Source organism: Streptomyces sp. NPDC029836 (genome assembly GCF_055574495.1).
Window position 1 is genome coordinate 121,528 of sequence record NZ_JBVHZI010000009.1, and the last position, 56,794, is coordinate 178,321.

The window sequence follows — 56,794 nt, forward strand, 5'->3', positions numbered from 1 at the left end:
TAGGGCCCGGTCCTCCAGGGGAAGGCTCCACGGCCGGGCCTTGCGGACCGCGTCCGCACCCTCGCGCCGCAACACGGTCACCAGCTTCCCGAAACAGCGCGGGCTCAGCCCGCTGAACGGGCTATCCAAGACGGCTCCGACGCCGTGATCACACCAGCCACACCGAGATCATCACACCCCGGTCAGGCGGAGGTCCCCAGCCCAGCTTTCACACCGGACCCGACCCGTGGGGAAGGAGATCTCCAGGGCCATGCGCCCGGTGTTCGGTTCGTGGTCCTCTCGCACCGCCAGAACGCTCTCCCCGAGGTGGTCTGCGAACGGCGTCTCCTCGCCGATCGCTCCCACTGTGATCAGCCCCGAGACGCCCATGTCGTAGCCGGCGTGCGGCTCCGACACCTCAACGATCAGACACCAATCCGATCCAGTCGTGATGTGAATACTGGCACCCCGATCATCGATCAGCCACACATCCAACGGGCCGACGGGGTCATCACTGCCGTACACGTGCCACGACCCGACGGCCTGTGCAAGCCGCCGCCCCACCAAGCTCTGCCCGCCCACCCCAGCGCCGTGAAGCAGGCACTCGTTCGACTTCTCAGAATCCATCGGCCGACAGTACCGCCGACGGACCTCCCAGCTCGCAGCCTTGAACGGGACAAGCCTTGGGGTGCGGCTGTACACCGCGCGGAGCTTCGCGGTGGCCCCGGCCGCCAGTGCAGCAGGACATCTGGGGCCTGCGGGTCGCCAGGTGCCGGAGGACTGACCGGCTTTCGGACGGCGGGATGTGACGTAGAGCGAGCGGCCGCCGCCAAGCCCCCGCCCCCGAGGCCGGGGGTTCGCGGCAGCGAAGAGCCGGCCGGCCTCGGGTGGCCTGGTCCTGTTCTCACGCCAGGAGTGCGGCTGCTTGGCGGCGCGCTTGCTCCAGCCAGGAGGCGCGCTCTCGCTCGGTCGAGTCGCCAACGGTTCGAAACACCGTGCGTCGTACGTCGCCGACGCCGACGTACGGCAGGACACATGCCGACCAGATGTGTTGGAGCGGGTCTCCGAACTCGCTTTCCTCGCGTGCGGCGGGAGTGTCGGAGGTATTCAGCACGAGTGCCTTCCCCGCACGCAACAGCCCGGCGGGTTCGCCTTCCGCGACCCCGAGCTTGTAGGCCACACCCGGCACAAGCACCCGTTGCACCCAACCCGCGAGAACTGCGGGTGACATCCCCCACCAGTTCGGATGGATGAACACCAGGGCGTCCAAGGTGGCCACCAAAGCGCGGTGGAGCGCCACCTGTTCCTCGTGAGTGTGCTCCGCCGACTCGACCGTGCCTGTTTCGGCCGCGGTCAGCAGCGGTGCGAAACCGTCGGCGTATAAGTCGTGCGCCGACACTACGGCTCCCTGTCCGCGCAGCTCCGCCACGACGGCATCGAATATCGCGTGGTTGAAGCTTCCCAACCGCGGATGGGCCACATACACCCCTACACGCACCTGTCCCCCAGTTGTTTCGAACCGATCCGTACGCTCCCTCATGGCCCGTGCCGCTCCTCCTCCGCCTTGATCTCGGCGTTCCCGTCTCAACGGACCTGCATCAGGCTCGCCGTCATCGGCGGGCCGGTAGGCCCATGCGAGGACACACTGCTCATGGCCGGTTCCTGAGTTCAGCGGGGGCCGACCCGTCACGGAGCCCCCCCGGTGGGCATAGGGGTGCTCAGAGCGGGTTGTTGGCCCGCTGGTCGATGTCGAGGGTGAGCCGGAGGGTGTCCAGCACGCTGTCGGGCCCGATCTGGTTCTCGGCGTCGCCGCGCAGCACGGCCAGGACGTGGTCGATCATCGCGGTGTACTGGTCGGCCGGCGGCAGATCCAGCTCCCGCTGCCCTCGGCGGTGTAGGCGGTGACGGTGCCGGTCTGTTTGCCGTCGAAGCCCATCGTGGACGTGGCGTCCAGCACCCCGTGCTCGAACGTGGCGGTGTAGCCACCCCGCGCCCCCCATGCCGTGGGCATCAGGGAGGAGATCGAGTTGCGCGCCGCCGCACCGTCGAAGCCGAAGGCAGCGTCGATCGCGGCGGAGTCCTTGTCGCGTGCGACGGCGTTCACTGTGACGTCCTGGGGCAGGCCGAGGGTACGGGTGACGATGTCCATGTCGCTGTTGCATCGCCTGCAAGGGCAGGACCTTCAGCCCGAGGGACGCGCCCGGCCACAGGTGGGCGGTCCTGTTCCACAAGGTCAGCTGCTCAGCACCTCGCAAAGCCCTGGGGCTACTGGTGCGGTACGTGCCCGGTTCCGGTCGGCTCTGCAGTGTCCGCCTCGACTGCGGTGAAGACGAGCCGTCCCTCGACCCCTGCTTCGACGACCTTGACCAGTAGTGTGCTCGCGTCGTCAAAGCGCAAGGTGAAGTACGGATCGAGCTGCATCAGGAAGTCGAAGCTCTCCCTGTCCTCCGCGGCCAGAAGAGATTCGAGGGTCGCCTCGGATGTCCGGTTGTCTCCGGTGGCACGGACCGCGACCTGCACACGGAGCCTGCCCAGACACGTCGAGCGATTGGCCCACCATTCAAGCGTCGCGGTGCCCTCGTAGCTATCCATGGTCCGAGTATCGCGAGCGAGCAGGCAGCCATGTGTCAGCTATGCAGAATCTGAGGTCACAAGATCGTGTTATGGGCTCTTAAGATGTCCCACTGCCGGTAACGGGTGGTAGGGCGCCTTCCATGTGTCGGCAGTCGCGTCCCGGACTCTTTGTTTCCCGTGCGGTGGCCCGCGGCATCCGGAAAAGTTGCTCTACGCCGCCCGATAACCAGTCACAACCAGCAGCACAGGGGAACATCATGCAGATCAAGGCGATCCTTCGGCTCGCGGTTGCAACACTCACGTTATGGGGCACGAGCGCACTCACACTGGCACCGGAGGCCTGGGCAGTCTCACCGGCTTTCGAGTACCAGGTGACACGGACAGCAACGGGGTACAAGGACATCCCCGGCACGAACGTGGTGTTTTCCGCTGCGGCGGGCGAGAAGTCGTACCTGTGGTCCCGCAACCTCACCATCGCCGGTGACGCCACTCTCAGGGCGGGAGACAACATCGGCTCCACCGCGGCTGTGCGCTGCCGGCAGTCCAATGGCCAGGAAGTGCCGGCAGACACCGAAGCCGGGGCGTACTGGGCAACGAACCAGGTACCGCCGAACGAGAAGTCAGTGGCCCCGTACCTGAGGTGGGTCTTCACCGCACCGACCGCAGGAACCTACGACTGCCGTCTGTCGGTGACGAGTTACTCCTCCGTCATCCATAGTGGGCGCAAGGTCACGATGACGGTTCCCGCCGGAGTGCAACTTGCCCGCCAGCCGTACACGACAGCCGCCCGCTGGACCCTACCCAAGCTCGGCGAAGCCAAAGGCACCGTCATCGCCCACGGATCGACACACACCACCCTCGGTTACACCTACACCCCCGGCGAGGGCGACGACATCACCGTCGTCCAGGACGCCGCACTGACGACATGCGTGGCCAACTCCCCCATCTGCGGCGGGGAAGGTTCCAGCACGTACACCGGCACCCAAACCGAATCCTGGGTCGAGGCCCAGCCACAGAACCCCGACGGCACAAAGTGCGGCGGCCCAATCAAGGGCGGCATCGGCAAATGGAACATCTCCGACGCCAAGCACCACCAGAGCGCCACCAACGTCCTGCACCTGACAAAGGCACAGCTCGGAGGCTGCACCCGGATCCGTACCGTCCTCAAGATCCGTCACGTGGACGGCAATCCGGTCAACCTCCACTTCGGTTGGGCACCCGGCCAGATCGCCGCTACCCACGGACTCGCCTTCACCTACTGACCGGCAGACCTCGGTGCACGGGCCCCGGGAAGACCGATCCCCCAAGGCCACATCCCAGCCCGGTCACTGCTGAAGGCCTGCAACCACGACCCGCAACGACCCGGATCCCGGCCCTCCGCCCACTGGCAGGTACGCACACCACCCTTGGCACGCGAGCTGGAGGACTGGGGGGTCGGCTCCCGGTGCCGGAGTGCCGCAGGCAGCAGCAGGCCGGCTGACCGTCCGGGTCGGCGGGGGACGGTGCGAAGCCGCCCGGCTGCCGGGCGGCTCACGTGCGTCGGGGTGTGTCTGGTCAGATGAGGTGGCTCATGCCGCCCCAGCCCTGGCCGATCTTGACGCCGGCCTTGAGGCTGTTGCTCATGCTGGCGTAGTGGTAAAGGTCGCCGGTGGAGGCCATGGTGGCGACCACGTCGGTGCGGCCGTCGCTGTTGATGTCTGCGAGGGTGATCTTGTCGATGCCGGACCAGTTCTGGCCGATCTGGATGGCGGGGGCGACGCCGGTGCTGGTGCCGACGTAGAGGTTCAGGTCGGCGGTGGAGTTGACCACGGCGACCAGGTCGGCGCGGCCGTCGCCGTTGAAGTCACCGGCGGCCAGCTTGGACATGCCGCCCCAGCCCTGCCCGATCTGCTTGGTGTAGGTGACGTCCGTGCCGGTTCCCGAGTAGAGGCGCAGGGTGGCGTCGTCCTTGCGGACGCCGACGATGTCGGCCTTGCCGTCACCGGTGAAGTCACCGGCCACGAAGTCGGACATGGCGTTCCAGCCGGTGCCGATCCTGGTGGTGGACTTGAAGCCGCCACCGCCGTTGCCCAGGTAGAGGTACAGGTCGCCGGTCGAGGCGTCGCGGGCGATCAAGTCGCTGTCGCCGTCGTTGTTGAAGTCGGCCGCCTTGACCTTGTCCATGGCGCCCCAGCCGGCGCCGACCTCGCGGGAGGTGAACTGACCCGCGCCGTTGCCGGCGTACATGCGCAGCTTGTCGTCGCTCGCGCTCACGCCCAGCAGGTCGTCATTGCCGTCGCTGGTGAAGTCGTGGTCGCGCTGAACAGCGGGCTGCGTCGGGTACGGATCCCGGCCGTCGGAGCCGAGACCGGCGGCAGGGCCGCAGGTGGGCCAGGCGCCTTCACCCTGACCGGCGAGGACCTTCTCGCCGATGAGTATCTGCTCCGTCTTGGAGGCTTGGTGGGGGTACGTGGCGTACGCGCCGCCGCCGTAGGCGTCCCAGGTGGACTTCGAGAACTGCAGTCCGCCGTAGTAGCCGTTGCCGGTGTTGATGGACCAGTTGCCGCTGCTCTCGCACTGGGCGACCTTGTCCCAGGTGGCGACGGACGCAGCGGAGGCGGGGGCCGCGGCGGCCAGGGGGATCAGGACGCTGAGGGCGGAGGCGGCCAGGAGCGTCAGGGCGGAACGGCGCAGGGCGTGTTGGGACATGGCGAGGCGGACCTTCATCTCGTACGACGCGGCAGGGGGGAAGGAGTGGAGTGAGGAGGGAGAAGCAGTGGTGGGGAAGGCCGGGGGCGGGGCCCGTTCCGAAAGGACGGGCCCGGCCCCCGGCCGCATGCCGGTTAGATGAGGTGGCTCATGCCGCCCCAGCCCTGGCCGACCTTCACGCCCACCTTGAGGCTGTTGCTCTGGCTCTTGTAGAGGTACAGGTCGCCGGTGCTCGCGACCGTGCCGACCACGTCGGCGCGGCCGTCGCTGTCGATGTCCGCGAGGGTGATCTTGTCGATGCCGGACCAGTTCTGGCCGATCTGGATGGCGGGGGCGACGCCGGTGCTGGTGCCGACGTAGAGGTTCAGGTCGGCGGTGGAGTTGACCATGGCGACCAGGTCGGCGCGGCCGTCGCCGTTGAAGTCACCGGCGGCCAGCTTGGACATGCCGCCCCAGCCCTGCCCGATCTGCTTGGTGTAGGTCACGTCCGTGCCCGTGCCGGTGTAGAGCTGGAGGGTCGCATCGTCCTTGCGGACGCCGACGATGTCGGCCTTGCCGTCACCGGTGAAGTCACCGGCCACGAAGTCGGACATGCTGTTCCAGCCGTTGCCGATCTTCGTGGTGCTCTTGAAGCCGCCGTTGCCGTTGCCGAGGTAGAGGTACAGGTCGCCGGTCGAGGCGTTCCGGGCGACCAGGTCGCCGTCGCCGTCGTTGTTGAAGTCGGCCGCCCTGATCTTGTCCATGCCGCCCCAGCCGGCGCCGACCTCGTGCGAGGCGAATTCGCCGTCGCCGTTGCCGGCGTACATGCGCAGCTTGTCGTCGCTCGCGCTCACGCCCAGCAGGTCGTCGTTGAGGTCACCGGTGAAGTCGCGGTCGCCCTTGCTGTATGAGGTCGGGGTCGCGCCGAGCGGTGTGACGTAGGCGCTGATGCGCTGGCCGATGGAGCTGGGTGTGTCACCCACCTGCTTCTGCGAGGCGCTCACCGCGACGTCGGCGACTTTGTCGCTCCAGTTGCCGTGGGTGGTCATGATCGAGCCGTCCGAGTTGACGGCGGTGACCATGGCGACGTGCTGGGCCCAGCTGTTCGAGTACTCGAAGACCACGGCGTCTCCGACCTGGGGTTGGTACGAGGACGAGGTGTGCAGGGTGCCGTTCGACTGGCCGTAGGAGTAGAACGAGGCTGCCCGTGCGTCCGTCCCGTTGACGTTGAAGCCCGAGTTCTTCCAGACCCACTTCACGAAGTCCGCGCACCAGGGTTCCGCCTCGTGACCGGTGGAGGTGTTGCAGCTCGTCAGGAAGCCTCTGCCACCCAGGCTGTTGGTCGAGCAGGCGTTGTCGCCGACCTGTGCCCGGGCCAGGGAGGCGGCCTGTGTGGTGGTGTCGGCGAAGGCGGGGGCGGCGGCAATAGTGAGGGCGTAGCCCATGGCGGCGAGGGTGACACCGGCGGCGGAGAGGTTGCGGCGGGTACGAAGAGACAGGGACATGACAGATCCTAGGGTCGGTGCTGCTGGGGAGAAGTGCGTGGGGCCCGCGCAGTTCGTGTGACTGCTGCCCTGCGGGAGCAGCGGTCAGGGGTGAACCGGGGCGGAATAAGAGGTGGGGCCGAATGGAGCCGAGTCGGGCCGGGGACCCGGGAGGGGGCTTGCGGGGCCCGGGAAGGGCCCACGCCCGTGAGGGGCCTACTGGCAGATCATGTCGTCGGGGGTGGGGACGACCGACTTCTCGCCCATGGCGGCCGCAGTGAAGTTCACGGTGGCCGCGCCGGCGGCAGAGTCTGCGGCCATGGCGGCGGGGGCGATCAGAGCGAGAGAGGCGACCGCGGCGGCCAGGGCGAAACCTGTGCGGATCACGATAGGGGTCCTTTGCTGAGTCGGAGCGTTCGGGTGGCCCGAACCGGTCCGCATCCCACGGTGACGCGTTCTCGGCACTTGCCTGCCATTCGGTGTTCCCTGCCGGCGATCACTACTTTCACCGATGGTCAGGGGCGTGGGAAGAGCTTCCGGGTGGACCGAATGGGCCTTGGACGTTTCCGTCCATCGCCCCCTGCGGCGGTCCGGAACCGGACAGCATCTGCTCGAAGACGGTTCCGGTAAGAGGTGTTGGACCCGATTCTTTGGACATCACAGGGGACACCGCAGGGCCTGGGGCAGGGCGCCCATGGGCTTGCCCGACCGCGACTGAAGATTTCAGGACAGGGTCGGTGGGTTGATGGCCAGACCGGTGGCCGCGAGGAAGCCGTCGATGAGGTGGGGGCGGAGTTGGATTCTGCCTATCTCGCGACGGAGTGTGCGGTCAAGGTCGTCAGGGGTGTCGAAAGCGGTGTTGGTCATCGCTCGGCGCGTGAGTGACCAGACGGCCTCAACGGGGTTGAGGTCAGGTGCGTATGCCGGGAGGGAGACGGTGGTGAGCCAATCCTGCTCGGCCTCGTACCGCTTCAGCCCTCGGCCAACATTGCGACCGCTTCCATCCGGACCCGCTCGCGGAACGCTTGCCGTTCCGCGGTCAGACCCCCACCCCGCGGATACCTCGTACACCCGGCATACCGCGACGGTCATCGGTCGTCATCCCCTGCGACAACCCGTTTTCAAAGTCAGTAACTGCTCAGGCCGCTGCGCCCTGGGTGCTCTGGGCACCCCGGGAGCAAATCGGAAGGGGGTTGGGCCGGGGTGACGTTCTCGGCCTGGGGGCCCTTCTGGCCCTGGGTGACGTCGAACGTGACGACCTGGCCCTCCTGGAGCTCGCGGAACCCCGAGGAGTTGATCGCGGAGTAGTGGGCGAAGACGTCCGGGCCGCCACCGTCCAGGGCGATGAAGCCGAAGCCCTTCTCCGCGTTGAACCACTTCACAGTTCCCGTAGCCATATCCATGCCTTCCAGTCGATGAACGCCTCCCACACCCTGCGGAAGGCGGAGGTGATCGCCCTGGTTCCTGCGGCACGCACAGCACAGCAAAAAACCCACGCCAAAAGCGTGGGCAAAGGGAACTTCCGAATTACGACAGCTGACTCAAACGCTACATGCCCACACACCCTGCCACCAAGGAGAACGACCCGAATGGCACACGCCAAGCGGGGTGCACGGGGAGCGGGGCAGCCAGTGCGGCGGATGGTCCAAGAAAGTCCCACGGGCCCGGCCGAAACCGCCGGGTCCTCGGATCCGCGTGGTGCAATGGGCCTGTCCGGCGCCGCCCTGGCGCGGACCTTCGCATATCGGGGCGAGATCTCCGGGTCGGCATCGAGCAGTAAGGGGTCGTTGTGAGCGCAGGAGAGCCGGACGATGGGGCCTCTCGCCCTCTCGCGGGCGGGAGCCGGCGAGAGAGCGCGATGACCTTGGCGGGAGCGTTGGAGGCGGCGGAGGCCGCTGCGCCCGTGGAGTCGCTCGACGTGGTCGCCCGGATGCTCAAGGACCACCTCCGGGCGGCGTCGGTGTCATTCCTGATCACAGATTTCACCGGCAGCTCGGTCGTACGGCTGGGGGCCGCGGACAGCGTCGAGACCGGCGCGCCGGCCCGGCGCATCCCGCTGCGCGGCACCCTGTACGACGACGTGATCCGCAGCCAGCAAGCGCAGGTGGAGCACCGGGGGGAGAGCCGGCTGGTGCGGGTCGTCGCACCGGTGACCAACCGCGGGGACGCGATCGGGCTCCTGGAGCTGTTCCTGCCTGAGGCGCCGGGAGCGGAGGTGATGCGGGAGATCGGCGAGACCGCGCACGCGCTGGCGTACATCGTCATCGCCAACCGATCCCACACCGACGTCTACCAGTGGGGCCGACGCACCAAGCCCCTGAGTCTGGCCGCCGAGATCCAGCACCGGCTACTCCCGGCGTCCCTGGCGTGCGAGGCGGCACAGTTCGCGGTCGCCGGAGCCCTGGAACCCGCCGACCACGTCGGGGGCGACACCTTCGACTATGTGATCGACCGGGACACCGTGCAGCTGTCGGTGACCGACGCCATGGGCCACGACGTCGACGCCGCCCTGCTCGCCACCCTCGTGGTGGGCGCCCTGCGACGGGCCCGGCGAGAGGGTGCCGACCTCGCCGAACAGGCCCGCCAGGCCGACCGGGCCATGCGTGACCACGGCCGCAGCGGCTACGTCACCGGCCAACTGCTGCGCATCAGTCTGATCGACGGCAGGACGGAATTCGTCAATGCCGGGCACCCCTGGCCCCTGCGCATGCGCGACGGAAAGGTCCAAGAGGTCGTTCCGAAAGTCGATCTCCCCTTCGGCCTCAACGCCCAGGCGGCGCAGGCCAACGCCTACCGGGTGCAGACGCTGAACCTGCGGCCGGGTGACCGGCTGGTGATGTTGACGGACGGCATGCTGGAACGCAACGCCGAGCACCTCGACCTGTCGGACCTGATCATCCACACGCGCGCCCTGCACCCCCGCGAAGCCGCCCGCAGCCTCATCAAAGCGATCGTCGACGCCGGCCACGGCCACCTCGACGACGACGCGACCGTCATGTGCCTGGACTGGCACGGCGTCCACAACTCCGAGCGCGACGCCGCGCACGGCGCCGACCTCACCGACGCCTCACAACCCGCAAGGACGGGACGACCCGCTTCCGAACGATGACCACGGCGTGGGGCGCGCGGCAAAACAGTAGAACTGTCCTCATGCGCCTTGCGGGTACCGGCACCAACGGTCACCAGGCGGCGCATGCAGCGCCAGGTAACGCCCGCCTGCTCGGCCCGACGCCATTGTCCTGCGTCCAGGGCGCACAGGATCAGCAGGCCACCGACCGATCCCCGGCACCCGCCCGCAGCTCCACCCCCGGCGCTGCCACCCACCGGTTCGAACCTCACCAGGCGCTCTCCTGCGGGCAGACCTCGGCCAGGAGCTCCAGCAGATGGGCGGCGACCGGTTCGGGCTCACCGCGCCGCACCCAGCTGTAGACGGCAGCCCGGGCCGTCGCATCGACGTGCTGCAGCACATCCCCGTCCACCAGCCCACGCCTACCGGGGCACTCCCTGACCCGCACCTGCCGGGGCCTTCCATCCTGCTCGGCCAGGACCTCGACGACCACGCGCTCCGGGCCGTCCCGAAACTGATACACCCAACATGCCCGCATATCAACCAAGGTTTCCATTGCCGGGCGCCGCCGAACACGGACACGACCCACACACACCAGCCTGACCAGCACGGACCAAGCACCGGCACATCAGGAGGACAACATCTGCGGCCTCATGGACAACCAAGCGCGGCGTAGCACCGGAGCCTTGCCCTCCGCCCGTCTGGCTGCGTAGGTGAGAGCGGAGAGCGAATGTCGGTGAGTCCCGGCATTGGTTCGCCCTCAAGACACCTCGGAATGTCGTCTCCCGGTCCGCGACGAACAGGATGCCGGCGAACCCGGTGTTCAGGACCGGGTCTTCGCCGACATCCTGCGCTACGGGCGCCGGCGCCCGAAGCAGGGTGGGCTAGCCGTTCCCACGGGCGGCTTGCCCAGACCCCCCTGAGGCTTGCCCCGGCTGTCAGGCCTGCCCGCTACTTCAGCAGGGTGCGGAACTCTTCCAAGTCGAGGACCCCGTCGTGGTTCACGTCGGCCACCATGGCCTTCTTGACCTCTTCAGAGAGGTGCCCCTGGGCTCCCTCGGCCTTGAACCTTTCCGCCAATTCGACGATGCTGATCCGCCCGTCACCGTCCGTGTCTATCTCGGCGAACAGCGTCCTGAGCTCGGCCTCGTTCATAACATACCCCTCTCACTTTCACAGGCCCCAAAGGGCCACATGCCTCACCACCCTGCCACATCATCAACAGCACGCCAGCGGCCAAGCCTTGGACCTACCGCCACGCTCCCGTTGAAGTGGACAACCCGCCCTCGCCGGTCGCTTGCCCAGGCACTCGAGCCTGCCCAATCATCGACTCCCCCAGGGGACTGGCACGCCCGGTCCCATCGCAGTGGAAGCATCGGCCGCCCTCCGACGCGCTCCGGGCGCCCATCGGGGCGCACCGTCAGCGGGTGGTGTGCCACAGGTCGATGGTGTAGTCGCTCAAGGACGGGGCATCCGTTCCCTGCCCGTCCGAGTTGGATCGGGTTCCAGTCCTCCCCCAGGAAGCGGTCCACGCACTCATCGACATAGTCGGAAGTGGCTTGTCGGTTGTGCCACGCGGCATGACTCTCGTGTGCGCCTGGGCGAGGAAGAGCCATGGAGCCGGCCGCTCCCCTGGTGAGCTCAATCCACGGAGATGAGCCCGGCCTGGTCTTCGCTCAGCGTCCTTCAGGGGACGACGGTGACGCGGAAGGTGTCACCGTCAAGTATGCGATCGGCGAAGTACAAGGCCTTGATCCGCTTACCAGCCGCATCCGCACGGATGGACGAGTCCGGCCTGCCGCGCCCTGTGTTCCCCGGGGTGGAGCTGCCCCAACGACGCAACTCCCACCCGATTACCGGTCAGTAGCTTACAACCCCCAATGAAATGATCTTCAGCTTGATTGGATGGGACGTAAAGCGTTGACCTGGAGCTGCAGGGTGGGGGGCCCGTTCAAACGTCGCGGCGCCGCACGACGACCACAGCGAGTGCAATCGCGATCAGCGGCCAGAGTGCGTACACGGCCCATGAGCCGGGGATGGTGGCGCTGTAGGCGAGTGAGTGGGGATCCGGTGCCCAGTTCTGGGCCAGGCGCTTCCAAGCGGTGAACGGCATCGCATGGCTTATGGCGGCGGACCAGCGTGCGCTCTGCGAGAAGATCGGCGGCAACATCACCAGGGTGAAGGCGCTGGTGACCATGGTGGTGGCGCTGTGCCGGATCAGGGCCCCGAGGCCGATGCCGATCAGTGCGCAGACCGGCGCAAGAAGGGCGGATACCGCCAGCGCCCGGAGCACTCCGGGATGGGTGGGGGAAACCCCGGCCTGCTGCCCCTTCAGGATGGCTTGGGAGGCCAGGAAGCAGCCGGTGGAGATGACTGTGCCGACTGCGGTCCAGAGCGCGGTGGTAACGACCGCCTTCGCCAGCACCACCGCACCACGGGCGGGGACGGCCACGGTGGTGGTGCGGATCAGGCCGCAGCTGTATTCGCTTACGACGGTGAGGGCGCCGCAGCTGCCCGCGACGAGCATCAGCGCCATGAAACCGGCCGCGGGGAAAGCGACGAACACGAGGAATCCCTGATCGGCCTTCGCGGCCGGGCTCATCGTCCGGAGGTTGTTGATTTCCGCCAGTGCCGATACAGCGGCGGACCCGATGACGAACAGGGCGGTGAGCGCGAGCGTCCACGGGGTGGAGCGCAGGGACCGCGTCTTGATCCACTCGGAGGCGATCAGGTCGCGGAAGCGGGCGGTCGGTTCGACGAGGGACGCGGCCGACGTGGTCGCGAGGGCGGAGGCGCGTGTGGTCATCGGGGCTGTCCTGCCTGGTATTCGACACTGTCGGCGGTGAGTTCCATGAAGGCCTCCTCCAGCGAGGCGGTTCGGGTGGTCAGCTCGTTCAGCAGGATTCCGTTCTCAAAGGCGAGCGCGGCGATCCGGTCCGTCGGCAGTCCGGTCACGGCGAGCTTCTCGGCGCCCGCCGATCCCTCCGGCTCGACCGATGCGCCGGCGGCGGTCAGTACCGCCGTCAGCTCGGCTGCCTGCCGCGTGCCCACCACCACGCCGAGGCAGGTGCTGCGGGCCGCGAAGTCCCCTACCGACTCGGCGGCGATGAGCCGGCCCCGGCCGATGACGACGAGCTGGTCGGCGGTGTTCTCCATCTCCGACATGAGGTGGCTGGAGAGGAAGACGGTGCGGCCCTCGGCCGCGAGGCGCCGCAAGAGGCGGCGCATCCAGAGCACGCCTTCCGGGTCCATGCCGTTGACCGGCTCGTCGAACATGAGCACCGGCGGGTCGCCGAGCAGGGCCGTGGCGACGCCGAGGCGCTGCTTCATGCCGAGCGAGAACCTACCGATGCGACGGGTGGCCGCATCGGTCAATCCCACTTCGTGCAGGACCTCGTTCACCCGGCGCGGGGAGATCCCGTTGCTGCAAGCCAGGGCGGTCAGGTGGGCTGTGGCGGTGCGTCCGCCGTGGACCTGTCCTGCGTCGAGGAGGGCGCCGACGTGCCGGAGTCCCCGGGCGTGGCTGCGGAAGGGGACTCCGCTGACGGTGGCGGTGCCCGAGGTGGGGGCTTCCAGGCCGAGGATCATCCGCAGGGTGGTGGACTTGCCGGCTCCGTTGGGGCCGAGGAAGCCGGTGACCTGACCCGGCCGTACGGTGAAGGACAGTTGGTCGACGGCGGTCTTGCCGCCGTAGCGCTTGGTGAGTTCGTTGACTTCGATCACAGGGACAACCCTGCCGGGAGGGCCCCGTCCGGTCATGGAGCCGTGGGCGGCAATCACCTGCGGCCGCCTTCGCCCGTGGGCGTACGTCCACGGGCCGATGCCGCAGAGTCGGCGGCTGGATAGCCTCCCGGAATGAACGACATACCGACCACACCGTTGCCTGCGCGCGTCGCAGGGCACGATCTTCCTCTTGAGTGGGCACACCGCCTCGAGAGGGCACACCGCCGATGACGAAAGCCAAGGTCATGGCCTGGGTGGGGGGTGTTCTGTACGTCCTCGCGGTGGGTCTGCTCATAGGAGGCGCGCCGCGGGCTTCTGGCACGGTCCATGGCATCGGAGCACTGCTGGCGGCGAGCCTGCTCGTCGGTGTCCTGCGACGCAGGCCGGTCCTGGCCCTGACCATGACGCTCCTCGGGTCCACGGCCGTGGTGGTGGGTCCCCCGAGCTCCGCCGGTGTGGACCTGTCGGCTTCGTACCAGGGCGAGTTCCTGTCGTATCTGGCGGTGGACCTCGTCCTGGGCTTCATCGTCGCCACCCGCGCGCGGCGGGTTTCGACCGTCGCCGCGGCCACCTCCCTCGCCGTCCAGCTCCTGCTCGTCGGCGGCTTCGCGCACGGCGACAGCCTGACCGTCAACCTCGTGATCGCCCTCCTGGCGATGGTCACGGCCTGCACGGCCGGTCTGCTGAGCCGCGAGCGCCGTGAGCACGCGGTGGCGCTGCGAGCACAGGAGGTGGGCGAGGCCGTCGTCGCCGAACGGTTGCGGATCGCACGGGAGTTGCACGACATGGTCGCGCACAGCATCGGCATCATCGCCATCCAGGCCGGGGTGGGAAGCCGGGTCATCGGGACCCAGCCCGAGGAGGCCCGCGAGGCTCTGCGAGCCATCGAAGCCACCAGCAGAGAGACCTTGTCGGGCCTTCGGCGCACGTTGGTGGCACTCCGTCAGGCAGACCCGGACGCGGAGGTTTCGGGGCGGGCACCGCTCTCGCCTTCGCCCGGTCTGGCGGACCTCGAACGGCTGGCGGATGCGACGGCGGACGCCGGCGTACGGGTCGACGTGCGCCGCGGCGGGGAACAGCGCCCGCTGCCGGCCGACATCGATCTGTCGGCCTACCGTATCGTCCAGGAGGCGCTGACCAATGTGGTCCGCCACGCGGGCACCGGACACTGCCGGGTGAGCATCGAGTACGGGGACGGGGAACTATCCGTGGAAATCGTCGACGACGGGCGCGGCGCCACCGAGGACGGCCCGGCCCACGGCTTCGGCATCGTGGGTATGCGCGAGCGGGTCGCTCTGCTGCACGGCCGCCTCATAGCCGGGCCGCGTCCCGAAGGCGGCTTCCGGGTTGCGGCGCGGCTGCCCCTGCCCGACCCCGCCGGAGTTCCGGTGGAGGCCCGATGACCGGCAGTCCCGTACGCGTCCTGCTCGTCGACGACCAACCGCTGGTGCGGTCCGGCCTGCGCGTGATCATGGCCGACCACCCCGACCTGGAGGTCGTCGGTGAGGCGTCCACCGGCGCCGAGGCGGTCCAACTGGCTGGGGACATATACCCCGACGTCGTGGTGATGGACATCCGAATGCCCGGCATGGACGGGATCGAGGCTACTCGACTGATCACCGCCGGTCCGGCGACCGCCCGCGTCCTCGTCCTGACCACGTTCGACGAGGACGACCACGTCTACGGTGCGCTCCGGGCCGGAGCGAGCGGCTTCATGGTGAAGGACATGGCGCTCGACGACATCCTCGCGGCGATCCGCGTGGTCGCCGCCGGCGACGCGCTGATCGCCCCGGGTGTCACGCGCCGTCTGATCGCGGAGTTCGCCAGGCGCCCCGAAGCCGCCCCGGCACGCTCCCCACGGCTGGTCGAGGGCATCACCGAGCGAGAACGGGAAGTCCTGACTCTCATCGGGCGCGGCCGGTCGAACACCGAGATCGCTGAGGACCTCTTCATCACGGTGGCCACCGCCAAGTCGCATGTCTCCCGCCTGCTCACCAAGTTGGGCGCCCGGGACCGGGTCCAGCTCGTGATCACCGCCTACGAGATGGGGCTCGTCACGCTGCCCGCTTGAGAGCCTCTGACACCGTTTCCTGGTCCGTTCGTCGCACAACCCTGCCGCCGCTCACGACGGGATGTCGTCGCGGGGCTCCGGGCGGCCAAGTTCTTTGAGCCGCCAGGCGGCGACAGCACGGCCATACCCGGAACCCCTGGGCTTCCCCGATCCTACGAATGACCGGATTCGGCCCGCTTGTTTACAGGCTGGACAGGATCTGTCGGCTGTCGCCCCTCCTCTCGACCCTCGTGTCACTCCGTCCCCGAAGGGGCAGAGCCCCTTTCCATACCAGGTCGTCGGCCGAGCGACCCACCATGATCTGGTAGGCCCCGGGCTCCGTGATCCAAGCCCTCTCGGCTTCGGACCAGGTTCGCAGGGCGTGCGCCGGGACCTTCACAAGGGCGGTCACCGAAGCGCCGGGTTCCGCGTGTACCGCGGCGTAGCCGGCGAACCAGCGGACGGGACGCTCGATGGTGGATTGCGGACGGGCGAGGTATACCTGCACGACCTCCCGGCCTGGCCGGCTGCCCGTGTTGCGTACTTGTACGCGGACCGTGAATGGTGAGTCTTCCACTGCTTCGTCCGGGGCCTGCACCGCCCCGTACTCCCAGGTGGTGTAGCCCAGGCCGTGACCGAACCAGTAGGCGGGCTCCCTGCCGGTGAGCAGCCAAGCCCGGTGGCCGATGTGCACGCCTTCGCCGTATGCGAGAAGGCCGTCGACCGGATGGGCGTGGCTGACGGGTGCGTCGGCCAAGGCGGCTGCCCAGGTGGTGGGAAGACGGCCGCCGGGCTCGGCGTCTCCGAACAGGACGTCGGCGAGCCCGGCTCCGGCTTCCTGGCCGGGAAACCAGGTGAGCAACAGCGCGCCCACCTCGTCGTGCCAGGGCAGTTCGACGGGGCCGCCGCTGTTGACCACGGCGATGGTGCGCCGGTTGACGGCCGCCACGGCGCGGACCAGCGCGTCCTGGTGGCCGCCCAGGGAGAGGTCACTGCGGTCGTGGCCCTCGGTTTCGGTGTGCTCGGTGGTGCCGACGACCACGATCACGACGTCCGCGTCGCGTGCCGCCCGTACCGCCTCGGCAAGGGCGTCCGCTGGTTCGGGCTCCGGGGGTGCCGCCGCCACGATCGTGGCGCGCCCGGCTCCCGGGACCAGCTGACGCCGAGCCGTCAGGAGAACGGGTTCCGGCGTGTCCAGGGTCGCCCGCGCCGTGTGGCGGGGCGGGTTCACATGGACGATGGCCGGGTCGTCGGTGGTGCACGGGAACTCGCCGTCCAGTACGGTCCGATCGCCGAGAGTGAGGCTCATGCGGCCGAAGCCGGCGATGGCGAAGGTCCACTCCCCCGTCGTCGGAGGCCGGATGAGCGCGCTGATCTCCACGGTGCGTGCGGAGGGACCCACGGGCGGCTCCAGCTGCGTCCCCGACAGCCGGTGCTCCGCGTGGAGCTCTTGGCCCGCCTCGTCCAGCAGGCGCAGCAGCACACCTGGCTCCCCCGACCGCGGGTCGCTGCACCAGCGGGTGCCGAGAGGCATGGGGGGAACGCCCAGTCCCGGACCCGGTACATGCACGACCTGGGCCAGGCCGTCCAGCCGGGCGCGGATCCCGTCGAGGGGAGTGACCACGCGCGAGGGGAAGACCCCCGCACTGCCGCCGCCCTGCACCCTCGGGGAGGCGGCGTGCACGCCGATGACGGCGACCTTCGCCAACGACGCCGGGTCGAGCGGGAGCACCTCCCGGTTGGTCAGCAGGACGCATCCGGCGGCCACCGTACGGCGCAGCAGCGCCTGCGTGTCGTCCGGCCCGAACACCGCGGTGCGCGGGCGCCGGTCCGGTTCGAGCGCGCCCACGCGGCCGGCCAGCCGCAGCAGGCGCCGCACCTTCTCGTCGATGGCTTCGTCGGGGACGTGGCCGTCCTGCACGGCCCGGACGAGTGAGGCTTCCCAGGGGCCCTGCGGTCCCGGCATCGCCAGGTCGAGTGCGGCGAGCGCTGGTTCCCGGGTCGAGCGCAGGGCGCCCCAGTCGGAGACCACCACCCCGTCGAAGCCCCAGTCGCCCTTGAGGGGGTCGGCGAGCAACGGACTGGCGGTCATGGTCGCGCCGTTCACGCCGTTGTAGCCGGCCATGACGAGCCATACGCCCGCCTCGACGGCGGCCTTGAACGGAGCCAGATACACCTCGCGCAGCACTTGCTCGGAAACCCGTACGTCCACGTGCATGCGGCCGGTTTCGGAGTCGTTGGCCACATAGTGTTTGGCCGTGGCCGCGACCCCGGCCGCCTGGATGCCACGGATCAGGGCCGCGCCCGTACGACCCGTCAGTACGGGGTCCTCCGAGAAGCACTCGAAGTGCCGGCCGCCCAGGGGGGTGCGGTGCAGGTTGAGCGTCGGCGCGAGGACGACGTCCACGCCCTTGCGGACCGCCTCCGAGGCGAGCAGACCCCCCAGCTCCTCGATCAGGCCCTCGTCCCACAGCGCGCCGATCGCGGAAGCGGAAGGCAGCAGTGCGGAGGTGAGCCGCTCGTCCCAGGCCTCTCCCCGCACCCCGGCGGGGCCGTCGGAGGTCACCATCTCGCGCAGGCCGATGGTCGGTTCGCCAGCTGTCCGCCACGTCGTGGCCCCGGACAGCAGCCGCACCTTCTGCACCAGATCGAGCTCCTCCAGCAGTCGATCGATCATCTCCTCGCCCATCCCCACCCCATCCGACGTCATCCGCTCCTCACCTCTGGGAGAGCGCTCTCCCAAGTTTTGGTGTACCCGGTACCGGAGTCAAGCGTCCTTGGAGGGCGAATCTGCGACAAAAGAGAAGGCCCCGGCCCGCCCCGTCGTGAAGACGGGGCGGGCCGGGCCGGTACGGAGGGCCGACTGGGTCAGGGCAGTCGGTACTCCGCGTTCAGCGCGGCACCGCGTTCGGGGCGGTACAGGTCGAAGCCGCGCGGGTCGCACTGCAGGCCGCCGACGATGCAGTGGTCGACGAGGGCCTTGAGCGTGCGCTCCTCCCAGGCGTTGAAGAAGTCGTAGTGGAAGGAGTAGCCCCGGCCGCTGGCGAGGCGGACCTGGGACATGTCGCCGTTGACCGGCCACGCCATCTTGAACTCGATCATCGGCAGGGCGACCGGGTGGGAGGCCGGGCACATGTTGTCGTTGGTGCCGGGCTTGACGACCGTGTACGACATGTGGCTTTGGTGGTCAGGGGTGTCGAGGTACTTGCCGTCCCAACAGCTGGGCGCCTGGAAGCGGAGGTTGAGCTGCACGTCGGGCCGGTTCGGACAGCTCGCCGGGATGTCGGTGTTGAAGAAGCTGTCGCCGCATTCCCAGCCCTCGACGAAGCCCTTGTGCGCGCGGAACTGCTGGGCGGTCTGCATCGGGTTGCCGACGACGAACCGCAGGCCTTTGGGGAAGGGGCGCACGCTGGTGTAGTCGGTGACGCCGGCCTTGTAGTAGATCACCTGCGGTCCGGTGGGCAGGATCTTCTGGTCGCCCTTGAACAGCGAGGGCATCCAGTACGCGGACGCGTCGGCGGGCGCCTTGCACGCGGTCGCACCGCCGTACAGCGAATCGGTGGTGCTGTTCGCGTTGGTGGAGGTGTTGCCCATGAACGTGTGGTCGTGGGACCTGCCGGCCTGGCCCGGGTAGACGATCGGGTCGTCCGGCGCGGTGTGCGTGACCGAGCAGCCGGCCTGGAACTCGTGGTGGTAGGCGGGCGGCGGCGTCCGGTCGGACGGGGTGACACCGGTGACCTGCGGGACCGCCGGGATGTAGCCGTCCCCGTCGGCGTCGTCACCCGACGCCTGGAGGGAGACGGCCATCGTGTGTCCGCTGTGTGAAGCGGCGGACGAGGAGGGGGCCGAGCCGGCGGGATCCGCTGCGTTGGCGATCGCGCCGACGCCCAGGAGGCCGGCGACGAGGGCGGTGCCGACGAGGAACGCGGAAAGCCGTTTGGGACGTGCTGTCATGAAAGTCTCCTGCCGTTCTTGTGACGGTGGGTGGGAGGGGCGACGCTCGTGGGCGGGTGGCGGGAAGCGGCTCGTTTCCCGCCACCCGCTCTCCGGCCGCCACCGGGAGGCCGGAGAGTCACGGGGCGCCAGCCCCTCAAGGACGGTCGGCCCTGGCCAGGGTCGCGACGTCACCAGGTCGGCCGGTCAGCTGTAGATGCCGAACTCGTGCAGGGAGTAGCCCCAGCCGGTGCCGCGCGCGGTCAGGTGCAGCCGCACGTGGCGGGCGTTCGCCGACATGTTGATCGTGTCGATGTCACCGTTGGCGGTCGTGGTGGTGTGGACCGTGCGCCAGTTGGTGCCGTCGTCGGAGAGCTGCACTTCGTAGGACTTGGCGTAGGCGGGGTCCCAGACCAGCTGCAGGGTGCGGATCGCCCTGGAGGCTTGGAGGTCGACGCTGATCCACTGGGGGTCGCTCCAGTCGCTGGCCCAGCGGGTGGTGGTGTTGCCGTCGGTGGCGTTGCCGGCGGGGCAGGGACAGTCGCCGTAGGAGGCCTGCGAGGAGGAAGCGGTGGCGGGCTTGTTCAGGGCGATGTTGGTGCCGCTGACGGGCGGGGCGACGACCTTGACGGACTTGGTCTCGATGCCCGCGTTGCCGCGCCCGTCCTCGGCCTGGATGTACACCTTCCACACGCCGAGCTTCTCGGGAGCGGTGACCGCGAAGGTCCCGTTGCCCGTGGAGCGCCACTGGGCCTCGACCAGGCGCTTGTCGCCGTTCGCGTAGTTGCCGCTGAGGAAGATCTTGTACGTCAGCGGGTCGTTCTGCGGGTCACTGATGTTGGCGCGGACGGTGAACTCGCCGCCGGCCGGGGCGTTGGAGGCCTGGTCGACGACCATGTTGCTGATGACCGGAGGGGTGTTGTCGCCCGCGGTCGAGCCGGTGTACGCCTTCTTCACGGCGTAGTACGACAGCCGCTTGAGCCCGTCGGGCAGCAGGTTGAACCAGATGCCCCCGAAATCGTGCTCGATGCCGTAGTGGAACATCGTGGCACCCAGGGCGACGCCCTGGTGGCCGGTGATGCAGTTCCAGGCGGTGGTGTAACCCTCCGCGGTCTGGACGTCGGTCTTCTGCTCGGGAACGCCGTTTCCGTCGTTCGGCACCTCCCACTCTCCGGCCGGGCCCGTCTCGGTGATGATGTAGGGCTTGTCGTAGCCGCCGTCCACCCAGTCCTGCTTGACCCCGCAGATGTCGCCGTAGGCGTTCATCGAGTACAGGTCGAGGTCCGGGGCGTTGCGCTTGTAGTACGGCCACGCCCCCGTCCAGGCGTCGGTCGAGGTGACCGGGTGGTCCGGGTCGATCGTGTGGATCTTCTTGGCGACGTCGTTCACGAACGTCGTGTAGGCGTTGCGCTGCGCCTCCAGCTCGGTGCCGCTGTAGCAGTTCTGCAGGCCGAGCACGGACTCGTTGCCCACGTTCCACATGAGCGTCGCCGGGTGCGACTTGTAGGTGTCCACCCACTTCGCGAACTCGGTCAGCATGTTGCTCTTGTACGCGGCGTCGGTCACGTAGTTGACGCAGCCGCCGGAGCCCGGACCGCCGCCCGGCTGCAGCCAGAAGCCGTTCATGACGCGGATGCCGTTCGCCGCGGCCGTGTCGAGCAGGGGCTTGCTCGACGCGTCGGTGCCCCAGGTGCGGATGGTGTTGACGCCCATCGACTTCACGTCGGGCATGTACTTCGGAGCCTCAGCGAAGGACGGACCCCACGTCAGGCCCTTGACGGTGTAGGGCTGTCCGCCGACGGTCAGCTGCCAGTTGCCCTGGGAGCCGGCCACGCGCACCGCGCCCTTGACGGGGGGTTCCTCCGAGGTGGTGCCGAAGACCTGGAACTCCCAGAGGGAGTAGCCGTAGCCACCGGAGCGGACCAGGCCGTTCATCCGTACGTAGCGGCCGCTGCCGGAGACGGCGATCTCGTCGGTGCCGCCGTCGCTGCCCGTGACGGACTTGGCGGTGCGCCAGTTCGTCCCGTCGTCCGAGACCTGGATGTCGTAGTTCTTGCCGAACGCGCCCTCCCAGGTGAGGACGACACGGCTCAGGTTGCGGCTCGCGCCGAGGTCGACCTGGATCCATTCGGCGTCGCGCCACTGGCTGGCCCAGCGGGTGCCGGTGAGGTTCCCGTCGAACGCGGCGGCCGCGGAATAGGCCTCGCCCTCGCTCGAAGAAGCGGTGGCCGTCTTCCCCTGGGAGAGCAGGGTTTCGGCGGCGACCGCGGTGGGGGCGGTGGCCAGGGCGAGTGACGACGCGAGGAGCGCGCCCAGGGTGACGAGGGCGGCCGCTCCGCGCGTGCGGCGGCGGGGTGGGGTGCCGGTGGAGGGGGGATGGGTGAACATTGCGGCTCCTGGTGTCAATGGCGGTGGGGACTGACCAGCTCTCCCGTGGGGGCGCCTCGCCCGCGCGACGGCGCTCCCTGTGTCATCGGGCACGGCCCTGCCAGGTGCTCGCGCCTCGCCCCGGCCGGGAATGCCGGGCTGGTCGGTGTGGGCTCCGGGCCCCCTGGGCCGGGGCGGGGAGACCGGTTCGCCCGGCCCAGGGGGAGAGCTCGCCTCCGTCGGGTCAGCGGAGGCCGGTCGAGCGGTGGTACCCCCGGGCCTCGGCGGCAGGGCGCAAACCGGGCCCGGGGAGTGCGGCCCGGCTCCGGCGGGTCACCGGAGCCGGTGGGCAGGGACGGCGGCTCAGGGGTACGAGACGACCGTCGAGGGAACCGTCGAGGTGCCGGCCGGGACCGTGGACGCCCCGGTTTGGTTGATGACGTGCTCGTAGTGGCCGTTGCCGCCGAGCGACACGGTCAGGAGGCTGTGGAACTTGACCCCCGGCTTGACGGGAGCCTTGAACCCGTGGTCCTGGATGATCGTCGGATCGACGTTGTAGTTGCTGTAGGAGCCCAGGCCCCAGGCTTCGTGGGTATTGACGGAGTCGTCCACCCGGTAGGCGGCGTAGCCGCGGGTGCTGCCGTTCTGGATGGCGGCCTGGTTGGGGGCGTCGTACGCCTTCTCGTTCTGGTAGAAGACCGTCTTTCCGCGCTCGCCGAACCACTCCACGTCGTACTTGTTGAAGTGCTCGACGAACAGGCCCGTGGCCAGCACGTCGTCACCGTTCACCCGCACCCCGTAGTCGGCGCGGTTGGTCTCCCAGCCCACGCCCTCGCCGTGGTCGGCACGCCACACCCAGGTGTGGTCGACGATGGTGTCGTCGCTGTTGACGACCACGCTGGTCGTCGCCTTGCCGGCGCCCGCCCCGCCGACGCGAATGTAGACGTCCTGCACGGTGGTGGGGTTGGCGGCGTGGTCGGCGGAGGAGTTCTGCGGTCCGAGCTCCAGCAGGGTCGGCGAGTTGACCGGCCCGGCATCGATCAGGAAGCCGGCGAGCCGGACGCCGTCCACGTCGGCGACCTTCATCGCGGTCACCCCGTTGTCCGGGATGATCGTGGCGAGGCCGAGGCCGAGCACGATGGTGTTCGCGCGGTTCACGTTGATGGTCCGGTCGACGTGGTAGACGCCGGGCGTGAACAGCAGGTTCAGGCCCTGGGTCAGCGCCTGGTTGATCGTGGCGGCGGTGGTGCCGGGCTTGACCACGTAGAACTTGCTCAGCGGGACGGACTCGCCCTGCGGCGTGCCGTTGGCCCAGCTGGTTCCGCGGGCATTCGTGCGCTTGGCCGGCGCGAACACTTTGTACTCGTCGCCGTCGAGGTAGAGGTAGGGCTTCTCGCGGGAGACGGGCGTGGTGTCGAGCGTGGTGTAACGGGGCTCGGGGAATCCGTTGGCCGGAGCGCCCTCTACGCCGGAGAAGGTCTGGTTCCACACGCTGTTGGACCAGCCGCCGATGGAGCTGTCCCGGGTGTACCACTGCTGCTGCGAGTAGTTGCCGACCTGGCCGTCGACCTTGGAGTCGGCGATGTAGCCGCCGCTGGCCCAGCCGTAGCCGTTCGGCGCCAGGTTGAGCGCGCCCTTGACGTGCATGCGGCGGAAGGAGGACGCCTGCGAGACCGCCCACCGGTTGGTGCCGCTGACCGGGTTCACGGTCAGACCCTCCGCACCGCGCCAGAAGTTCTGCGTCGCGTTGCCGTTGAACCAGCCCGCATCGACCGTCACGTCACCGTTGATGGTGGTGTCGCCCGGGCGCAGTCCAAGACCGGCGATCTGGGTGTAGAAACCGATCTGGGCGTTGAGGTTGTCGTACGTACCGGGCTTGAGGAGGAAGGCGTGCCGGCCACTGCCGAACTGCGCCGACTCCTGCTCCTGGAAGACCTGGTCCAGCTTGTCCTGGATGCCGGGGGTCGACGGATCCACGACGTGCACGTTCGCGCCGAGGTCGCCGCCGCCCGGCAGGGCCGGGCCAGTGCCTCCGCCACCGGTGCCGAACACCTGGAACTCCCAGAGCGAGTAGCCGTAGCCGGTCGCACGGGTGACGCCCTGCATACGGACGTAGCGGGCGGCCCCGGTGATGTTGACGGTTTCGGTGCCGCCGGGCCCGCTGGTCGTGGAGTAGGCCGTGGTCCAGTCGGTGCCGTTGGTCGACAGCTCGATCCGGTAGGCCTTGGCGTAGGCGGCCTCCCACTGCAGGACGACCTTGCTCAGCTCGGTCGCGGCGCCGAGGTCGACCTGCAGCCACTGGGCGTCGGAGGCGGCGCTGGACCAGCGCGAGCCGTTGTCGCCGTCCACGGCGTCGGCCGCCGGGGTGCCGTAGTGCTCCTGACTGGAAGCCGTCACCGGCTTCCCCTGCGAGAGCAGCGCCGGCTCGGCCGAGGCCGCAGGGGACGACGGTGCCAGCGCGAGCAGAGTGCCGAAGAGCGCGGTCGTGACCACCCCGGCGATCCCCCTCCGGGTGGACACGGGACGTCGTCTGCGTGGCGACGCGTCGACAGGTATGCCAGTAGGCATTGATGCTCCTTAACGAACCTGAAACGGGAGAGCGCTCTCCAGACCTTGCCCGTAACGCAATCGACCGGTCAAGGTGCTTGCCGCCTTTTCTTTAGTCTTTCATTAAGTTCCGAGGCCGGAGGGGGTGAGTACGCGGGGCGCAAGCGGCGGATCGTCCGAAGCTCGAGTGGTCAGCGCGCGCGAATCCCTCACATCCCGTCATAATTCTTTTACGGAGCGCGAGTTCGGGGCTGAGGTGGGCTCTGCGGACGTATGCGCGTGATCCCGTACGGCGGGCTGCCGGACACCTGCTCCCGAGGCCCGGGGCGGGGCTGGGGTCGGCGTGCTTCGTGGGACCGGGCCGCCGCGACGGGGCGGCGCGTTAGGGTTCTGGGTATGAGCAGATGGGGCCCAACGCTGGAGGACGTGGCGCGCACGGCGGGGGTGTCCCGGGCAACGGTGTCGCGGGTGGTCAACGGGACGCGCAATGTGGATCCCGACATCCAGGAACTCGTCCGTCGCGCTGTCGAGCAGACGGGGTACAGGCCCAACCGGGCAGCCCGGTCCCTGGTGACCCGGCGGACGGAGACGGTTGCGCTGATCATCTCCGGCGCCGGGGACACCTTCGCCTCGCGCGTCTTCGCCGACCCGTTCTTCGGACGGGTGGTCAGCGGGGCCATGGGGTACCTGCGGGCGCACGCGATGCACCCGGTCATCCTGGTCGCCGAGTCCGGGACCGCCAGGGAACAGGCGGTGGAATACCTGGGCCAGGGCGCGGCTGATGGCGCGCTGGTGGTGTCGATCCAGGCCGGCGATCCCCTGCCCGCGATGCTCGTCGCCGCACGGATCCCCGTGGTGCTCTTCGCCCGTCCTGACCCCGAGCAGGCAGTCAGCTACGTCGATCTCGCCCACGCTGACGGCGGTAGGCTGGCCGCCGAGCACCTCCTGGCCCGCGGCTGCCGGCGGATCGCGATGATCTCCGCTCCCCAGTCGATCCCGGCGGCCAAGGACCGGCTCGACGGGTTTTGTGTGGCTCTGGCCTCGGCCGGGATCACCGAGGTTCCGGTGGCCGAGGGAACCTTCACGGTGGATAGCGGCGCGGCGGCCATGGCCCAGCTGTTGATCCAGCATCCGGACGTGGACGCGGTGTTCGCCGCGAACGACCTGATGGCCCAGGGCGCTTGTCAGGTCCTGCGCGAACAGGGCAAGCGGGTACCAGAGGACGTCGCCGTCATCGGGTTCGACGACTCGAGCGTAGCTGCGACGTGCCGCCCCGCCCTGACCACGGTCCGCCAGCCCGTCGAGAGAATGGCCGCGGAGATGGCACGCCTCTTGGCGGAGCACATCCAGCGCCCACGCACGGAACCCGCCTCTATCGTCTTCGAGGCCGAACTGGTGATACGCGACTCGGCCTGAACCGTTTCGCTTGGCGAAGCAGGGTGCCTGCCCGGTACCGCACGCTTGGCGAAGCAAGGTCCCACTTGAATGGTGGACCTGCGGGAAGGCCTCCTCGGCGGGCAGGGGCCGCCGAGTACCACCGCTTCGAGCACCCGGACTACGGCGGCCACGAGTCGGCGCGCAACAACCCGAAGTGGCGCCCCTGAACAGGTCGACGGGGCCGCCCCGTGGTGCCCCGGGGAAAAGGCCGGACGCTCGGCCGGGTGTCCCGGCCGAGCGTTCCGCGTGGGTGAGGATCGCCGACCGCGCCTCGACGGCGAAAGCCGATCGGGACCGGCTCGGCGCCGGTTACGCGTGGAGTTCGCGGTGGCTGCGGAGGATGTCCGCGTAGCGACCGCCGCTGGTCTTCACGGTGCGCTGCTGGGTCGCGTAGTCGACGTGTACGAGGCCGAAGCGCTTGTCGTAGCCGTAGGCCCACTCGAAGTTGTCCAGCAGGGACCAGGCGTAATAGCCGGCCAGCGGAGCGCCCTGGCGCACGGCGCGGGCACAGGCCGCAAGGTGCTGCTCGAGGTAGGCGGTGCGCTCGGGGTCGTCGACCGCCCCGTCGGGTCCGACGGTGTCGGGGAACGCGGAGCCGTTCTCGGTGACGTAGAGCTTGCGCACGCCATAGTCGTTGGTGAGGCGCAGCAGCAGGGACTCGATGCCGCCCGCGTCGATCTGCCAGTCCAGGCCCGTGCGCGGTACGTCCGGGAGGCGGACTTCGCGGGCGAAGGGGACCGGGCCGGTGGCGTCGTTGGCGACGGTGGCGGGGAAGTAGTAGTTGAGGCCGTGCCAGTCGAGGGGGGCGGCGATGGTGTCGAGGTCGCCGGGGCGCTCGGGCAGCTCCACGCCGTACAGGGCCCGCATGTCGGCGGGGAAGCCGCGACCGTATACGGGGTCGAGCCACCAGCGGTTGGTGTGTCCGTCCATGCGGGCCGCGGCGGCGACATCCTCGGGGTGGTTCGTGGCGGGCACCACCGTGGAGTGGTTGGTGACGAGGCCGATCTGCGCGCCGGGGGCTGCGGCACGGAGGGCCTGGGTGGCCAGGCCGTGGCCCAGCAGGAGGTGGTAGGAGGCGCGGACGGCGGCGGTCAGGTCGGTCAGGCCGGGAGCCATGCGTCCTTCGAGGTGGCCGATCCAGCCCGAGCAGAGCGGTTCGTTGAGGGTGGCCCACTGGGTGACGCGGTCGCCGAGCCGTTCCGCGACCGCGGTGGTGTAGGTGGCGAGGTGTTCGGCGGTCTCGCGGACGGTCCAGCCGCCGCGGTCCTGCAGGGCCTGGGGGAGGTCCCAGTGGTAGAGCGTCACCGAGGGGGTGATGCCGGCTTCCAGGAGCCCGTCGATCACCTTGTCGTAGAAGTCGAGGCCACGGGCGTTGACCGGCCCGGAGCCGTCGGGGACGATGCGGGGCCAGGCGATCGACATGCGGTAGGCGTCGGTGCCGAGCTCTTTCATGAGGGCGATGTCCTGCGGCCAGCGGTGGTAGTGGTCGCAGGCCTCGTCACCGGTGTCGTCGTTGTCGACCTTGCCGGGGGTGTGGGAGAACGTGTCCCAGATGGAGGGGCCGCGACCGTCCTCCTTGACGGCTCCCTCGATCTGGTAGGCGGAGGTGGCCGTGCCCCAGGCGAAGTCCTGGGGGAAGGCGCCGAGGTCTATGGAATCGGACACAGCGAACCTTTCGAAGATCAATGGAAGGTGGGGCTACTTGACGGCGCCGGCGGTCAGCCCGGTGACGAGGTAGCGCTGGAGGAGGAGGAAGCCGCCGACCACGGGCAGGCTCACGACGAGCGAGGCGGCCATGACCTGGTTCCAGTACACGTCGTTCTGGGTCGAGTAGCCCTGCAGGCCCACCGCGAGCGTGCGGGTGGCGTCGTTGGTCATGACCGAGGCGAACAGCACTTCACCCCAGGCCGTCATGAAGGCGTAGACGGCGACGGCGACGATGCCGGGTATCGCGGCGGGCACGATGACGCGGAAGAGCGCGCCGATCGGACCGCAGCCGTCGACCTTCGCGGCCTCGTCGAGGTCCCTGGGGACCGAGTCGAAGTACCCGATCAGCATCCAGATCGAGAACGGCAGCGAGAACGTCAGGTAGGTGAGGATCAGGCCGACGCGTGAGCCGAAGAGCGCGATCCCGGTGACGTTGCCGATGTTGACGTAGATGAGGAACAGCGGCAGCAGGAACAGGATGCCGGGGAACATCTGCGTCGACAGCACCGTGACGGTGAAGACGCGCTTGCCGCGGAAGGAGTAGCGGCTGACGGCGTAGGCCGCGAAGATCGCGATGACGACGGAGAAGACGGTCGCCGCCCCGGCCACGATCAGCGAGTTCATGAAGTAGTCCCCGAGGGGAACGGTCTTCCAGATGTCGAAGTACGGCTGGACGGTCAAGCCCGAGGGGATCCACTGGAACTTCCCCGACACGTCCTGCAGCGGCTTCAGCGAACTGGAGATCATGACGTACACCGGCAGGAGGACGAAACCGGTGAGGAGCGTCAGGAACACCAGCCGGCTCACGAGGAACGACTTGGGGGGCGCCATCGGCGACCGGGACTGCACCACCTGACTGTGCTCAGGCATCGGTGGCGCTCCTTCCTCGAGAGGTGAACAGGAGGTAGAGGCCGGTTACCACGAGCAGGAACACCAGCAGCAGGACGGACATCGCGGAACCGGTACCGAAGTTCCAGGTCTGGAACGAGGACTGGTAGATGTGGATGGAGATGAGGTCGGCAGCCGCCGGCGCCGATTTTCCGAACAGGACGAACGGTGTGTTGAAGTCGTTGAACGTCCACAGGAACAGCACCAGGATCAGGACCTGGTTGACCGGGCGCAGCGAGGGGAGCGTGATGCGGCGGATCTGCTGCCAGACGCCCGCCCCGTCCAGGGCCGCGGCCTCGTAGATCTCGCGGGGGATGTTCTGCAGGCCGGCCATCATGATGAGGAAGGCGAAGGGCCAGCCCTTCCAGACCGAGACGACCAGCAGCGTGATGAAGGCGTTGTCGCCGATGAGCCAGAACGGCGGGCTGTCGGTGAGCCCTAGCTGGTCGTGGATGACGTGGTTCACCAGGCCGTTGTCGTGCTGGAACATGAAGGCCCAGGTGATGACGGCGGCGTAGACGGGCAGCGCGTACGGCACCAGGAGGACGGTGCGCAGGATGCCCCGGCCCTTGAACGTCTCCTGCATGAAGACCGCGGCCGCCGTGCCGATCAGCCAGCACAGGCCCACGGAGAAGACGGTGAACAGGCACGTGGTGAGGAAGGAGCTCAGCAGTGCCTCGCCGACAGGTGCGTCGAAGTCGACGGTCAGGGAGTAGTTGTCCAGGCCGGCCCAGGGCGCACTGCCCCAGTCGCGGAGGTAGAACTGGGTGAGCTCCTTGAAGCTGACCACGATGCCGATGAGCATCGGGATCAGATGGACCAGGAGCTCGAGGACGAGCGCGGGGAGCAGGAGCAGGTACGGAAGGGAGATGCGGCGGAGCCGCCCGGAGCGGCGCGTGCGGGGCGCCGCTCCGGGGTGGTTCTTCCGTACCGTCCGCTTGCCCGAACGAGGGGGGGCGGTGGTGGTCATGAGGTATCCGTGCCTACTTCTTGGGCATCTGCTGCTGGGCCTTCTCGAGCTTGGCCTTCACCGACTCCGGCGTCACCGGCCGGCCGGCGGCCGCGTCGGCGAAGAGCTCCTTGACCGCGGTGCCCACGACCGTCTCGAACTGCGACTCCTCGGGGACCTGCGGGAGGGCGGCGGCGCTCTTGGACAGGGTGTCCCGCAGGACGGTGAGACCGGGGGTGTTGAACGCCGGGTCGGACTGGGCGGACTTCACCGGCGGGATGGAGCCGTAGGCCTTGTTGAGGATCTTCTGCTCCTCGTCACCGGTCATGAAGTTCACGAACTTCGTGGCGCCGTCGATGTTCTTGGTGTTCTTGAAGACGGCCATGTTGATGCCGGCGACCATGGAGTTGGTGGAGGTGCCCTGACCCGGCGTGCCGGACTGCACGGGCGCGGGGACCACGCCCCACTCGTCCTCCTTCATGCCCTGCGCGGCGAAGGTGGCCGACGCGGTCTGCCACAGCACCATGGCGGTCTTGCCCTTGGCGAAGTCGCTCAGCGACTGGTTCTGGGAGTACTCGGCGTTGCCCTTGGCGACGATCTGCGCGTCGGCCATCAGGTCGACGTACTGCTTCACGGCCTTGACCGCACCGTCCGAGGTGAAGTCGGCCTTGCCGTCCGCGGTGAAGAAGTCCGCGCCGTGCTGCTTGCCCAGGACGAAGACCTGGTGGATGTTGTTCGACAGGTTGGAGCCCTCGACACCGAAGCCGGCCTTGCCGTCCTTGGTCAGCTGCTTGCCGGTCGCGATCAGCTCGTCCCAGGTGGCCGGCGCCTTGGTGACGCCCGCGTCGGCGAACGCCTTCTTGTTGTAGTAGAGCGCGTACGACATGGAGTACAGCGGGACGGCCGCCGGATCCTGCCCCTGGACGCCGGTGGAGCCCAGCGCCGACTCCACGAAGCGGTCCTTGCCGCCGATCTTCTCGAAGTTCTTGCTGTCCCACGGGAGGAGCGCGCCACTGGCCTGCAGCGAAGCGCTCCAGGTGTTTCCGATGTTCAGGACGTCGGGGCCCTGTCCGGAGGTGGTCGCGGTCAGGATGCGGTTGAGGAGGTCGCCCCACGGCACGACTTCCAGCTTGACCTTGATGCCCGTCTGCTTCTCGAACTTGTCGAGCTCCGGCTGGAGGACCTGCTTGTCGACCTCCAGGCTCGATCCCTGGTTGGAGGCCCAATAGGTCAACGTCTTCGGCTGCTCGTTGGACCCGCTCCCGCTGGTGGAGCCGCCGCCACAGGCGGCCGCTCCGAGGACGAGGGAGAGGGTGACGGCGCCGACCGCTGCGACTCTGATTCTGCGCATGGCTCCATGGGCCTTTCAGGAAGGAACGGGGATGCCGGCTGTGGGGTGGGGAGCGGACGTTCCGCGGTTCGCCCTCAAAACCACATGGCTTAATTTAGGATGTGAGTTAAACCTCAAGCGAAGGGCTCGTCAAGAGCGTCAACGCAGGTATCTTGCAGTTATGGGTATCGACGACAGGGGACAGAGTGCGAGTACGTAGCGGCCGAACAGTGCGTGACCTGCGGCGGGAGAACCGAACCGCTGTCCTGCAACGGTTGTATTTCGACGGTCCTCTGAGTCGCTTCTCGCTGGGTCCCGCCACGGGACTGAGCTCCGGATCGATCAGCAACGTGGTCGCGGAACTGGTCGGCGAGGGCCTGGTGGAGGAAGCCGGGAGCGTGGAGTCGGCCGGCGGGCGACCCAGGACCCTGCTCCGGATCAACCCGACCAGCGGCTACATGATCGGCGTCGATGTCGGCGAAACCCGGATCCGCATCGAGCTCTTCGACCTGACCCTGACCGAGCTCGCACGCGTCGAGCGCCCCCTGGAGGCGGCCGGGCCCCGCCGCATCGACCGCTACGACGTCGCCGTCGTCGTACGGCACCTGCGCGAGAGCATCGCCGAGGTGCTGCACAGGACCGGCATCGCCCCCGAGCGGCTGCTCGGCGTCGGCATCGGTGTTCCCGGCATCGTCGCCAGAACCGCGGACGGCGCCGTCGTCCACGGCCAGACCATCGGCTGGGACGCCGTCCCCCTGGAGCAAATGCTGCGCGACTCGCACCTGTTGCCCGAGACCGTCCCGTACTACATCGACAACGGGGCCAAGACCCTCGGCCAGGCCGAAATGTGGTTCGGCGCCGGCCGCGGGGCGCGCAATGCGGTCGTCGTGCTCTTCGGCTCAGGTGTCGGAGCCTGCGTGGTCAGCGAGGACACGCGCACCGGCCGCGCCATCGAGTGGGGCCACCTGACCGTGCGCGTGCGCGGGCGCCGCTGCCGCTGCGGAGCGCAGGGCTGCCTGGAGGCATACGCGGGGGCCGAGGCGCTCCTGGAACGCTGGGCCGAGGAAGGCGGGCGCCCGCCGGCCGACACCGACGAGGAGACCGCCCTGACGGCGATGCTCGCCGCCGCCTACCCGACGCCAAACCCCGACGGCAACACCCCGGGCGCCGACACGACGGCACTGGCCGTCCTGGAGGAGACCGCCGAGTACCTCGGCGCGGGATTCTCCGACCTGATCAACCTCTTCCAGCCCGAACGCATCCTCGTCGGCGGCTGGGCCGGCCTGCAGCTCGGAACCCGCTTCCTGGACTCCGTACGGTCCTACGCCACCTCCTACGCCCTGTCCTACCCGGCCGCCAACGTCCGCATCGACCTCGGAACCTTCGGCCCCGACGCCGTCACCGTCGGCGCGGGAATCCTGCCCCTCGCCGACTTCTTCGCCCACGGCGGCCACCGCACGGAACCAGAACGCGAGGAGCTGCTCCCGGCCTGGCGAACCACCCTGCAGGAGCGCACGGCGCACTGAACCACCGGCCCACCCCGCAGCGCGCGAGGTGGGCCGACCAGCGCGAGCGAAACCACCTCTCCAAAGGTGCGAGCCCGTCCCCGGCCGGCGACACCCGACGCCCCGCCCGGTCGAAGACGTACAACTGCCCACCAGGGCCTGGTGCCCCTGGTACTCGACGTGCTCGACGATCGGTCACAAGTCCTCGATGGAGGAACCGCGCCGGGGGACGGACCAGCGAGGGCCGGCCGATCGCGTGGGTGGGCAGCGCACCCGCTGACCGGTGACGCTGTGAGCCGGCAGGCAGGACCCCGAGGGCGCTGGAGCGTCTCTGGGCACCGGCCCGCGTCCTGAAACTCCCGCAGTGACGGCGGATGCGGCCGCCTCGGGCCCGTCCGCGGATCCGGGTCCCGGGAGCTGCGCGACCCCCGGCCCCCTTCTCCCGCCGATCTACGGGGTCCAGCCGCCCAGCCAGTGCGCGACCTCGTGGGATGCGGCCTGGGCGTCGGTCAGGTGGGGCCGCTCGGTGCCCTTCGGACCGGCGCCCGGGCCGGTGTTCATGTACTCGGCGAAGCGGTCGTCCTTCCAGGCGAAGCCGCCCATGTCGGTCCAGGGCGTGCCCTTGATCGCGGCGCTGAGGTGGGAGTTGCGGATGGTGGCCTGGGGGTCGGTCGCCTTGTCGCCACCGGGATGCCAGTTCCGGCCGAGGTGGAAGGAGGACGCGGCCACATCGCCGTTGACCGTGGAGCGGTTGATGAGGATGCCGTTGCGGCCCGCCGGGGTGCTCGGGGCGGTGATGTAGCCGGCCGAGGTACCGTTCCAGCGCTTCTTGAGGGTGATGACCGACTGGTCGATCACCGCGGTGGCACGGCCGAAGATGAAGTCGACGTTGCCGACGACGTAGGAGTTGGTGACGTAGACGCGGCCGGGCTTGTCCGGCGCCGCGGTTTCCATCTCCAGGGTGTCCTGGTCGCCGGTGACGATGACGCCGTCCAGCACGATTCTGTCCGCAGCCGTGAGCAGGGCGACTGCCTGGTGACCGTTCAGGGCCTGGTTCGCGGCCTCGTCGAAGTCGTTGGAGACGCTGAGGTTGCGGAGCTGGGAGTCGTCCGACCGGACGGCGACCGTGGCGCTACCCGGTGTGCCGTACGCGCCCGAACCGTCCGGCTTCCGCGTGCCGGCCGCGTTGCCGTACACGATCACCGTGTCCTTGCGGCTCGCGCCCGAGCCCTGGATGGTGATGTGCGGCTTGCTCGCCGGAACGTCCACCGTCTCGCGGTACGTACCCGGTTTGACCGAGATGACCACGCGGGAGGGATTGCCGACGGGTACGGCGTCCACCGCGGCCTGGACCGTCTTGTACGTGCCGGATCCGTCCTTGGCCACGGTCAGGGTTGTCGCGGCCGCGGCGGAGGGGGTGGCCGCCAACCTGCCGATGGCGGGGCGGGGGCCGGCGCCGGACTTCACCTTCGAGGGGACGTCGGCGGCCGCGTCGAGGGTGTAGCGGTAGTAGGTCGTGGGGTCGAAGGCCGTGCCGCCGCTCTCGTTGCGGCCGGTGGTGTCCACGAAGACATTGCCGCGCTGCACGAGAGCGGCCGTGCCGTCCTTGATGACCGGGTTGTTCATCCCCTCGAAGTAGCTGTTCTCCAGCACCATCTTCGTCCCGCCGCGCGCGTAGTTGCCGTAGGAGGAGGTGATGGACGAGTCCGGGTCGTCCTGCAGGAAGTTGTTGTAGAGGTGGGCGTGTGCCACGTTGTCCGTCGACGGGTTGCGCTGCTCGGTCTCGTGGAACCAGTTGTGGTGGATCGTGATGTCGGCGGTGACGTGGTCGGTCCAGCCGATGCCGAAGGCCTTGTTCTCGTTCTTCAGCTGGTTCCAGGACACCGTCACGTATGTGGTGTCCTTGCGGCTGTCGATCAGTCCGTCGGCCATGTTCCGCAGGTTGTTGTGGTCGATCCACACGTGGTGGGCGCCGTCCATCTGGATGGCGTCCCAGTCGTGGTCCTTGTCGTTCCAGGTGCCGGCGTAGGAGTCACGGATCGTCAGGTTCCTGATGATCACGTTGTGGACCCCCTGGCCGAGGAAGAACCCTCCGCCGACGATGTGTCCCGAGGTGCCCGCGCCGACGATGGTCTTGTCCGAGGCGACCTTGATCTCCTTGCCCTTGGGGTTCATGGTGATCGTGCCCGCCACGACGATGACGTACGGCTGCGGGGCGGTCGCGTACTTCTCCAGGTCGGCCAGGGTCTTCACGGTGACGATCGCACCGTCCCGGCCGCCGTAGGTGCCCTTCTGTCCCAGCGCGTTGACCGAGGCGAAGCCGTCCGCGACCTCACGGGCCCAGGCCGGGCCCGTTGTGGCGGCCGCGGCCTTCGGCCGGGCGTCCTCGCCGAACACTCCGAAGGCTCCGCCGTACGACATGCCCACTGCGGTGGCCGTGGCCAACGGGATGCCGACAGTCAGGCCGAGTCTGCGCCTGCGGTGCCGTGCCTTGGGCTGCGTGGTTTTCATCGTTCACTGTCCTTGGGAGGATGGTTGTGGGGCGTACACCTGCCAGTTGCCACCGCGGGCGGAAAGGTTGCCGCCCGATTCCGGGGCACGACGCCCGTTCCGCCCGCCCGGTGCCCGCACCAACAGCCGCTCCACGTTCCGGGTCCGCCGCTGGGCGGTCCCGTACTCTCCTTCCGATCCGCTGCCCTTGCAGAGAGCCGCGCCTGAAGGGCCTCTTCGCAGCCCGCCCCTGACCGCCCCATGGACCCTGTGCCCCACGACCACGACCCGGACAAGGCCGGGGAGTGGCTGGAGGACTGGACGGACAGCACTCGCCGGTCCCGTGTGGGTGACCCCCGTACCCCGTGGGCCGGAGGCCGGCCCACCATCGGTGAGGCCGACTGGGGTCTGTACGTTCCCGTGCCCCACACCCCGGCGACCGGGATGGTCCTGGCGAAGGCCCGCTACCGGCGGCGCGGGATGCTCACTTGGGGGCGAAGTCGCCCGAGACGGCGAGCTGTTCGCTCCGCGTACGGGCGGTGGCCGCGTAGCGGTCGTCCCGGGCGTCCCGGCCGCCGGCGGCGTGGTTGTACTGCCCGGCGAACACCCACTGGCCGGCAGGGACCGTACGACCCTGCTTGAGCACCCAGGTGTGGACGAGGTAACCGGCCTTCTCGGCGATCGTCAGCGTGAAGTCGGCCTCGGGCAGCGACCGCCACGCACCGGTGGAGGTGACCTGGCCGGTCTGAGCGATCCGCAACTCTACGGTCAGCGCGGTCAGTTCCTCGCGCGTCTTGAGGGTGACGTTGCTCTGTGCCCAGAAGTCGTTGCTGTGCGGGTCCACGGAGCCGTCCGACCACAGCGGCCCGTCCTGCTCACCGGCGGCCGGCGCGCCGGCATCGGGCGTACGCGGCGGGGAGACGTCCGGCTCGCGGGGCTCGCGGGAGGCGCTCGGTGTCGGGTCCGCGGGCGCCGGATCCACGGGCGTCGGGCCCACCGGTGAGGGAACCCGGCGCGTCGCCTCGGTCGACGGGGTGGGCGTGGAGGTGGGGGCGGGCAGCGGCGGGACCGCGACCGTCTGCCGCGGAGGTTTGTCGTTCACCAGGGAGGCCACGCCGTAGCCGCCCGTGGCGAGGATCCCCGCGACCGCCGCGGTGACGCCGACCGCGCGCAACCAGCCGAACCGTGGAGGGCGTGCCGCACGCAAACGGGGCAGGTCCTCCTGTGCCATGCCGCGTTCGATCCGTGCCAGGATCCGCGCGCGGTCGGGCCGGTGCGCCCCGGCCGCCTCGTGCAGCCGGGCGCGCAGCTCGTCGTCCCCGTCCCCCCGCATCCTCATCGGTCCCTTCCTCCGGCCGTCCCGGTACGCGCCATCGCCGCGTGCACCTTACGCGGAGCGTCCTGCGTGCCGAGCAGCCGCTGCAGCTCGGCCATCCCCTTCGAGGTCTGGCTCTTCACCGTACCGACCGACACGCCCAGGGCCAGCGCGGTGTCCTTCTCGGACAGGTCGAACGCATGGCGCAGCACGACACACGCCCGCTTCCGGAACGGCAGCCTGCGCAGCGCCCCTCGGACGTCGACCACCCCGGCCACGTCCGGATTCTCCGTCTTCTCCTCCCGCTGCGCCCAGAACAGCGCGACGCGCCGCCGCTCGCGCACCGCGCTGCGTATCCGCGCCCGGGCCATGTTGGCGACCACGCCCCGCGCGTACGCCACCGGCTGCCCGCTCGCCCGCACCCGGTCCCAGCGGTGCCACAGCGCGAGCAGCGCATCCGCGGCCAGGTCGTCGGCGGCATCGGCCTCGCCGGTCAACAAGTGCGCGAGCCGGGCCAGTTCGGCGTGGTGCCGCTCGAAGAAGGCATGGAACTCCACGGAAGCGGCGTCATCGACAATTGTGGCCACGGGCGATGTCTCCTCCTCGCAGCGACCTCGGGGCCCCGGAACCGAGCGCCTGTGCCTGTCATGTGTGCGACATATGAATGTCCGAACGAGATCCGCAAGAGTAGCAGTGAGCAAGCGCTTGCTCTGCCACGTCTGTTACCCGACGGCACTCCCGGTCCCGGCCGGCGGGCAGAGGTCCCAGCACGGGCGCACAGGGGGCGCCCGCAGCCGTCGAGACGATCGGCTGAATCGATGCGGCGACCGGACCGGAACCGTGGGGCGTCCTGGACGCGCAGACAAAGCCAGAGGTAGCCACCTACGCCGGCTGACCTCCACCCGCCTCTGTAGGGCTCGGGCGGGCGGGATGTGTACTCGTGACCTCTTGGTCCCGAAGGAGGTTCGGTTACGGGCCTGACCTGAACCGACCTGGTCTGCGAACCAATTTCCCGCACGCGGCAACCTTTCAAGGGTCGGCGGCCACTAACAGGGCGTAACCCCGTCAACCCCGTTCCTCCCCCTAAGGAAGCCCCGTGGCTGCTCGCTCCCACCGCCGGTCCCTCCGATCCCGTCGTGGCGCCGTCCTCTGCGCGGCCGTCGTGGCCGCATGCGTCGGCTCTGGTGCTGTCGTGATGAACGCAAACGCCGGGACCGCCGACCTGTACCACCAGACGCTCACCTCCAAGGACGGTTGGGCGTCCTCCGGTACGGGGACCACCGGTGGCACAAAGGCCGACTCCGCCCACACCCTCACCGTCTCCACCCGTGCGCAGCTCGTGAAGGCGCTGGGCTCGGTCTCCGACACCACACCCCGCCTCATCAAGATCAACGGCATGATCGACGCCAACACCGATGACAACGGCAAGAAGTTGACTTGCGCCGACTACGCCCTCGGTACCGGCTACTCGCTGTCGGCCTACCTCAAGGCCTACGACCCGGCCACCTACGGCCGCTCCAAGCTGCCCTCCGGCACCCAGGAGACGGCACGCGCCGCCGCCCAGGCCAAACAGGGCAAGAACGTCGTCTTCAAGGTCCCCGCCAACACGACAATTGTGGGCGTCCCCGGCACGAACGCGGGCCTCAACGGGGCCATGCTCCAGATTCAGAACGTCGACAACGTCATCGTCCGCAACCTGACCTTCGCCGCCACTGAGGACTGCTTCCCGCAGTGGGACCCGACCGACGGTGACGACGGCAACTGGAACTCCAACTACGACTCGGTGTCCCTGCGCGGCGCGACCCACGTGTGGGCGGACCACAACACGTTCACCGACGCGCCGCACTTCGACAACACCAACCCGAAGCACTTCGGCCGCGAGTACCAGATCCACGACGGCGCCCTCGACATCACGAAGGGATCCGACCTGGTGACCGTCTCGCGCAACCAGTTCACCAACCACGACAAGACGATGCTGATCGGCAGCAGCGACACCGACAGCGTCGGCAAGCTGCGCGTCTCCATCCATCACAACGTGTGGAAGGGCATCACGCAGCGCGCCCCGCTGGCCCGCATCGGCCAGATCCACATCTACAACAACTACTACGACGTCACACCCCTAAACGGGTACACGCCGCAGTACAGCATCAACTCCCGCGCCAAGGCTCAGATCGTCGCGGAGAACAACTACTGGAAGCTACCGTCCGGCGCGAAGGCGGCCAAGCTCCTCAGCGGCGACGGCACCGGCTCGGTCAAGGGCTCCAGCAACCTCGTCAACGGGGCGGTGACCGACCTCGTCGCCGCCTACAACGCCGCCTCGTCCAAGGACCTGAAGACCACGGTCAACTGGACACCGACCCTCACGACGGGCCTGGAACCCTCGGCGATCAACCTTCCGACCTCGCTGGCGACGACGACGGGGGCGAGCGTGCTCAAGTAGCGCCCGCGACACGCGAGGACCGGGAGACGACGCCCCCGGCCCTCGCGTACCGCGCGCCGCGCGGTCCGCCGCCACGGACGGTGAGGGCCCGCCGATGTGTTCCCGGGGCCCCTCACGGCGTCTGCCGGACAAGCCGTGGCGGTGCCCGGCGACCACGAGGATCCAGTTGACCCGGGCGGCACCTCCTGGGCAGTTCCCCCGGCGCCGTACCGCCCAGCCCGCCCCCGCGCCCGAGCTGGTGACGTTGCTGGGTGTGTCGGTGTCGTTCGATGCTACGGAGGGCCCTGTTCCGTCCTCAACGTCTTCCGCCGGTGAAACTCACCGTGGGGGCGCGACCAGGCCGATCTCGTAGGCGAGGATGACGAGGTGGACCCGGTCGCGTGCGTCGAGTTTGGTGAAGAGCCGTGCGAGGTGGGCCTTGGCGGTTGCCACGCTGATGATGAGCTCTTCGGCGATCTCGGTGTTGGACAGGCCGCGGCCGACGAGGGTCAGGACCTCGCGTTCCCGGTCGGTGATGCCGTCGACCACTGCCCGGCGGGTAGGGGCGGCGGGTTCGGGCCGCGCCGCGAACTCCTCGATGAGACGACGGGTGACGCTCGGAGCTATGAGGGCGTCTCCGGCGGCGACGACCCTGACCCCGTCGAGGATGGTCTTCAGCGGCATGTCCTTGACGAGGAAGCCGCTCGCTCCGGCGCGAAGCGCGCCATAGACGTACTCGTCGTCGTCGAAAGTGGTGAGGATGAGGACGCGGGTCTTCGACTCCGGATCCGCGTTGATCCGGCGGGTGGCCTCGATGCCGTCCGTACCGGGCATGCGGATGTCCATGATGGCGACGTCCGGCCGTAGCCGTTGGACCAGTTCCACCGCCTCGGCACCGTCCCCGGCCTCCCCCGCTACCTCCAGGTCGGGGGTGTCGACGATGAGGACGCGCAGGCCGGAACGGATCAGGGGCTGGTCGTCGACCAGAACGACACGGATCATCGGCCTGCCTCCACAGGCACCGGAAGCCGAGCTGCCACGCGGAAGCCGCCTTCCGGACGAGGACCGGCGCTGAACTCGCCGTGCAGCAGACTGACCCGTTCGCGCATTCCGGCGATGCCGTATCCGGATCCTGCGACGGTGCCGCCCGAGCCGAGGTCGACGATATCGACGGCCAGTTCGTCGGGGCGGTAGTCGACCGTGACGTTGCAGTCCCGGGTGCCGGAGTGTCGCACGACGTTGGTGACCGACTCCTGGACGATGCGGAAGGCTGCCAGGTCGACGTCGGAGGGCAGGTCGCGACGTTCCCCCCGCCACCGGACGTCGACCCGGACCCCGGCGGCCGCGGTCTTCCCGACCAGCTGGCCGAGGGCGGCCAGACCAGGGAGCGGATCCAGCGGCGCGGACTCCTGGTCACTGCGGCGCAGTGCGCCGAGCATCTGCCGCAGGCCGGCGAGGGTCTCTCTGCTGGTGGCCTCGATGGCATCCAGCGCTTTGCGCGTCTCGGCGGGTTGGGTGTCCATGACCAGGCTGCCCACGCCTGCCTGGATGGCGATGATGCCGATGCTGTGGGCGACCATGTCGTGCAGCTCCCGGGCGATCCGCAGCCGTTCGGCCGTGACCGCCTGCTTCGTGGCCTGGGCGCGTACCGTGTGCGCGTGTGCCTGGTTCTGATGGATCGTGTTGCCTATCAGCCAGGCGATGACGGCAGTCGACGCGAGGGCGGCCGGCGCCGAGAGATTGAAGGCGTACCCGTTTCCCAGCCGCCAGACCGTGTACGCGGCCAGCACGCCGACCGGGAGTACGGCGGCGAGGACCGAGACCCGCCGTGAGCGGGTCGCCGCGGTGTAGCCCACGGCCGCGTCGGCCAGTAGGAAGAGCACGACCGGCGTCGCCCGCACCTCCATCCCGAGCGAGAACACGGCGCCCGCGAGCGCGATGGCCACGGCCGCCAGCGGTGCGCGGAACAGCAGTAGCGCGCCCAGGGTCGTGACGACGGCGGTGACCAGCAGCGGCGCGTCCTCGATGTTGCCGTGGTACCGGAGCAGACGCTGCAGTTCGTCCGGCCGCTGGAACGTGCGTACCAGGATGAGGGTCGACCAGAAGGCCGCCACCCACACACCCGGTGGCACGCGTTTGAGCAGGGGTGGATGGGGAGTGGCGATCATCAGTCGATCCTATCGACGCGCTCCCACCGGGGCATTGGCCCACGGGCTTAATCCCCCGGGCTACCCGCAGGGCTCACAAGTGTGAACCACCAGCCGATGCCGGCTCCTTGCCCTCCCCGGCAGCTTTGACCCATGATCGAATCCACCCGGCTGACCAAGCGGTACGGCGACACCGTCGCCGTCGACGACCTGACCTTCACTGTGGAACCGGGCAAGGTCACCGGCTTCCTCGGCCCGAACGGCGCAGGCAAGTCCACCACACTACGGATGATCCTGGGCCTGAACGCCCCCACCAGTGGGTCCGTCACCGTGGACGGAGCTCCCTTCTCGCACCGCCCGCGCGGACTGCGTCACGTCGGCGCGCTGTTGGACGCCCAGGATGTCCACGGCGGACGCACCGCACAGACACACCTGTCCGCCCTGGCCCGCAGCAACCGCATCCCGCCGGCCCGCGTGGACGAGGTCCTCCAAGAGGTCGGGCTGGCCAAGGCGGCGCGGCGCCGGATCGGAGGGTTCTCCCTCGGGATGAAACAGCGTCTCGGCATCGCGGGCGCCCTGCTCGGTGATCCCCCGGTGCTCCTGTTCGACGAGCCCCTGAACGGTCTGGACCCCGAGGGCGTGCTGTGGGTGCGTGGCCTCTTCCGCCGTCTGGCGTCCGAGGGCCGAACCGTGTTCGTCTCCAGTCACATGATGGCCGAGATGGAGCACACGGCCGACCGGCTCCTCGTCATCGGCCAGGGCCGGCTGATCGCCGACGAGAGCCTGGAGGACTTCTCAGCCCGCCACGCCTCCCTGGGCGTGACCGTGCACACGCCCGACCTGGCGGCCCTGGAGGCCCTGCTGAGCGCCGAGGGCGCGTCGGTGCGCCGCGAGAGCGACCAGGCGGGCCGGGTCACCGGCCTGACCGCAGCCCGGATCGGCGACCTCGCCCACCGGCACCGCATCGTGCTGCACGAGCTCGCCACCCACACCTCGTCCCTGGAGTCGGCGTTCATGTCCCTCACCGCCGACAGCGTCGAATACCTCGCAGGAGAAGCCCGATGAGCACCACGATGTTCTCCGGCACCCGGCCGTCCGAGAGCGCCGCCGAACCGGTGGCCAGGTTCGTCGACCTGCTCTCCGCCGAGTGGATCAAGATGCGGTCCCTACGGTCGACCTATTGGGTGCTCGCCCTCAGTGCCGTCGTCGCCATCGCGATCAACGTGAACGCCGTCCACTCCGACCTGACGTACATCGACCAGCCGCATCCCCCGCTCCCCGGCCTCCCGCCCTACAAGTACGACCCGCTGTTCCACGGCCTGGGCAGCATCGCCGCCAGCGTCATGGCACTGGCCGCGGCCAGCTTCGGCGCCATCACGGTCTTCGGCGAGTACGCCACCGGAATGATCCGCACCACGCTCGCCGCCGTCCCCGACCGGCGCGCGGTGATCACGGCCAAGGTGGCGCTCGTCACGGCGATCACGCTCGTCCTTGGTGTGATCGTCTCCGTGACGTCGTTCTTCACCACCAACGCGATGCTCGCCTCCCGCCACGTCGGACTCTCCATCCACGACCCCGGCTGCCTGCGGTCCGTCGCGGCATACGCGCTGGTCATCCCGGTCTGTGCGCTCATCGGCATGGCGCTCGGCGCCGTCCTTCGACACGCCACGGCCTCAATCGTCGCCGTCGTGGGGATGCTCTTCATCCTGCCCATGCTCTTCGGGGGCGAGAGGTACCGTCTCTTGAAGGAGATCGGCAACCACCTTCCGCTGGCCGCGCAGGCCCGGCTGTCGCTGAACCCCGACGGCCACACCAGCCTGGGCGAGTATCCGGCCACGATCACGGGCTCCTGGATCGCACTCGCGGCCTGGGCGCTCGTCTCGGTGACCGTCGCCGTGATGGTCGTGCGGCGACGGGATGTCTGAGGCCGGCTCAGCGGACGGCACTGGCACGCCTCGCCGCCCACGACCTCGCCAGAACCACCCTCCGCGGCCTCGTGGCAACCGCCGCCAAGCAGGGACTGCGGACCGCGCACGGCATCCGCGCGCGCACCGCATCGACCTGAACTCGACGCTCGTCTCGACTGACGTTCACTCTGAACCCCGTCGGTCGACCTGACCGTACAGCGGCTGGGCGCGAGACGGTGGGGCATCATCTGACGTTTGATAAGGGGAATTGACTGACCGTCGGCACGGCAACATAGCGGTCAGTCGGTCAATGCCAAACCCTGGCTGCAACAGGCCTTCGACGCCGGACACATCGGTCCACGATTCCAGCCACTCCCGGCCTTCGCGACGTCCGTGGTGATCGAGCACAGCGTCCACGGGGCGTCCAGGGCGCGGGCCGCGAACAACACCTCAGAGCGTCGGGGCCGCTCCCGCTGGGGCAGCGTGAGCAGCTCGGCGCCGTCCTGCTGAAGGAGGTCGAAGGCCACGTAGTAGGCGGGCGGACGACCGGCAAGTGTGGGGGCGGTGCGGGCTCGGGCGGTGGCCCGGCGCTGCGACGCCTCGAACGACAGCCGGCCTTCCTCCCGGGTCCCACACCAGCACTTCGCCGTCGAGGACCAGGCCGTGGGGGGCGGCTCGGCCGCCGTCACCAGGTCGGGGAACGCGTCCTGGACCAAATCTCCGCGACGGGTCTGGAGCAGCACTCGCCCGCTCGGCCCGTCCGGGGTGGAGACGAGCATCCGGTGCCCGTCGAACTTCAGTTATGCGTTGTTGGACGGTCCGCGAGGGCCTCGGCGGCCCGGCCCCTCTATGCGGACGTGGCGCCCTGGTTCCCCGCCGGGTCGAGGGAGTCGACGTCCTCCATGAAGGACAGCATCCGGGCGTTGACCACGTCCGGGTGGTCGATCTGCGGGCCGTGCCCGGTCGCGCTGATGATCTCGGCGCGGGCCCCGGGTATCAGTCGCGGCACCCGCTCCAGCTGCCGCTTCGGGTGCACGAGCAGGCTGTGCTTGCCCATGATGAGGTAGAGGGGGGTCCGAATGGACCGCAGCGCGTCCTCGGCGAGCGGCAGGGGTGCGGGGCGGCGGATTCGGTACACGCGGGCGCCGAGCTGGATCCACTTGCGCATCTCGGGGACGGCGATGACCGGCTGGTCCAGCCACTTGGCGAGCCGGGGGCGCAGGGCCTTGGGGGCGAAGGTGGCGAACAGGCTGATGAAGACCCAGGCGAAGAAGCGCAGGCCGACCTTCTCCAGGCCGCCCGGGTCGAGGGCGGTGACGGAGGCGAGTCGTTCGGGCCGGCGGTGGGCCTGGTTGAGGACGAGCCAACCACCGTAGGAGGAGCCGACGAGGTGGACCTTGTCGAGGCCCAGCGCGTCGAGGGCCTCGTCCATCCACTGCGCGGCGCGCTCGGGCTGCCACATGGGCTCGCGGTGGACGCTGCGGTTGGCGTCGCCGGGCGTGTCGAGGGCGTAGACCGGGCGGTCGAGGCTGAGCCCGGGGGTGTTGGGGTACCACATGGCGGAGCTGTAGCCGGCGCCGTGAATCAGGACGATCGGCGTCCGCGACTCGGCCGCAGGGTCGGTGGGGCCGTAGCGGTAGACGTGGGTGGTGCCGAAGCTCGTCTCCACGTCCGTCTCGGAGCGGGCCGGTGCTCCCATCGCGTAGAGCACGTCCGCGGCGGCGAAGTAGCGATCGCGGAGCTTGTCGTTGACGTAGCGGCCGACGTCGCGGCGCGCACGGGTCGTGGTTTCGGGCACGGGGGCACCTCCAGAAAGGTTCGTTCTTCGTGATACGACCGTATCACATTGTTGATACGGCAGTACCATGAAGCGATCCGGACGTGGCCGGACGCGAACCCACCCATCGACAGCCGGAGGCACCGCACATGCCCAAGCACGTGGACCACGAGGAACGGCGCATCCAGATCGCCGACGCCCTCATCCAGGCCGCCGGACGGCGCGGACTGCACGCCGTCGGCATGCGCGACGTCGCAGCCGAGGCAGGCGTGTCACTACGGCTCGTCCAGTACTACTTCGAGACCAAGGAGAAGCTGCTCTTCTACGGCCTCAAGCACCTCACCGACCGCTTCACCGCGCGTGTGGGCGCCCGCCTCGCCACCGTCGGACCGGACCCGGGCCCGCGCGCCACCATCGAGGCGCTGCTGCTGGCCTCGCTGCCGATCGACGAAGAGAGCCGCACGTTCCACCTGCTGTACAGCTCCTATGCGATCTTGTCCGTGACCGACGGAGCGTTGGCCGCCCAGCCCTTCATCGACAACCCCGACGCCGCCGAGAACGCCCTGACCGCACTGCTCCAGCAGGCACAGGAGACCGCCCTGGCCGATCCGGCCGTCGACGCGCGCACGGAGGCGATCAGCCTGCTCGCCATGACCGCGACCATGGGCACCAGCATCCTCGTCGGCCAACGGACACCGGAATCCGCCATCGCGGTACTCCACCACCACCTCGACCGGATCTTCACCAACAGCCCCATCACGCCCTCCGCATGACATCGACAGCGACACCGGACTCCACCCAGCGGACTGCCATGGAACCCTGTCCATGACTTCCGCTCAGAGGCCACCGCGGCGGCGCGGGGGCGTACGGGCGCGATCGCCTCGGCGGCCTGCGCCAGCATCGGGCCCACCGGCGGCCGCTCAGCACCATCTCCCCCGCCCCGCCTGTCGTACGGGCCGCAGCCCAGCCGCCCGCGCGGCGCCTCAAGGCACGGGGCCCTTCCCTCTCATGACAGAACCCGACCGGCGTGACTACGAGGCGCGCGCCGGCCGGGTCCTGTCCGGGAGAAGCCCGTCGTCGATCACGGTTCCCACTCGTACCGCCCCACGCCCCGGTCCCCGCCGCTTCGCCGGCTGGGGCGAATGGCTGCCGAGTCCACGCCCACGGACGCGTCCGGCGTCCGGGGGTCCGGAGCCGACCGGTCGTCAACCGGCCGACGGCCCGCCCGTGACCACTACGGCCCCGGTGCCGTTGCCTGCCCGCCGTGCGGCTGGTGTCCCCCACATCCGCCGCGCGGCCTGCCGGCAGCGGGCCCTGCCCGGACACCCACCGCCGGGACTCCCGGCGTCGCCCGGTCAGACCGCGGTGCCGTCCCGGATCTCGAACAACAACAGGACGCCAGTCATCTCCAGCGACCGCCGAAACTAGCTCGGCACCGGACCCTCAAGAACCGGCTGCCGGGTGAGGCGCAGGCGGATCAACACACTCAGGAACGACCCGAGCCCGCACTCACCGACAAGTGGTTGGGCCGCGTTGACCGAGCCAGGCGAGGCCGGGTCAGTCCCGGGTGCGGCGGCGCAGCCGGTGGGTGATGGCCCGTGCTGCGGGAAGGCGGCGGGGGGCCGGTTCCGCAGCCGGGCCCTTACGGGCGGCGGCCCGCGCATAGGGGACTCCCCCACTGTGAGCGCCCGGCCGACACCCTGGTGTGCGCATCAGCGTCTCGGCGTCGTTCTGCCAGCCGGGCGCCGGCCCGCTGTCCTCTAGGTCCGTCAGGGGTTGTCCGCGGCGGGCTTCGTGTCTGCGGGCACTGCTCGGCGGCGCCTCAGCCACAGGGTGAGAACACCGAGCACCACGCCGACCCCCATCAGGGCGAGCCCGCGGGCCCACACCGAGGCCTCGATCCGGGTCGCCAGGGCGAGGCAGGAGAGCGCGCCGAGCACCGGCACTGCCGCGGGTGCACGGAAGTGCCCGGTGGTGGGAGATCGCCGGTCGCGTCGCAGGACGAGGACGGCCGTGTTCACGGTGAGGAAGACGGCCAGCAGGAGGAGGACGAGCGTGCCCGCCAGAACGTCGATCTCGCCGGTGGCGGCGAGCAGGGCCGCCGCGGTGCTGGTCGCGGCGATGGCCGCCCAGGGGGTGCGCCGGGTCGGCAGGACCCGGGTGAGGAAGGCGGGTAGGAGGCCCTCGCGGGCCATCCCGTAGGCGAGGCGGGAGCTCATGATGCCGGTGAGGAGGGCTCCGTTGGCCACCGCGACCAGGGCGATGAGCGCGAACAGCTTCGGGGGTACGGCTCCGGCGGTGCGGACGACCTCCAGCAACGGACCGTCGGAGGCGGCGAGCGTGCTGGTCGGCACGGCGGCGGAGGCCGCCGCGCCGACTGCCGCGTACACGACGCCGGCGGTGGCGAGCGCCCCGAACAGGGCGCGCGGGTAGGAACGGGTGGGGTCCAAGGTCTCCTCGGCGACGTTCACGGACGTCTCGAAGCCCACGAACGAGTAGTAGGCGAGTACCGCTCCCGCCATCACGGCGGCCGCGGGCGACGCGGAGTCGGTCCCGAGCTGGGTGAGCCTGCCCACGTCGCCGTCGCCCCGCATCACGATCCACGCTCCGAGCCCCACCACGAGCAGCAGGCCACCGGTCTCGATCAGGGTGGCGACGGTGTTGAAGCGGGTCGACTCACGGATTCCGCGGGCGTTCAGCAGCGCGAGCAGGACGAGGAATACCACCGCGACGATCACCACCGGCAGCGAGACCAGTGCGGTCAGGTAGTCGCCCGCGAAGCCGCGGGCGAGCGCCGCGACGGACACGATGCCGGCTGCCAGCATGCAGTACCCGGTGAAGAACCCGACGGCTGGGCCGTAGGCGCGCGTCGCGTAGTAGGAGGCGCCGCCGGCCCGCGGGTACTTCGTGGTGAGCTCCGCGTACGAAGCGGCGGTCAGGAGCGCCAGGAGGAGGGCCACCGTCAGGGGCACCCAGACGGCGCCGCCCGACTTGGCGGCGATCTCGCCGACCAGTACGTAGACGCCGGCGCCCAGGACATCTCCGAGGATGAAGAAGTACAGCAGGCGTGTGGTGAGGACCTTTCGGAGCGGTCCCTGCTCTCCTGTGTCGGCAGGTTTGGGGGGCATGATCCTCAACTGTTCAGTCACGGTACGGGACGGGCGTTCGAGCGGACGCCGGGAGCGGTCCGGTGGTGCGGCCACCCCTGTGGGGCGCCTAGCGGCAGACGGTGCGGCCAGGCGTGGACGCGCGCCGTGGTTGCGGCCACGGCGGACACGACCAGGGCGGTGACCTCCGCGCCGCGGTCGGCAGCCTGCGAGGCGAGTGCGCCCGTTCCGGTGCCGATCCCTTCGTCAGCGGCACGCTGCTCCTGCCCCGCCCCATGCGCCGCAACCGTCGCATCGAGGGGAGCGTCAGACCCATGTACACGGCTCGAACCGGGTGTCGATTACGCCGTTGCGGGGTGCACGTCCGGGGGCTCGCAGCGCTATGCGGAGGTGCGCCGTCCGCCTTGGAGCTTCGTCCCACGGGGCGGGGTGAGTGCGTGTCCCGGGATGTGGTGGGCAGGAGCGGAAAGGACGGTGCCGGGCGCCGCAGCGTGATCAGTCGGCGGCGCCGCGCCCTTATGGAGGTCTTCAATGTCTGGTCCCACCGCCACTGACCGGCTTGCCACTCTGTCCGACGCGGGGGTCTCGGTCTGGCTCGACGACCTGTCCCGGGAACTTCTGGCCGGCGGTGGGCTCAAGGAGCTGATCACCGACAAACACGTGGTCGGGGTGACGACCAACCCGACGATTTTCGCGTCCGCCCTGTCCAAGGGGGACCGCTACACCGCGCAGCTCCGCCGTCTCGCGGCCGTGGGTACCACCGTCGATGAGGCAGTCTTCGCTCTCACGACCGATGACGTCCGTGACGCCTGCGACGTCTTCCTTCCCGTCCACGAGCGCACCGGTGGCATCGACGGACGGGTGTCCATCGAGGTCGACCCGCGACTGGCCCAGGACGCCACCGCGACCGGCGAGCAGGCCCGCCGGCTGTGGGAGAGCGTCGACCGCCCGAACCTGCTCGTGAAGATTCCGGCCACCCGCAAGGGGCTGGAGGCGATCACCGCCGCCGTCGCCGAGGGCATCAGCGTCAACGTCACGCTGATCTTCTCCCTGGACCGCTACCGCGAGGTGATGGACGCCTACCAGAGCGGTCTGGAGCGGGCGCACGCCGCCGGACGCCCACTGGCGGACATCCACTCGGTCGCCTCGTTCTTCATCTCCCGCGTCGACACCGAAGTCGACCGCCGTCTCGACGCCCTCGGCACGGCCGAGGCCCGGGCGCTGCGGGGCAAGTCCGCGGTCGCCAACGCCCGCTTGGCGTTCCAGGCGTACGAGCGGATGCTCCTGGAGCCGCGCTGGCAGGTCCTCGCCGCGGCCGGAGCACGTATGCAGCGCCCGCTGTGGGCGTCCACCGGGGTCAAGGACCCGTCCTACCCCGACACGAGGTACGTCAGCGAACTCGTCATCGCCGGCACCGTGAACACGATGCCGGGTGCCACGCTGGCCGCGTACGCCGACCACGGCGCCCTGCCCGGTCCCCCGGTCGCGGCTGACGAATTCGCGGCCGCCGCGACCCACTTCGAGGAGCTGGAGCGGGTCGGCATCGACTTCGGGGACGTCACCGACACACTCGAACGCGAGGGTCTGGCGAAGTTCGAGGCCAGTTGGAAGGAGCTGGGAGCGTCGGTGGAACGCGAGATGGCTTCGGAAACCGACCGGCGTGGCGACGTCAACGGGCATCCGGACGATGGTTCTAACACCGAGGCCGGGCTCCTTTCCATCTACCTCAACGATCACTACTCCGCGGCGACCGGCGGTCTGGAGCTGTTCCGTCGCGCCGCGAAGGCGAACGCGGGCGAGGAGGGCGGCGAAGTGCTCTCCGGCCTGGCGCGACGGATCGCGGAGGACCGGGACTCGTTGGCACAGATCATGGCTGATCTGGGCGTGTCCATCAGCCACTCCAAGGTCGCCATGGGGTGGCTCGCGGAGAAGGCGGGCCGCCTCAAGCCCAACGGTCACGTGGTGTCCCGCTCGCCCCTCAGCGCCGTCGTGGAGGCCGAATCGATGCTCCTGGCCGTCCACGGCAAGGCGGCCGGTTGGCGGACCCTGCGCGCCCTGGCCGAGACCGACGGCCGTCTCTCCGTCCCCGCCCTCGACACACTGCTGGAGCGCGCCGACCAGCAGGCAAGGCTCGTGGACGAAGTGCGCAGCACGGCAGTCGCCCGGGTGCTGTGTGCCCGGCCCTCCCCCGCTTCCTGATCCGGGACAACACCGGCTGCTCGGCGGCACGCACGATGGAGAGTCGCTGAATGGTGTGGCGGAAGCGCCTGCCTGGCTCCGGTTTGCCGTGTCCGCCGGCGGGGTCGAGGACGACCTCGGTCCAGCCGTCAGAGCCCGCCCGCTGCGATGAGGCGCCTCAGATGAGGTCGTGTCGAGTTCCGTCGGCGACTGCGTGGAGCTTGTCGGGGTTGGCCACGTTGTGGATGGTCGAGATGCGGCCTTCCGGATCGAAGTCGAACGTCAGCGTGGCGACCACGCGGTCCGGGCCGAGGAAGGCCACGCCCGGGCCGCCGCTGATCCAGGTGAGCTCTGCCCGCATCTGCCCCGGCTCGATGCCCTGATAGGTGGCGGTGCCGAGCGCGGCGAACCAACGGGCCACGGTCTCCAGGCCGACGACCGGCTTGAGGGCCTGGCGGACCTTGCCCCCGCCATCGGTCCACAGCGTCACGTCCGGGGAGAGCAGCTCCATGAGGGTGTTGATGTCGCCGCCCGCCGTCGCCGCGAAGAAGCGCTCGGTGACGTCGCGTTGGCGGGCGCGGTCCGCGGTGAAACGGGGCCGGCGGGCCTGTACGTGCTCGCGGGCGCGGTGCGCGGCCTGCCGGACCGCCGCCTCCGAACGTTCCACCGCCTGCGCGATCTCCGCATGGCTGAAGGCGAAGACCTCCTTCAGCACGAAGACCGCGCGCTCCAGGGGGCTCAGCGTCTCCAGCACGACCAGCAGGGCCATGGAGACCGAGTCCGACGAAGCAACGCCGTCAGCTGTGTCCGGGCCGGTGAGGATCGGCTCGGGGAGCCATGGCCCGACGTAGGTCTCGCGCTGATGGCGAGTCGAACGGAGCCGCTCCATCGACAGGTTGGAGACGATCCGGGCCAGGTAGGCCTTGGGGTCGGCGACCTGGGACCGGTCGGCCGCCGACCACTTGAGCCAGGCGTCCTGGACCACGTCCTCGGCATCGGCAGCGGTACCGAGGATGCGGTAGGCGACGGAGAAGAGCAGGGTGCGGTACTGCTGGAAGGCGAGCTGGTCGGGGCCGACCTGCTGCGGCTGGGTCACTTGACGCTCCGAATCCGGGTGTAGCGGCCGCCGTGCGGCCAGAACGCGCCCGAGGCGGGCATTTTCTTCATGCGGGCGAAGGTCGGCCACGGCGCGGCGGTGACCGTCTCCTTGTACTTTGCGGCTCGCTTGCCGGACAGCACGATCCGGCGCGGGCTGTCGTCGGGGTGGGTGAACTGTACGACGGCGTCGTTCCGGCCCAGACTGACGGGTGTGTGGTAGTAGCCGAAACGGAAGGGCTTGGGCTCCTTGCCGGCCAGCACCCGCAGGATCGAGAGGGCCGCGTGCACGCCGGTGGGCATACCCCCCTGACAGGTCCCGTGCATCATGCCGTAGCCCTGACGGATCGCCGCCGCATCGCCCACGGCGTAGACGTCCGGGTGGGAGACCGAGCGCAGCGCGCTGTCGGTGACCACACGGCCGCGCTCGTCGACGGTCAGGCCCGCGGCGGCCGCCAGCGGGGAGACACGGGTGCCGCTGGTCCACAGCACCACGCCCGCCGGGATGACGGATCCGTCCGCGAGCTCGACGCTGTCCGGCAGCACCTTGGCCACCTCGACGCCGCTGCGCACCCGCACGCCGAGCCGGGCGAGCGCCGCGTCCAGGTGGGCCCTGGCCTTCGGGTGCATGCTCGCGCCCGGCTCCTGCCGGCCCAGCAGCACCACCTCGAGTTCCGGGTGCCGCTCGGCGATCTCCGCGGCGGCCTCGACGCCGGTGAGGCCGCTGCCGGCGACCACGACGGTCCCACCGTCGAGGCGTGTCAGCCGGTCGGCGAGGAGGGCGGCGTCCTCCGGGCTGTTGAGGGTGTGGGCGTGGTCGTCCACGCCGGGGACGGCGACGGTGTCCGCGATGCTGCCCAGGCCGTAGACCAGGGTGTCGTAGCGCAGAACGCGGTCGTCGTCGATCCGGACGGTCTTCGCCCCGGCGTCCACGGCGGTGACCCAGCCACGGACGAATCCGGCGCCGGTGCCGTCCAGCAGCTCCGGGATGTTCATCTCGGCCGTCTCCTGACCGGTGGCGGTCATGTGCAGTCGGAGCCGCTCGGTGAAGGTGTCGTAGGGGTTGACCAGCGTCACTCGCAGGTTTCCGCGTTTCCTGGTGCGGGCCGCGAGCTGGATCGCGGTGGAGAGCCCGGCGTAGCCGGCGCCCAGGACCAGGACCTCGTGCTGCTGCGTTGCTGTCACGTTCATCGCTCTGTTGTCTCTTTCGTGTCGGTCGTTCCCGCTGTGCGGACGACCACCAGACGCAAGCTGCCCTGCCGTTCGTGACATGGAGCCGATATGACCCGCGTCACACGAAGGGGAGGGAGCGTGTCCATCGTTCGCCGTGCGTTTGCGCCGGGGCGTTCTGCGCCCGGACGCCGCCGCGCCGGGCGCGGTCGTCGGCCGGATGGTCACCGCCTCCGACGGCGCGTCGGTCACGGCACACGTCAATCCACGTCGGCTGATCGGTGAGAAGCGGTCCCGCGGCCGGTTCGGCCCGCGGGGACGGTGTCTTTGGTGATGAGGGTGTCGTCGGACCAGCAGAGGCGGTAGAGGTCGACTTGTTCCAGCAGGTCGCGGCCCGATCGGTAGAACTCGCACGTGGTGCCGGTTGGTCGAGGGGTGGAGCGGGCGTGGTCGGGCGGGTAGGGATAGGGGCGGGCCGGCAGCAGTGAGGCAAGTTCGGTGCGCGGCCGGCCGGTGGTCAACTCGTCGAAGGCGGAGGGCGGTAGCACGCTCGTCGTCAACTGCCAGGCCAGGAAGCCGGCGGTGGGCACGAAGACGGCCGCTGCGGCGGCCGGCGCCGCGAAGGCCACCACGGAGCGGCGTCGAGCGGTGCGCCGTGCGTGGGCGAGCCGCCTGGTGAACTCAGTGGCGGTGGCTTCCGGGGCCGAAGGAAGGGTGATGTCGGAGGACGGCGACGCGAGCCCCGCATGTGTGCGCCGGTTCCAGGGCGGCTTTTCGGGCGCCGTCCTGGGTGCCGGGGCCGGGGTGGCAGGACGAGCTGTCGCCTGGTGGGGGAACAGGGCGATCACCTGAAAGCCGCCCCGGTGGGGGCCCGTGCGCAAGGAGCCGCCGAGAACCGTCATCCGTTCGCGGAGCCCGGTCAGTCCTCGGCGCCCGAGACCCTCCGCCCTTTCCGCGCCGGCGCGTGGAGCTCCGTCCGCCGGCGGGGCGGCGTTCACGACACTCACGCGGGTGCGGTCGGCGCCGTGTGCGATCTCCACACGGATCGCGCCGCCGGGGGCGTGTTTGACGGCGTTGGTGACGGCCTCCTGCACCACTCGATACATTCCGCGGTCGACCAGGGGCGACAACGCGGGCACCGCCCCGCGCCGCTCCCACCGCACGGGCACGCCGGAGGTGACGGCTCGGCCGAGGAGGTCGTCGATGGTGTCGTTGACGGGGCGGTCCGTGCCCGGTTCGGGGGTCTCGTGCAGGACGGCGATCGTCTCCCGCAGTTGCTCGACGGCGTCCGCGATCGTGCCCCGCAGGTCGGAGAGCTCGGTGCGGTCGCGGTCGGTGAGATCGGGGGAGAGTTCCAGGGCCCCGGCCCGCAGGGCCACCAGACTCAGGGCGTGGCCGAGGGAATCGTGCATGTCGGCCGCGATGTCGGCGCGTTCGGTCAGGCGCGCCCGCTCCGCAACCAGGTGTTGGCGTTCCTCAAGGCTTCGGGCCGTGCGCCATCCCTCGCGCACGAATTCGCGGCGGCCCCGCCAGTGCCTGCCGATCAGCCACGGAAGGAGGAGAGCGGCGGGCAGTACCGTCAGCGCCCAGAACCACCAAACGACCTACACCCGCAGCACCGCACACGTCGCGACATCCACAGCGAGGCACGCGGCGAGCACGAGAAGCGGGCCACGGGCAGCAGTGACCCGGGCTCCCAGCAGGCAACCGAGGGCAGCCAGCGACAGGACATGGGCGTTGGCCGGGGTCGAGGAGTCGGCCAGGCCCAGCGCGCACAGCCCGTTGGCGAGGATGACAGCGGCCCCCGGCCGACTGCGGGACAGCGGCACGGCCACTGCCAGGACGGCCAAAGGGAGGATCAGGTCCGAGAAGGGGGACACCGCGCCCGCGTCCCGAAAGCCGTAGCCGGTCGCGGCGGCGAGTACGGCCCACAGGGCCACGTCGCCGAACAGGACCCTGGCCGGGGGCAGGGGTATGCGCGAGTACGCCATGGCACGTCGCCCCTCCGGTCGGTGGCTGTTTTGGTCTACCTCCGTCGATTCTGCGGGACGGCTCCGAACCAGCGACCACAGGGTGCTCGGCGACCCCGCCACGGACAGGTTTCGACAGGCCGTCAGGCGTCCCTGCGGCGAAGGACGTACAAGCCGATCAGGTGCGCGGCCGCAGCCCATGCCACGACGATCAGAACGGAGGTGGCCGCCGAGTGCGGCGCGTCGGCGCCGATGAACATGAAGTGGTCTGCCGCACCGTGTGGCAGATGGTCGTTGATGGCCGCGAGGGTCGGGCCGCCGAGCCCGAGGAGCATGCTCGGCAACGCCCACAGGAGCGTGGTGAGGATCGACAGTGCTCCGGCCGCGTGACGCGTGACGAAGGCAACGCCGACGGTCAGCAAGGCGATCAGCGCCTGGTAGCCCCCGATGGCCAGGATCTGAGTGAGGGTCGTGCCCGCTTCGAACGAGGCCCGCCCGCCGAACCCTCCCCATGCCACCACCATCCCCACGATCGCGAAGCCGATCCCGGCGATGAAGGCGACTCCGCCGACCACCGCCGCTTTCGCCACATGGACCCGATGACGCCGGGGCACCCACAACAGTGACGCCCGCACGCTCCCCGTCGAGTACTCGGAGGTCACCGCGATCGTGGCGAGGATGACGACGGCGAACTGCGCCAGGACGGTGGAGGCGGCCGACGCGTTCCCGACGGGCTGGACCGCATGCCCGTTGATACGGGCGATCGCGGCGTAGTAGTAGGTGAACACCCCGGTGATCGCGAGGCCCGCCAAGAGGCAGAAGTAGGGGCCACGGACGGACCACAGTTTCGTCCACTCGGCGGCGATCGCCCCCGTGAAGCCCGCGGAACTCCTTCGGCTCCGATCGCGGGACGCTCCGCCTTGGAACGTATCCGTCCGTTCGGCGGGTGCCGTTGTCGGGGTCACTTTCGACCTCCGTCGTTCGACGCGGTGGTGGTTCCCGCCGGGCGCGCCTCCACGCCGGTGGCATATTCGACGCTTCGTGCGGTGAGGTCCATGTAGGCCTGCTCCAACGAAACTCGAACGTCGCTCAACCCGTGCAGCCGGACCCGGCACGCGTGGGCGAGGTCACCGACCTCGACGGCGTTGCGTCCCTCGACCGTGAGTTCGCCGGCCGGGGACGTCTCCACGCGCACTCCGTCCCTGGTGATCAAGCGGCGGACCAGCATCGCCCGCTCTTCCGGGTCGGGCACCAGGGCGCGCGCCGACGCGGGAGACGCGGCGGCGAGGAACTCCGTCATGGAGGTGTCGCTCAGCAGTCGGCCACGCCCGATGACGACGAGGTGGTCGGCCGTCAACTGCATCTCGCTCATCAGATGGCTGGAGAGGAACACGGTGCGGCCTTCCGCCGCCCCCTCGCGCACGAGCCGCCGGATCCACCGCACCCCGTCCGGGTCGAGGCCATTGACCGGCTCGTCCAGGACGAGCACCGGCGGGTCGCCCAGCAGGGCGCCCGCCACCCCGAGGCGGCCACTCATCCCGAGCGAGTACGTCCCGACCGGCCGCCGGGCCGCCTTGGCCAGGCCCGCCGTCTCCAGCACCTCATCCACACGACGGACCGGGATGCCGTTGGAGCGGGCTTGCGCCATCAGGTGGGCGCGGCCGGAACGGGCCGGGTGCACGGCTCGTGCGTCCAGCATCGCTCCGACCGCGCGCAGTGGCTGCCGCAGGTCCGCGTAGGGACGGCCTGCGATCAGGGCACGCCCGCCGGTGGGATGGTCGAGCCCCAGGATCATCCGCATCGTGGTGGACTTCCCGGCTCCGTTGGGCCCCAGGAAGCCGGTCACCCGTCCGGCCTGGACATCGAAGGTCAGGTCGTCCACGGCCAGGGTGCCGCCGTAGCGTTTGCTCAGTCCACGCAAGGTGATCACAAGAATCCTTCGTTGTCGGTCGCGTCACGAGGCGTACGGAAGGCGCGAGTTCGCCGGCGCCGCCGCCCCCGTCCGGTGGCCTCCCAGCCGACCGGCGCCGCGTTCTTCCGTACCCAGGCGACGCTAGAAGGCCGCGACACCGCGGCCCATCCGTCATGGGGCACCAGCACCTTGACTTTCGTCAGGGGTGTGATCAGCCCCTGGGTGTATCCGCGCGGCTCGGCGCCGAGAAGGCCGCGGCACGACCGTAGGCTCGCGACGTGGAAGAGACGATGATGAACGACCGGCCGGTCCGCGTCCTGGTGGCCGACGACGAGGCGATGGTCAGGGCCGGAGTACGGGCCATCCTGGCCCGCGATCCGCACATCGAGGTCGTCGCCGAGGCGGGCGACGGGTACGAGGCGATGGACCTCACCCGTCGGCACCGTCCGGACGTGGTCCTGTTGGACATCCAGATGCCCGCACTCGACGGATTGACGGCGATCACCCACCTTCAGAGGGAACTGCCCGGAGTCGGCGTGATCATGCTGACGACGTTCGGTCAGGACGAGTACGTCACCCGCGCCCTGGAAGAGGGTGCGGACGGCTTCCTGCTCAAGGCCGATGACCCGCGAGAACTCCTCAACGGGGTACGGGCCGTAGGAGCGGGCGGGGCTTACCTGTCACCGCGGGTCGCCGGCCGGGTCATCGCCGGGATGCGCGCCCACCGCGCGGCACATCCGCACCGGTCGCTGGAACGGCTGACCGAACGAGAACGGCAGGTATTGGCCGCACTGGGTGCGGGCCTGTCCAACGCGGAGATCGCCGGCCGGCTCCATCTCGTCGAGGGAACGGTGAAGGCGCACGTCAGCGCGGTCCTTGCGAAACTGGGCGTACGCAACCGAGTGGAAGCCGCCATCTGCGCGTATGAGGCCGGCCTGCTCCCGCCACTCCCCCGCTGACCCTCGGGGCCGAACGCGGCCGGCTCCGCGCCGGGGATGGGAACGTCGTCGTATGGCTACCCGGCGAAGAGCCGGAACTCCCCGTGGGACCGGTCCTGTGCACCTACTCCGGCCCCGTTCGGCACGTCCGCTAGTCGGCGA

At 69.5% G+C, this 56,794-nt stretch carries 45 protein-coding genes and 4 pseudogenes (2 of these 49 running past the window's edge); 12 read left to right on the forward strand and 37 right to left on the reverse strand.

Annotation, left to right across the window (positions count from 1 at the left end; translation table 11 throughout):
- The 6 genes and pseudogenes from ACZ4XJ_RS24985 to ACZ4XJ_RS25010 form a co-directional block, all read right to left on the reverse strand.
- Positions 1-161: pseudogene (locus tag ACZ4XJ_RS24985) on the reverse strand (helix-turn-helix domain-containing protein); its annotated part reaches 139 nt to the left of the window's first position; the annotation flags it as partial.
- A gap of 10 nt (positions 162-171) precedes the next feature.
- Positions 172-606, reverse strand: coding sequence for a hypothetical protein (locus ACZ4XJ_RS24990; RefSeq protein ID WP_468497420.1), 435 nt, complete (start codon positions 604-606; stop codon positions 172-174).
- 277 nt (positions 607-883) lie between these two features.
- Complete coding sequence (locus ACZ4XJ_RS24995; RefSeq protein WP_468497421.1) at positions 884-1,519, reverse strand: NAD(P)H-dependent oxidoreductase; 636 nt, start codon at positions 1,517-1,519, stop codon at positions 884-886.
- A 178-nt stretch (positions 1,520-1,697) separates the two neighbouring features.
- Positions 1,698-1,820, reverse strand: a complete 123-nt coding sequence (locus tag ACZ4XJ_RS25000; RefSeq protein ID WP_468497422.1) for a hypothetical protein — start codon at positions 1,818-1,820, stop codon at positions 1,698-1,700.
- Positions 1,817-2,128 (reverse strand): hypothetical protein, encoded by a 312-nt coding sequence (locus tag ACZ4XJ_RS25005; RefSeq protein WP_468497423.1) that lies wholly within the window; start codon positions 2,126-2,128, stop codon positions 1,817-1,819. Before ACZ4XJ_RS25005 ends, ACZ4XJ_RS25000 begins: the two co-directional genes overlap by 4 nt.
- Positions 2,129-2,244: 116 nt before the next feature.
- Complete coding sequence (locus ACZ4XJ_RS25010; protein ID WP_468497424.1) at positions 2,245-2,571, reverse strand: hypothetical protein; 327 nt, start codon at positions 2,569-2,571, stop codon at positions 2,245-2,247.
- 239 nt (positions 2,572-2,810) lie between these two features.
- On the opposite strand from ACZ4XJ_RS25010, the gene ACZ4XJ_RS25015 reads away from it, so the two are divergent.
- Positions 2,811-3,815 (forward strand): hypothetical protein, encoded by a 1,005-nt coding sequence (locus ACZ4XJ_RS25015; protein WP_468497425.1) that lies wholly within the window; start codon positions 2,811-2,813, stop codon positions 3,813-3,815.
- A gap of 292 nt (positions 3,816-4,107) precedes the next feature.
- Here the strand turns inward: ACZ4XJ_RS25015 and ACZ4XJ_RS25020 are convergent, their stop codons facing one another.
- The 5 genes and pseudogenes from ACZ4XJ_RS25020 to ACZ4XJ_RS25040 form a co-directional block, all read right to left on the reverse strand.
- Positions 4,108-5,241 (reverse strand): transglycosylase family protein, encoded by a 1,134-nt coding sequence (locus ACZ4XJ_RS25020; protein WP_468497426.1) that lies wholly within the window; start codon positions 5,239-5,241, stop codon positions 4,108-4,110.
- A gap of 134 nt (positions 5,242-5,375) precedes the next feature.
- A complete protein-coding gene (locus ACZ4XJ_RS25025) occupies positions 5,376-6,725 on the reverse strand; it encodes an FG-GAP-like repeat-containing protein (RefSeq protein ID WP_362876020.1) in 1,350 nt (449 codons plus the stop codon).
- 195 nt (positions 6,726-6,920) lie between these two features.
- A complete protein-coding gene (locus tag ACZ4XJ_RS25030; RefSeq protein ID WP_468497427.1) occupies positions 6,921-7,091 on the reverse strand; it encodes a hypothetical protein in 171 nt (56 codons plus the stop codon).
- A gap of 336 nt (positions 7,092-7,427) precedes the next feature.
- Positions 7,428-7,685: pseudogene (locus ACZ4XJ_RS25035) on the reverse strand (transposase); the annotation flags it as partial.
- Positions 7,686-7,900: 215 nt separating this feature from the next.
- Positions 7,901-8,101 (reverse strand): annotated as a pseudogene (locus ACZ4XJ_RS25040) (cold-shock protein); the annotation flags it as partial.
- Positions 8,102-8,562: 461 nt separating this feature from the next.
- On the opposite strand from ACZ4XJ_RS25040, the gene ACZ4XJ_RS25045 reads away from it, so the two are divergent.
- Positions 8,563-9,813 (forward strand): PP2C family protein-serine/threonine phosphatase, encoded by a 1,251-nt coding sequence (locus ACZ4XJ_RS25045; protein ID WP_468497428.1) that lies wholly within the window; start codon positions 8,563-8,565, stop codon positions 9,811-9,813.
- Positions 9,814-10,039: 226 nt separating this feature from the next.
- Here ACZ4XJ_RS25045 and ACZ4XJ_RS25050 read toward each other — a convergent pair whose 3' ends face one another.
- The 4 genes from ACZ4XJ_RS25050 to ACZ4XJ_RS25065 all read right to left on the reverse strand — a co-directional run bounded on the left by ACZ4XJ_RS25050 (position 10,040) and on the right by ACZ4XJ_RS25065 (position 13,494).
- Positions 10,040-10,171, reverse strand: coding sequence for a hypothetical protein (locus ACZ4XJ_RS25050; RefSeq protein WP_362876024.1), 132 nt, complete (start codon positions 10,169-10,171; stop codon positions 10,040-10,042).
- A gap of 551 nt (positions 10,172-10,722) precedes the next feature.
- Complete coding sequence (locus ACZ4XJ_RS25055; RefSeq protein ID WP_468497429.1) at positions 10,723-10,926, reverse strand: EF-hand domain-containing protein; 204 nt, start codon at positions 10,924-10,926, stop codon at positions 10,723-10,725.
- A gap of 796 nt (positions 10,927-11,722) precedes the next feature.
- Positions 11,723-12,577: an ABC transporter permease gene (locus tag ACZ4XJ_RS25060; RefSeq protein ID WP_468497430.1), complete on the reverse strand. Its 855-nt coding sequence runs from the start codon at positions 12,575-12,577 to the stop codon at positions 11,723-11,725.
- On the reverse strand, positions 12,574-13,494 hold the full coding sequence (locus ACZ4XJ_RS25065) for an ATP-binding cassette domain-containing protein (RefSeq protein ID WP_468497431.1): 921 nt from the start codon (positions 13,492-13,494) through the stop codon (positions 12,574-12,576). The genes ACZ4XJ_RS25060 and ACZ4XJ_RS25065 overlap by 4 nt, the downstream gene beginning before the upstream one ends.
- A 227-nt stretch (positions 13,495-13,721) precedes the next feature.
- On the opposite strand from ACZ4XJ_RS25065, the gene ACZ4XJ_RS25070 reads away from it, so the two are divergent.
- Both ACZ4XJ_RS25070 and ACZ4XJ_RS25075 read left to right on the forward strand, forming a co-directional pair.
- Positions 13,722-14,897 (forward strand): sensor histidine kinase, encoded by a 1,176-nt coding sequence (locus ACZ4XJ_RS25070; RefSeq protein ID WP_468497432.1) that lies wholly within the window; start codon positions 13,722-13,724, stop codon positions 14,895-14,897.
- Positions 14,894-15,565, forward strand: a complete 672-nt coding sequence (locus ACZ4XJ_RS25075) for a response regulator transcription factor (protein WP_362876029.1) — start codon at positions 14,894-14,896, stop codon at positions 15,563-15,565. The genes ACZ4XJ_RS25070 and ACZ4XJ_RS25075 overlap by 4 nt, the downstream gene beginning before the upstream one ends.
- Positions 15,566-15,746: 181 nt before the next feature.
- Here the strand turns inward: ACZ4XJ_RS25075 and ACZ4XJ_RS25080 are convergent, their stop codons facing one another.
- The 4 genes from ACZ4XJ_RS25080 to ACZ4XJ_RS25095 all read right to left on the reverse strand — a co-directional run bounded on the left by ACZ4XJ_RS25080 (position 15,747) and on the right by ACZ4XJ_RS25095 (position 24,412).
- Complete coding sequence (locus ACZ4XJ_RS25080; protein ID WP_468497545.1) at positions 15,747-18,233, reverse strand: glycoside hydrolase family 3 C-terminal domain-containing protein; 2,487 nt, start codon at positions 18,231-18,233, stop codon at positions 15,747-15,749.
- Positions 18,234-18,412: 179 nt separating this feature from the next.
- On the reverse strand, positions 18,413-19,498 hold the full coding sequence (locus ACZ4XJ_RS25085; RefSeq protein ID WP_362876030.1) for a DUF1996 domain-containing protein: 1,086 nt from the start codon (positions 19,496-19,498) through the stop codon (positions 18,413-18,415).
- A gap of 186 nt (positions 19,499-19,684) precedes the next feature.
- A complete protein-coding gene (locus tag ACZ4XJ_RS25090; RefSeq protein WP_468497433.1) occupies positions 19,685-21,865 on the reverse strand; it encodes a discoidin domain-containing protein in 2,181 nt (726 codons plus the stop codon).
- A gap of 342 nt (positions 21,866-22,207) precedes the next feature.
- Entirely contained in the window at positions 22,208-24,412 is a 2,205-nt protein-coding gene (locus tag ACZ4XJ_RS25095; protein ID WP_468497434.1) for a discoidin domain-containing protein, read from the reverse strand.
- A 375-nt stretch (positions 24,413-24,787) separates the two neighbouring features.
- On the opposite strand from ACZ4XJ_RS25095, the gene ACZ4XJ_RS25100 reads away from it, so the two are divergent.
- Positions 24,788-25,807 carry a LacI family DNA-binding transcriptional regulator gene (locus ACZ4XJ_RS25100; RefSeq protein ID WP_468497435.1) on the forward strand — a complete coding sequence of 340 codons (1,020 nt, stop codon included), beginning with the start codon at positions 24,788-24,790 and terminating at the stop codon, positions 25,805-25,807.
- A gap of 330 nt (positions 25,808-26,137) precedes the next feature.
- On the opposite strand, the gene ACZ4XJ_RS25105 is transcribed toward ACZ4XJ_RS25100, so the two are convergent.
- Genes ACZ4XJ_RS25105 through ACZ4XJ_RS25120 form a run of 4 tightly spaced genes read right to left on the reverse strand, consistent with a single transcriptional unit; the run spans position 26,138 to position 30,723 of the window.
- Positions 26,138-27,493 (reverse strand): GH1 family beta-glucosidase, encoded by a 1,356-nt coding sequence (locus ACZ4XJ_RS25105; RefSeq protein ID WP_362876034.1) that lies wholly within the window; start codon positions 27,491-27,493, stop codon positions 26,138-26,140.
- A 33-nt stretch (positions 27,494-27,526) separates the two neighbouring features.
- Entirely contained in the window at positions 27,527-28,366 is an 840-nt protein-coding gene (locus ACZ4XJ_RS25110; RefSeq protein ID WP_362876154.1) for a carbohydrate ABC transporter permease, read from the reverse strand.
- A 31-nt stretch (positions 28,367-28,397) separates the two neighbouring features.
- Positions 28,398-29,393 (reverse strand): carbohydrate ABC transporter permease, encoded by a 996-nt coding sequence (locus ACZ4XJ_RS25115; protein WP_468497436.1) that lies wholly within the window; start codon positions 29,391-29,393, stop codon positions 28,398-28,400.
- Between the two features lie 13 nt (positions 29,394-29,406).
- A complete protein-coding gene (locus tag ACZ4XJ_RS25120) occupies positions 29,407-30,723 on the reverse strand; it encodes an ABC transporter substrate-binding protein (protein ID WP_468497437.1) in 1,317 nt (438 codons plus the stop codon).
- 185 nt (positions 30,724-30,908) lie between these two features.
- Between ACZ4XJ_RS25120 and ACZ4XJ_RS25125 the strand changes: the two genes are divergently transcribed.
- Positions 30,909-32,228, forward strand: coding sequence for an ROK family protein (locus tag ACZ4XJ_RS25125; RefSeq protein ID WP_362876037.1), 1,320 nt, complete (start codon positions 30,909-30,911; stop codon positions 32,226-32,228).
- Between the two features lie 429 nt (positions 32,229-32,657).
- On the opposite strand, the gene ACZ4XJ_RS25130 is transcribed toward ACZ4XJ_RS25125, so the two are convergent.
- The 3 genes from ACZ4XJ_RS25130 to ACZ4XJ_RS25140 all read right to left on the reverse strand — a co-directional run bounded on the left by ACZ4XJ_RS25130 (position 32,658) and on the right by ACZ4XJ_RS25140 (position 36,599).
- The gene (locus ACZ4XJ_RS25130) at positions 32,658-34,718 is read right to left on the reverse strand and encodes a pectinesterase family protein (RefSeq protein WP_468497438.1); all 2,061 of its coding nucleotides are present in this window, start codon (positions 34,716-34,718) and stop codon (positions 32,658-32,660) included.
- Between the two features lie 463 nt (positions 34,719-35,181).
- A complete protein-coding gene (locus ACZ4XJ_RS25135) occupies positions 35,182-36,036 on the reverse strand; it encodes a hypothetical protein (protein WP_468497439.1) in 855 nt (284 codons plus the stop codon).
- Positions 36,033-36,599: a SigE family RNA polymerase sigma factor gene (locus ACZ4XJ_RS25140; RefSeq protein ID WP_468497440.1), complete on the reverse strand. Its 567-nt coding sequence runs from the start codon at positions 36,597-36,599 to the stop codon at positions 36,033-36,035. Before ACZ4XJ_RS25140 ends, ACZ4XJ_RS25135 begins: the two co-directional genes overlap by 4 nt.
- 509 nt (positions 36,600-37,108) lie before the next feature.
- On the opposite strand from ACZ4XJ_RS25140, the gene ACZ4XJ_RS25145 reads away from it, so the two are divergent.
- Positions 37,109-38,452: a pectate lyase family protein gene (locus ACZ4XJ_RS25145; RefSeq protein ID WP_468497441.1), complete on the forward strand. Its 1,344-nt coding sequence runs from the start codon at positions 37,109-37,111 to the stop codon at positions 38,450-38,452.
- Between the two features lie 318 nt (positions 38,453-38,770).
- Here ACZ4XJ_RS25145 and ACZ4XJ_RS25150 read toward each other — a convergent pair whose 3' ends face one another.
- Together ACZ4XJ_RS25150 and ACZ4XJ_RS25155 are read right to left on the reverse strand one after the other, a co-directional pair.
- Positions 38,771-39,433 (reverse strand): response regulator, encoded by a 663-nt coding sequence (locus ACZ4XJ_RS25150; RefSeq protein WP_468497442.1) that lies wholly within the window; start codon positions 39,431-39,433, stop codon positions 38,771-38,773.
- Positions 39,430-40,599: a sensor histidine kinase gene (locus tag ACZ4XJ_RS25155; protein ID WP_468497443.1), complete on the reverse strand. Its 1,170-nt coding sequence runs from the start codon at positions 40,597-40,599 to the stop codon at positions 39,430-39,432. Before ACZ4XJ_RS25155 ends, ACZ4XJ_RS25150 begins: the two co-directional genes overlap by 4 nt.
- Before the next feature lie 132 nt (positions 40,600-40,731).
- On the opposite strand from ACZ4XJ_RS25155, the gene ACZ4XJ_RS25160 reads away from it, so the two are divergent.
- Positions 40,732-41,643 carry an ABC transporter ATP-binding protein gene (locus tag ACZ4XJ_RS25160; protein ID WP_468497444.1) on the forward strand — a complete coding sequence of 304 codons (912 nt, stop codon included), beginning with the start codon at positions 40,732-40,734 and terminating at the stop codon, positions 41,641-41,643.
- Positions 41,640-42,503 carry an ABC transporter permease gene (locus ACZ4XJ_RS25165; RefSeq protein WP_468497445.1) on the forward strand — a complete coding sequence of 288 codons (864 nt, stop codon included), beginning with the start codon at positions 41,640-41,642 and terminating at the stop codon, positions 42,501-42,503. Before ACZ4XJ_RS25160 ends, ACZ4XJ_RS25165 begins: the two co-directional genes overlap by 4 nt.
- 281 nt (positions 42,504-42,784) lie before the next feature.
- On the opposite strand, the gene ACZ4XJ_RS25170 is transcribed toward ACZ4XJ_RS25165, so the two are convergent.
- Positions 42,785-43,264, reverse strand: coding sequence for a DNA ligase-like domain-containing protein (locus ACZ4XJ_RS25170; RefSeq protein ID WP_468497446.1), 480 nt, complete (start codon positions 43,262-43,264; stop codon positions 42,785-42,787).
- 68 nt (positions 43,265-43,332) lie between these two features.
- Positions 43,333-44,283: an alpha/beta fold hydrolase gene (locus ACZ4XJ_RS25175; protein WP_468497447.1), complete on the reverse strand. Its 951-nt coding sequence runs from the start codon at positions 44,281-44,283 to the stop codon at positions 43,333-43,335.
- A 128-nt stretch (positions 44,284-44,411) separates the two neighbouring features.
- On the opposite strand from ACZ4XJ_RS25175, the gene ACZ4XJ_RS25180 reads away from it, so the two are divergent.
- Positions 44,412-45,035, forward strand: a complete 624-nt coding sequence (locus ACZ4XJ_RS25180; protein ID WP_362876048.1) for a TetR/AcrR family transcriptional regulator — start codon at positions 44,412-44,414, stop codon at positions 45,033-45,035.
- Between the two features lie 996 nt (positions 45,036-46,031).
- Here the strand turns inward: ACZ4XJ_RS25180 and ACZ4XJ_RS25185 are convergent.
- Positions 46,032-47,390 carry an APC family permease gene (locus ACZ4XJ_RS25185; RefSeq protein WP_468497448.1) on the reverse strand — a complete coding sequence of 453 codons (1,359 nt, stop codon included), beginning with the start codon at positions 47,388-47,390 and terminating at the stop codon, positions 46,032-46,034.
- Between the two features lie 510 nt (positions 47,391-47,900).
- Between ACZ4XJ_RS25185 and tal the strand changes: the two genes are divergently transcribed.
- Positions 47,901-49,568, forward strand: a complete 1,668-nt coding sequence (gene tal, locus ACZ4XJ_RS25190) for a transaldolase (RefSeq protein WP_468497449.1) — start codon at positions 47,901-47,903, stop codon at positions 49,566-49,568.
- Positions 49,569-49,725: 157 nt separating this feature from the next.
- Here tal and ACZ4XJ_RS25195 read toward each other — a convergent pair whose 3' ends face one another.
- The 5 genes and pseudogenes from ACZ4XJ_RS25195 to ACZ4XJ_RS25215 form a co-directional block, all read right to left on the reverse strand.
- Entirely contained in the window at positions 49,726-50,643 is a 918-nt protein-coding gene (locus ACZ4XJ_RS25195) for an RNA polymerase sigma-70 factor (protein ID WP_468497450.1), read from the reverse strand.
- Positions 50,640-51,833, reverse strand: coding sequence for an NAD(P)/FAD-dependent oxidoreductase (locus ACZ4XJ_RS25200; RefSeq protein ID WP_468497451.1), 1,194 nt, complete (start codon positions 51,831-51,833; stop codon positions 50,640-50,642). The genes ACZ4XJ_RS25195 and ACZ4XJ_RS25200 overlap by 4 nt, the downstream gene beginning before the upstream one ends.
- Positions 51,834-52,072: 239 nt before the next feature.
- Positions 52,073-53,803, reverse strand: a pseudogene (locus ACZ4XJ_RS25205) (sensor histidine kinase).
- A gap of 122 nt (positions 53,804-53,925) precedes the next feature.
- Positions 53,926-54,747, reverse strand: coding sequence for an ABC transporter permease (locus tag ACZ4XJ_RS25210; RefSeq protein ID WP_468497452.1), 822 nt, complete (start codon positions 54,745-54,747; stop codon positions 53,926-53,928).
- Positions 54,744-55,712 carry an ATP-binding cassette domain-containing protein gene (locus ACZ4XJ_RS25215; protein ID WP_468497453.1) on the reverse strand — a complete coding sequence of 323 codons (969 nt, stop codon included), beginning with the start codon at positions 55,710-55,712 and terminating at the stop codon, positions 54,744-54,746. The genes ACZ4XJ_RS25210 and ACZ4XJ_RS25215 overlap by 4 nt, the downstream gene beginning before the upstream one ends.
- Before the next feature lie 275 nt (positions 55,713-55,987).
- Here ACZ4XJ_RS25215 and ACZ4XJ_RS25220 point away from each other — a divergent pair, with 275 nt between their 5' ends.
- Positions 55,988-56,653 carry a response regulator gene (locus ACZ4XJ_RS25220; RefSeq protein WP_468497546.1) on the forward strand — a complete coding sequence of 222 codons (666 nt, stop codon included), beginning with the start codon at positions 55,988-55,990 and terminating at the stop codon, positions 56,651-56,653.
- Between the two features lie 130 nt (positions 56,654-56,783).
- Here ACZ4XJ_RS25220 and ACZ4XJ_RS25225 read toward each other — a convergent pair whose 3' ends face one another.
- On the reverse strand, positions 56,784-56,794 hold the end of the coding sequence (locus ACZ4XJ_RS25225) for a SigB/SigF/SigG family RNA polymerase sigma factor (protein WP_468497454.1). It continues 868 nt past the right edge of the window; only the last 11 of its 879 coding nucleotides appear in the window; the start codon falls outside the window, past its right edge; the stop codon is at positions 56,784-56,786.

What these genes read in the sequence shown, in the direction of transcription:
- ACZ4XJ_RS25025 (WP_362876020.1), bottom strand. Translation starts at nt 6,725, where the DNA reads ATGTCCCTGTCTCTTCGTACCCGCCGCAACCTCTCCGCCGCCGGTGTC.
- ACZ4XJ_RS25170 (WP_468497446.1), bottom strand. Translation starts at nt 43,264, where the DNA reads ATGCTCGTCTCCACCCCGGACGGGCCGAGCGGGCGAGTGCTGCTCCAG.
- ACZ4XJ_RS25075 (WP_362876029.1), top strand. Translation starts at nt 14,894, where the DNA reads ATGACCGGCAGTCCCGTACGCGTCCTGCTCGTCGACGACCAACCGCTG.
- ACZ4XJ_RS25115 (WP_468497436.1), bottom strand. Translation starts at nt 29,393, where the DNA reads ATGACCACCACCGCCCCCCCTCGTTCGGGCAAGCGGACGGTACGGAAG.
- ACZ4XJ_RS25120 (WP_468497437.1), bottom strand. Translation starts at nt 30,723, where the DNA reads ATGCGCAGAATCAGAGTCGCAGCGGTCGGCGCCGTCACCCTCTCCCTC.
- ACZ4XJ_RS25130 (WP_468497438.1), bottom strand. Translation starts at nt 34,718, where the DNA reads ATGAAAACCACGCAGCCCAAGGCACGGCACCGCAGGCGCAGACTCGGC.
- ACZ4XJ_RS25085 (WP_362876030.1), bottom strand. Translation starts at nt 19,498, where the DNA reads ATGACAGCACGTCCCAAACGGCTTTCCGCGTTCCTCGTCGGCACCGCC.
- ACZ4XJ_RS25090 (WP_468497433.1), bottom strand. Translation starts at nt 21,865, where the DNA reads ATGTTCACCCATCCCCCCTCCACCGGCACCCCACCCCGCCGCCGCACG.
- ACZ4XJ_RS25150 (WP_468497442.1), bottom strand. Translation starts at nt 39,433, where the DNA reads ATGATCCGTGTCGTTCTGGTCGACGACCAGCCCCTGATCCGTTCCGGC.
- ACZ4XJ_RS24990 (WP_468497420.1), bottom strand. Translation starts at nt 606, where the DNA reads ATGGATTCTGAGAAGTCGAACGAGTGCCTGCTTCACGGCGCTGGGGTG.
- ACZ4XJ_RS25010 (WP_468497424.1), bottom strand. Translation starts at nt 2,571, where the DNA reads ATGGATAGCTACGAGGGCACCGCGACGCTTGAATGGTGGGCCAATCGC.
- ACZ4XJ_RS25135 (WP_468497439.1), bottom strand. Translation starts at nt 36,036, where the DNA reads ATGAGGATGCGGGGGGACGGGGACGACGAGCTGCGCGCCCGGCTGCAC.
- ACZ4XJ_RS25055 (WP_468497429.1), bottom strand. Translation starts at nt 10,926, where the DNA reads ATGAACGAGGCCGAGCTCAGGACGCTGTTCGCCGAGATAGACACGGAC.
- ACZ4XJ_RS25005 (WP_468497423.1), bottom strand. Translation starts at nt 2,128, where the DNA reads ATGGACATCGTCACCCGTACCCTCGGCCTGCCCCAGGACGTCACAGTG.
- ACZ4XJ_RS25185 (WP_468497448.1), bottom strand. Translation starts at nt 47,390, where the DNA reads ATGCCCCCCAAACCTGCCGACACAGGAGAGCAGGGACCGCTCCGAAAG.
- ACZ4XJ_RS25045 (WP_468497428.1), top strand. Translation starts at nt 8,563, where the DNA reads ATGACCTTGGCGGGAGCGTTGGAGGCGGCGGAGGCCGCTGCGCCCGTG.
- ACZ4XJ_RS25015 (WP_468497425.1), top strand. Translation starts at nt 2,811, where the DNA reads ATGCAGATCAAGGCGATCCTTCGGCTCGCGGTTGCAACACTCACGTTA.
- ACZ4XJ_RS25020 (WP_468497426.1), bottom strand. Translation starts at nt 5,241, where the DNA reads ATGTCCCAACACGCCCTGCGCCGTTCCGCCCTGACGCTCCTGGCCGCC.
- tal (WP_468497449.1), top strand. Translation starts at nt 47,901, where the DNA reads ATGTCTGGTCCCACCGCCACTGACCGGCTTGCCACTCTGTCCGACGCG.
- ACZ4XJ_RS25080 (WP_468497545.1), bottom strand. Translation starts at nt 18,233, where the DNA reads ATGGGCGAGGAGATGATCGATCGACTGCTGGAGGAGCTCGATCTGGTG.
- ACZ4XJ_RS25220 (WP_468497546.1), top strand. Translation starts at nt 55,988, where the DNA reads ATGAACGACCGGCCGGTCCGCGTCCTGGTGGCCGACGACGAGGCGATG.
- ACZ4XJ_RS25180 (WP_362876048.1), top strand. Translation starts at nt 44,412, where the DNA reads ATGCCCAAGCACGTGGACCACGAGGAACGGCGCATCCAGATCGCCGAC.
- ACZ4XJ_RS25200 (WP_468497451.1), bottom strand. Translation starts at nt 51,833, where the DNA reads ATGAACGTGACAGCAACGCAGCAGCACGAGGTCCTGGTCCTGGGCGCC.
- ACZ4XJ_RS24995 (WP_468497421.1), bottom strand. Translation starts at nt 1,519, where the DNA reads ATGAGGGAGCGTACGGATCGGTTCGAAACAACTGGGGGACAGGTGCGT.
- ACZ4XJ_RS25070 (WP_468497432.1), top strand. Translation starts at nt 13,722, where the DNA reads ATGACGAAAGCCAAGGTCATGGCCTGGGTGGGGGGTGTTCTGTACGTC.
- ACZ4XJ_RS25160 (WP_468497444.1), top strand. Translation starts at nt 40,732, where the DNA reads ATGATCGAATCCACCCGGCTGACCAAGCGGTACGGCGACACCGTCGCC.
- ACZ4XJ_RS25165 (WP_468497445.1), top strand. Translation starts at nt 41,640, where the DNA reads ATGAGCACCACGATGTTCTCCGGCACCCGGCCGTCCGAGAGCGCCGCC.
- ACZ4XJ_RS25000 (WP_468497422.1), bottom strand. Translation starts at nt 1,820, where the DNA reads ATGATCGACCACGTCCTGGCCGTGCTGCGCGGCGACGCCGAGAACCAG.
- ACZ4XJ_RS25110 (WP_362876154.1), bottom strand. Translation starts at nt 28,366, where the DNA reads ATGGCGCCCCCCAAGTCGTTCCTCGTGAGCCGGCTGGTGTTCCTGACG.
- ACZ4XJ_RS25155 (WP_468497443.1), bottom strand. Translation starts at nt 40,599, where the DNA reads ATGATCGCCACTCCCCATCCACCCCTGCTCAAACGCGTGCCACCGGGT.
- ACZ4XJ_RS25060 (WP_468497430.1), bottom strand. Translation starts at nt 12,577, where the DNA reads ATGACCACACGCGCCTCCGCCCTCGCGACCACGTCGGCCGCGTCCCTC.
- ACZ4XJ_RS25095 (WP_468497434.1), bottom strand. Translation starts at nt 24,412, where the DNA reads ATGCCTACTGGCATACCTGTCGACGCGTCGCCACGCAGACGACGTCCC.
- ACZ4XJ_RS25100 (WP_468497435.1), top strand. Translation starts at nt 24,788, where the DNA reads ATGAGCAGATGGGGCCCAACGCTGGAGGACGTGGCGCGCACGGCGGGG.